Source organism: Paenibacillus flagellatus (assembly GCF_003217775.1).
GTDB lineage: Bacteria > Bacillota > Bacilli > Paenibacillales > NBRC-103111 > Paenibacillus_AB > Paenibacillus_AB flagellatus.
Map to the genome: position 1 here is coordinate 459,178 of NZ_QJVJ01000003.1, position 57,671 is coordinate 516,848.

At 57.5% G+C, this 57,671-nt stretch carries 41 protein-coding genes (2 of these 41 only partly in view); 4 read left to right on the forward strand and 37 right to left on the reverse strand.

The features are described from left to right. On the reverse strand, positions 1-962 hold the 5' portion of the coding sequence (gene nagA, locus DLM86_RS08645; RefSeq protein WP_110839578.1) for an N-acetylglucosamine-6-phosphate deacetylase. It extends 223 nt beyond the left edge of the window; only the first 962 of its 1,185 coding nucleotides appear in the window; its start codon is at positions 960-962; its stop codon lies beyond the left edge, outside the window. Positions 963-1,141: 179 nt separating this feature from the next. On the opposite strand from nagA, the gene DLM86_RS08650 reads away from it, so the two are divergent. Then, the gene (locus tag DLM86_RS08650; protein ID WP_110839579.1) at positions 1,142-1,486 is read left to right on the forward strand and encodes a DUF2512 family protein; all 345 of its coding nucleotides are present in this window, start codon (positions 1,142-1,144) and stop codon (positions 1,484-1,486) included. Positions 1,487-1,558: 72 nt separating this feature from the next. On the opposite strand, the gene DLM86_RS08655 is transcribed toward DLM86_RS08650, so the two are convergent. The 6 genes from DLM86_RS08655 to DLM86_RS08680 all read right to left on the reverse strand — a co-directional run bounded on the left by DLM86_RS08655 (position 1,559) and on the right by DLM86_RS08680 (position 7,090). After that, the gene (locus DLM86_RS08655) at positions 1,559-2,317 is read right to left on the reverse strand and encodes a DeoR/GlpR family DNA-binding transcription regulator (RefSeq protein ID WP_245954440.1); all 759 of its coding nucleotides are present in this window, start codon (positions 2,315-2,317) and stop codon (positions 1,559-1,561) included. 73 nt (positions 2,318-2,390) lie between these two features. Next, positions 2,391-3,623, reverse strand: a complete 1,233-nt coding sequence (locus DLM86_RS08660; RefSeq protein WP_110839581.1) for a carbohydrate kinase family protein — start codon at positions 3,621-3,623, stop codon at positions 2,391-2,393. Beyond that, on the reverse strand, positions 3,589-4,782 hold the full coding sequence (locus DLM86_RS08665; RefSeq protein ID WP_110839582.1) for a Gfo/Idh/MocA family protein: 1,194 nt from the start codon (positions 4,780-4,782) through the stop codon (positions 3,589-3,591). Before DLM86_RS08665 ends, DLM86_RS08660 begins: the two co-directional genes overlap by 35 nt. 6 nt (positions 4,783-4,788) lie before the next feature. Next, positions 4,789-5,625 (reverse strand): class I fructose-bisphosphate aldolase, encoded by an 837-nt coding sequence (locus tag DLM86_RS08670; RefSeq protein WP_110839583.1) that lies wholly within the window; start codon positions 5,623-5,625, stop codon positions 4,789-4,791. Positions 5,626-5,900: 275 nt separating this feature from the next. Next, positions 5,901-6,671: a glutamate racemase gene (gene murI, locus DLM86_RS08675; RefSeq protein WP_110839584.1), complete on the reverse strand. Its 771-nt coding sequence runs from the start codon at positions 6,669-6,671 to the stop codon at positions 5,901-5,903. 35 nt (positions 6,672-6,706) lie between these two features. Next, the gene (locus DLM86_RS08680) at positions 6,707-7,090 is read right to left on the reverse strand and encodes a hypothetical protein (RefSeq protein ID WP_110839585.1); all 384 of its coding nucleotides are present in this window, start codon (positions 7,088-7,090) and stop codon (positions 6,707-6,709) included. Between the two features lie 259 nt (positions 7,091-7,349). On the opposite strand from DLM86_RS08680, the gene DLM86_RS08685 reads away from it, so the two are divergent. Continuing rightward, the gene (locus DLM86_RS08685) at positions 7,350-7,949 is read left to right on the forward strand and encodes a hypothetical protein (RefSeq protein ID WP_211326495.1); all 600 of its coding nucleotides are present in this window, start codon (positions 7,350-7,352) and stop codon (positions 7,947-7,949) included. A 115-nt stretch (positions 7,950-8,064) separates the two neighbouring features. Here the strand turns inward: DLM86_RS08685 and hrpB are convergent, their stop codons facing one another. Further along, a complete protein-coding gene (gene hrpB / locus DLM86_RS08690) occupies positions 8,065-10,608 on the reverse strand; it encodes an ATP-dependent helicase HrpB (protein ID WP_110839586.1) in 2,544 nt (847 codons plus the stop codon). Between the two features lie 335 nt (positions 10,609-10,943). Further along, on the reverse strand, positions 10,944-12,137 hold the full coding sequence (locus DLM86_RS08695; RefSeq protein ID WP_110839587.1) for an MFS transporter: 1,194 nt from the start codon (positions 12,135-12,137) through the stop codon (positions 10,944-10,946). Positions 12,138-12,504: 367 nt separating this feature from the next. Here DLM86_RS08695 and DLM86_RS08700 point away from each other — a divergent pair, with 367 nt between their 5' ends. Further along, positions 12,505-12,972, forward strand: coding sequence for a PilZ domain-containing protein (locus DLM86_RS08700; RefSeq protein ID WP_110839588.1), 468 nt, complete (start codon positions 12,505-12,507; stop codon positions 12,970-12,972). 14 nt (positions 12,973-12,986) lie between these two features. On the opposite strand, the gene DLM86_RS08705 is transcribed toward DLM86_RS08700, so the two are convergent. The 27 genes from DLM86_RS08705 to DLM86_RS08830 all read right to left on the reverse strand — a co-directional run bounded on the left by DLM86_RS08705 (position 12,987) and on the right by DLM86_RS08830 (position 56,415). Next, positions 12,987-14,198 (reverse strand): aminotransferase-like domain-containing protein, encoded by a 1,212-nt coding sequence (locus tag DLM86_RS08705; RefSeq protein ID WP_110839589.1) that lies wholly within the window; start codon positions 14,196-14,198, stop codon positions 12,987-12,989. A gap of 20 nt (positions 14,199-14,218) precedes the next feature. After that, positions 14,219-15,757, reverse strand: coding sequence for a MocR-like pyridoxine biosynthesis transcription factor PdxR (gene pdxR / locus DLM86_RS08710; protein ID WP_110839590.1), 1,539 nt, complete (start codon positions 15,755-15,757; stop codon positions 14,219-14,221). A 179-nt stretch (positions 15,758-15,936) separates the two neighbouring features. Further along, on the reverse strand, positions 15,937-16,104 hold the full coding sequence (locus tag DLM86_RS32035) for a hypothetical protein (RefSeq protein ID WP_158289396.1): 168 nt from the start codon (positions 16,102-16,104) through the stop codon (positions 15,937-15,939). A 127-nt stretch (positions 16,105-16,231) separates the two neighbouring features. Next, a complete protein-coding gene (locus DLM86_RS08715) occupies positions 16,232-16,540 on the reverse strand; it encodes a hypothetical protein (protein ID WP_110839591.1) in 309 nt (102 codons plus the stop codon). 74 nt (positions 16,541-16,614) lie between these two features. Next, the gene (locus tag DLM86_RS08720) at positions 16,615-17,103 is read right to left on the reverse strand and encodes an NUDIX domain-containing protein (RefSeq protein ID WP_110839592.1); all 489 of its coding nucleotides are present in this window, start codon (positions 17,101-17,103) and stop codon (positions 16,615-16,617) included. 158 nt (positions 17,104-17,261) lie between these two features. After that, complete coding sequence (locus DLM86_RS08725; protein WP_245954482.1) at positions 17,262-20,330, reverse strand: heparinase II/III domain-containing protein; 3,069 nt, start codon at positions 20,328-20,330, stop codon at positions 17,262-17,264. A gap of 17 nt (positions 20,331-20,347) precedes the next feature. After that, the gene (locus DLM86_RS08730; RefSeq protein WP_110839594.1) at positions 20,348-21,241 is read right to left on the reverse strand and encodes a carbohydrate ABC transporter permease; all 894 of its coding nucleotides are present in this window, start codon (positions 21,239-21,241) and stop codon (positions 20,348-20,350) included. Positions 21,242-21,254: 13 nt separating this feature from the next. After that, positions 21,255-22,217, reverse strand: a complete 963-nt coding sequence (locus tag DLM86_RS08735) for an ABC transporter permease (protein WP_110839595.1) — start codon at positions 22,215-22,217, stop codon at positions 21,255-21,257. Between the two features lie 116 nt (positions 22,218-22,333). Continuing rightward, a complete protein-coding gene (locus DLM86_RS08740) occupies positions 22,334-23,941 on the reverse strand; it encodes a type 2 periplasmic-binding domain-containing protein (protein ID WP_110839596.1) in 1,608 nt (535 codons plus the stop codon). A gap of 323 nt (positions 23,942-24,264) precedes the next feature. Next, positions 24,265-25,254 (reverse strand): LacI family DNA-binding transcriptional regulator, encoded by a 990-nt coding sequence (locus tag DLM86_RS08745; RefSeq protein ID WP_158289398.1) that lies wholly within the window; start codon positions 25,252-25,254, stop codon positions 24,265-24,267. Between the two features lie 342 nt (positions 25,255-25,596). After that, entirely contained in the window at positions 25,597-26,673 is a 1,077-nt protein-coding gene (locus DLM86_RS08750) for a serine hydrolase domain-containing protein (RefSeq protein WP_110839598.1), read from the reverse strand. 93 nt (positions 26,674-26,766) lie between these two features. After that, positions 26,767-27,642 (reverse strand): sugar phosphate isomerase/epimerase family protein, encoded by an 876-nt coding sequence (locus DLM86_RS08755; RefSeq protein WP_110839599.1) that lies wholly within the window; start codon positions 27,640-27,642, stop codon positions 26,767-26,769. A 152-nt stretch (positions 27,643-27,794) separates the two neighbouring features. Next, positions 27,795-29,006 (reverse strand): DegT/DnrJ/EryC1/StrS family aminotransferase, encoded by a 1,212-nt coding sequence (locus DLM86_RS08760; RefSeq protein ID WP_110839600.1) that lies wholly within the window; start codon positions 29,004-29,006, stop codon positions 27,795-27,797. A 376-nt stretch (positions 29,007-29,382) separates the two neighbouring features. Beyond that, on the reverse strand, positions 29,383-32,532 hold the full coding sequence (locus DLM86_RS08765; RefSeq protein WP_110839601.1) for a DUF4962 domain-containing protein: 3,150 nt from the start codon (positions 32,530-32,532) through the stop codon (positions 29,383-29,385). A gap of 170 nt (positions 32,533-32,702) precedes the next feature. Beyond that, positions 32,703-36,716: a DUF4962 domain-containing protein gene (locus DLM86_RS08770; RefSeq protein WP_158289399.1), complete on the reverse strand. Its 4,014-nt coding sequence runs from the start codon at positions 36,714-36,716 to the stop codon at positions 32,703-32,705. Positions 36,717-36,837: 121 nt separating this feature from the next. Continuing rightward, positions 36,838-37,710, reverse strand: a complete 873-nt coding sequence (locus DLM86_RS08775) for a carbohydrate ABC transporter permease (protein ID WP_110839603.1) — start codon at positions 37,708-37,710, stop codon at positions 36,838-36,840. Further along, the gene (locus tag DLM86_RS08780; RefSeq protein ID WP_110839604.1) at positions 37,704-38,612 is read right to left on the reverse strand and encodes an ABC transporter permease; all 909 of its coding nucleotides are present in this window, start codon (positions 38,610-38,612) and stop codon (positions 37,704-37,706) included. Before DLM86_RS08780 ends, DLM86_RS08775 begins: the two co-directional genes overlap by 7 nt. An 86-nt stretch (positions 38,613-38,698) precedes the next feature. Next, entirely contained in the window at positions 38,699-40,054 is a 1,356-nt protein-coding gene (locus DLM86_RS08785; RefSeq protein WP_158289400.1) for an extracellular solute-binding protein, read from the reverse strand. Between the two features lie 419 nt (positions 40,055-40,473). Then, the gene (locus DLM86_RS08790) at positions 40,474-42,678 is read right to left on the reverse strand and encodes an AraC family transcriptional regulator (protein WP_158289401.1); all 2,205 of its coding nucleotides are present in this window, start codon (positions 42,676-42,678) and stop codon (positions 40,474-40,476) included. A 201-nt stretch (positions 42,679-42,879) separates the two neighbouring features. Beyond that, positions 42,880-43,917 (reverse strand): M14 family zinc carboxypeptidase, encoded by a 1,038-nt coding sequence (locus DLM86_RS08795; RefSeq protein WP_110839607.1) that lies wholly within the window; start codon positions 43,915-43,917, stop codon positions 42,880-42,882. A 389-nt stretch (positions 43,918-44,306) separates the two neighbouring features. Continuing rightward, on the reverse strand, positions 44,307-46,712 hold the full coding sequence (locus DLM86_RS08800; RefSeq protein ID WP_158289402.1) for a hypothetical protein: 2,406 nt from the start codon (positions 46,710-46,712) through the stop codon (positions 44,307-44,309). 209 nt (positions 46,713-46,921) lie between these two features. Next, the gene (locus DLM86_RS08805) at positions 46,922-48,268 is read right to left on the reverse strand and encodes a chitinase N-terminal domain-containing protein (protein WP_245954441.1); all 1,347 of its coding nucleotides are present in this window, start codon (positions 48,266-48,268) and stop codon (positions 46,922-46,924) included. Next, positions 48,213-52,115, reverse strand: coding sequence for a DUF4962 domain-containing protein (locus DLM86_RS08810; RefSeq protein WP_110839609.1), 3,903 nt, complete (start codon positions 52,113-52,115; stop codon positions 48,213-48,215). Before DLM86_RS08810 ends, DLM86_RS08805 begins: the two co-directional genes overlap by 56 nt. Before the next feature lie 147 nt (positions 52,116-52,262). Further along, entirely contained in the window at positions 52,263-53,846 is a 1,584-nt protein-coding gene (locus DLM86_RS08815) for an extracellular solute-binding protein (RefSeq protein ID WP_110839610.1), read from the reverse strand. Positions 53,847-53,922: 76 nt separating this feature from the next. Next, the gene (locus DLM86_RS08820) at positions 53,923-54,810 is read right to left on the reverse strand and encodes a carbohydrate ABC transporter permease (protein ID WP_110839611.1); all 888 of its coding nucleotides are present in this window, start codon (positions 54,808-54,810) and stop codon (positions 53,923-53,925) included. Positions 54,811-54,812: 2 nt separating this feature from the next. After that, positions 54,813-55,763 carry an ABC transporter permease gene (locus tag DLM86_RS08825; protein WP_110839612.1) on the reverse strand — a complete coding sequence of 317 codons (951 nt, stop codon included), beginning with the start codon at positions 55,761-55,763 and terminating at the stop codon, positions 54,813-54,815. 358 nt (positions 55,764-56,121) lie between these two features. Next, a complete protein-coding gene (locus DLM86_RS08830) occupies positions 56,122-56,415 on the reverse strand; it encodes an alpha/beta-type small acid-soluble spore protein (RefSeq protein WP_110839613.1) in 294 nt (97 codons plus the stop codon). Between the two features lie 127 nt (positions 56,416-56,542). Between DLM86_RS08830 and DLM86_RS08835 the strand changes: the two genes are divergently transcribed. After that, a complete protein-coding gene (locus DLM86_RS08835) occupies positions 56,543-56,974 on the forward strand; it encodes a CBS domain-containing protein (protein ID WP_110839614.1) in 432 nt (143 codons plus the stop codon). A gap of 63 nt (positions 56,975-57,037) precedes the next feature. On the opposite strand, the gene DLM86_RS08840 is transcribed toward DLM86_RS08835, so the two are convergent. Then, positions 57,038-57,671: the 3' end of an S-layer homology domain-containing protein gene (locus DLM86_RS08840; protein ID WP_110839615.1), read on the reverse strand. It continues 860 nt past the right edge of the window; 634 of the gene's 1,494 nt are visible here — the last part of the coding sequence; its start codon lies beyond the right edge, outside the window; its stop codon occupies positions 57,038-57,040.

The window sequence follows — 57,671 nt, forward strand, 5'->3', positions numbered from 1 at the left end:
GTTACCGTGCTCGAGGCAAGCGTCCCGTCCTTCAACGTCGCGACGCCCCCCGATACGGTGACGTCGTGGCCGCCGAACCGGTACGTGCCGTCGCCGAGTCCCATCGCTTGGAGCGCGTCGGTGATCAGCACGACGCCTTCCGGTCCCTTCACCCGGTGCATCAGGCGCACGATCGCGGGATGGAGGTGAACGTTGTCGACGATCGCCTGCAGACTGACGTGCGGCTGCTCGAACGCGGCGGCGACGAGACCGGGGTCGCGATGGTGGATCGGCCGCATGCCGTTAAAGCAGTGCGTCACGTGGCTCGCGCCGAGACGGAACGCTTCGGTCGCCTGATCGTAATCGGCGTCGGAATGCGCCAGCGCCACGACGATGCCCTGTTCGTGCAAGAAGGCGACCATGTCCATGCCGCCCGGAAGCTCCGGCGCGACGGTGACCATTTTCAGCCGCCCGCCCGCCTGCTCGATAACCCGCTTCATTTCGTCCAAATCCGGGTGACGAAGATAAGCCTCGTTCTGCATGCCTTTCCGCTTGACGTTCAAGTAGGGGCCTTCCGCGTGAATGCCCGCGATGCGGGCGCCGGGTTCGCGGCCCGTCACGTTCGCGACCGCGCCGATCATGGCCAGCAAATCGTCCAAGGTCGAGCTGACCGAGGTGGCAAGAAACGACGTGCAGCCCGCCGAAGCGCAAGCCTCGGACACCGCCTCGACGCTCCGCTCGGTCCCGTCCATCATGTCGTACCCGTTCGCTCCGTGGATATGGACGTCGATCATGCCCGGGATGAGCAGCCGGCCGCCTCCGTCGATCAGATCGTCCGCCGGATCGATGTCCGGCATGCGCTCGTCGCCGCCGCGATGCTCCACGACCCGCGCAATGCGACCGTGCTCGATTTTGACGGCTCCCCGTTCGATCATTCCGTTGTCCGCCGCGATGCGGACGTTCGAGATCCATATGGCTCCCATCCTGTTCTCCCCTTCGTGTGACGTTATTCTATTCAGTATACCAGAAACGAACGCCGACCGGCGCCGGTGCCATCAATTGCTTGTCCTTCGCGATCAAGGGATGCATATTTTCCTCGCGACTCAAGCAAGCTAGCAGTGAAAGCGCACTCCGACACTACTTAGACAAGGTGGGACGTCCCATGGGAAAATTTCTCGTCAAACTGTTCGTGAACGGCGCGATCGCCGTTTCGCTTCTTTATTGGTTCACCGAAGCGAGCCTGTTAAGCTGCATTACCGCTTCCGTCGTCTTTACGCTGATCGCTTACGCCATAGGCGACCAATTCATTTTGCGCACGGCGGGCAACGGCGTCGCCACGACGGCCGACGCGGTCATGGCGTTCGTTTATTTTTGGGCGGTGGCGTATATCATGGATTGGTCGCTTTCCTGGACCGAGCTGCTGACGCTGACGCTGCTGCTCGGAATCGCCGAATTCATGATCCATCGGTTGATGCGGATGGACAGCTTCCGGCAGTTTAGCAAATAATCGCCGAAAAGCCTTGCGGGCTCGTGTCGCAAGGCTTTTTTTCATCATGCCGGATGGAGCGGGCGGCCCGCTTTACGAATCGACCTGGGACGCCACGACGATCTCGACGCCGGCCGGGTCGGCGGCTTGCACGAACGGCTCGGGCGGCCAGCGGTCCGTCACGATGCGGTCGACGTCGGCGTATCCGGCGAACGAATGCAAAAACGTTTCTCCGAACTTGCTCGCATCGGCAAGAACGTTCACCTGCCCCGACCGCCTCATCGCCTCCCGCTTCAGCTCCGCTTCCAGCGAATTGGAATTGCTGAAGCCGTGCTCGAGCGTAATGCCCGTCGTCCCGAGAAACGACTGGTCGAATGCCATCGTGCCGAGCGTCGACATCGCGATCGGCCCGACCATCGAGCCGGTTTTCTCGAGCAGCATGCCGCCGGCGACGATCGTGTGAAAGCCTTTGTCCAGCAGGATCGCGGCGACGTTCAGCGCATTCGTCACGACCGTTACGGACGCATCCGGCTTCATCTGCTTCGCGAGCTGCAACGTCGTCGTCCCGCCGTCGATGAAAATCGCCTGGTTCGGCCGGACGAGGGCGGCGGCCGCGATGCCGATCGCCGCCTTCTCCTCGGGACTGACCGTGTGTCGCTCCTGGAGCGACACGTCCGGAGTAACCGGTATCGCCCCGCCGAACGTTCGCCGGACGAGCCCGAGCTGCTCGAGCTTCTCCAGATCGCGGCGAATCGTCATCTCGGTTACCGCGTATTTCGCTCTCAGCTCGCTCAGCTTCACTTCGCCTTCGCGCTGAATCATATTCCATATGTCGGTTTGTCTATCGTTCATCGTAGGGCGCATCGTCTGCCTATTCACTCCGTCGACCGGTCCCGGAGGACCGTTGATGCATGGAACCATCTCATTATAGCGAAAAGAATGCGGCCCTGTCATGCGGGCCGATCCGCAAGCCGTCCGCGCCGCCGGTTCGCCAGCCGGGAAGCGGCATCGACGTCGGGCGGCGGGCCCAGCCGGCCGCGATGCGGCGCTGGACGTCCGCCCACGGCACGATGCCGCTCGTCGCGTCGACCGCCTCCACGTTGCACGCGCCGACCGCCACGGCGCCCGTCATCGCCCCTTCGAGCGGCAATCCGTGCAGAAGTGCCGCCAAAAATCCGGCGATCGTGCAATCGCCGGCTCCGGTCGTACCGGCCGCCTCCACCTCGAAGCACGGTGCCAGCAGCTCGCGGGACGTCCAGCTTGCGGGATCGGACGGGCGGCAGCGTCCGAAACGCTCCAATCGCTCGGCATCCCCCGTCGTGCGGACGTACAGCCCTTCCTCGCCCAGCTTGATGCCGACGACGGCCGGCCCCATCGCCAGCAGCCGGCCGGACAGCTCCGCCAGCTTGTCTCCGGACATGGCCGAGGCCGAATGCCCCGCACCGGGGCCGTCCAGCATGAACAGCGTTTCCTCCCAGCTCGGCATGTAGACGTCGACGTACGGCAGCACCCGGGCGAGCAGCGACGTCCAGTCGACCTTTCCCGCCGGCGAGCCCGGGTCCGGGCGCGACATGTCGAGCGAGACGGTCAATCCTTTCGCCTTCGCCCGGGCCAGCAGCTTCTCGAGCTCGCGCCCGCCATCCGCGTACATCGCCTTCATGAGCGGCGGGTAGCCGAAATGAAACAGCCGCGCTCCGTCCAGCTCGACGTCCGTCACGTCGTCCGACGCGAACGTATCGTTCGCCCCCGGGGCATGCAGGAACATCCGATCGGAGCCTCGCGGACTGATGACGATGCTGTACGAGCTTTGCTCGCCGGTCCCGACGATCAAGCTTTCCGCCAGCGTCTCGCCTTCGCGGCGAAGCGTATCCGCGATGAGCGTCCCGAACGGGTCGTCGCCGATTTTGCCCATCAGCTTGACTTGGATGCCCAGCCGGTGCAGCGCCACGCCGCAATTCGCCACCGTGCCGCCGGTCGTCACAACCGCGCCGCCGACGTTGATCAGCGCTCCCGGCACGGCAATCGTCTCGAGCCCCGCATCCCCCAAATCCGGAATGATATCGAGACAAATATGCCCGGCGACGATCGCCTCCGCCGGCTGCGCGCGCCCGGCGGGGAGCGCTTCAGACCGATGCCGGGGCAGCCGATTCCGCTTCATGCCGATCCCTCCCGCCGATTCGAACCGTTTGCCCCGTCCGCCCGGATTCCAGCGCGGCCGTGAACACCTCGTGACTCGCCGCGGCCTCGTCCGGGGTCGCGCAGTACAGCGGCTGCGACATCGCCTCGCGGTTGACGAGCTCGTCGCAAAACGCCGTCCACATTTGCAGAATCGAGTCGGAGAAGCCGAATTCGAATATTCCGCCCGTCAACGTCGGGTACGCCGATTGATGCGGAACGTCGATCGTGTGCCATGCTTGCTCCCCGCCGGGACGATACGGGAGATAGGCGAGCCGCTTCGGGTTTTTCGTCGAAAACTCGGCGGATAGCTCCGTGCCCGCGATCCGGATAAACCACGTATTGGCGTGTCCGGGCGCGATCCGCTTCATCGAAAGCACCATCGGAAACCGTTGGTCGGCCGTGTCGACATCGCAGGCCAATATCGCGTTGTCCCACGTCTCGCAAGGCGCGATGCCGCCTTTGCCGTCCGGCCGCTCTTCGACCACCTTCTGAAGCAGCGCCCGGACGGACCGGGGCTTCCAGCCGAACCGGAGCGGCAGGTGGAGAACATGCATGCCCAAATCGCCCATACAGCCGTACTCCCCGTTCGTCGCCTCGCGCCGCTTCCAATTGACCGGCTTGTTCGGGTCGAGGTCGCTGCTGTGCCAGAAGCCGGCTTCCGCTTCGATGATGCGGCCGAACCGCCCCTCCCGCACCCATTGGGCGATCCGGTAGGCGCCGGGGAAAAACGGAAATTCCGACGAGCAGCGCACGAGCACGTCCGGACGTTCCGCGATGGCGGTCATGATCCGTTCGTTCGCTTCGCGGTCGATGCCGAACGGCTTCTCGCCGAGCAGATGCTTGCCCGCGCGGACGATATCGGCATAAAGGTCGGCGTGCAGATGATGAGGAACGGCGCAATAAACGGCGTCGATGTCCGGATCGGCCAATAGCGTCCGGTAATCGTCCGTGACGGTCGCGACGCCGGGAATCCGCTCGCGGAACCATTCCGCCGCCTGCAGGTTCGCGTCGCATACCGCCGTAATGCAGGGCTCGAAATCGACGTTCGCCACATGCAGCCATCTCGCCGCCGCGCTCGCGAACTCTTTGCCCATGAGGCCGCAGCCGATAACGCCGAAGCGGATAATCCGTTTCGCCATTCGCCGTCACGCTCCTTTCAGCATGCCGAGCGCCTGTTCCGCGGTCGCCCCTTCATGGACGATCGCCATGAACGCTCTCGTCATCCGATCCGGGTAAGCGTGCTGGATGACGTTCCGCCCGTAGACGATGCCGGAAGCGCCTTGCCGCATCAGCTCGTACGTGCGGGCGAGAATCGTCTCGTCCGGCGCGCGGCCGCCGCCACGAGGCAGAACCGGCTTGCCCGAAGCCGCCTCGACGACTTTGTGGTAGTCCGCGATGTCGTCGCACGGGTCCGCCTTGATGATGTCCGCCCCGAGCTCGACGGCTTGGCGAACGAGCGGCACGATTTTATCCAAATCGCCGTCGACCATATAGCCGCCGTGCGTCTCGTTCGGCTGCATGACGAGCGGCTCCACCATAAGCGGCATGCCGTATTTCTCGCAGTCGGGCTTCAGCCTGCATACGTTTTCGACGCATTGATGGTACAGCTCGGGCCGGCCCGGCAGCAGCAGCAGGTTGACGACGACGCAGGCGGCGTCAAGCGCGACCGCCTGCTCGACCGGACGCTGGATCAGCTGGCTGAACAAGTGCGACGGCAGCGACTTGCCGTATACGTTCGCGATGTCGGTGCGGAGCACGAGCGACGGCTTCCGCTTGCCCGGAATCGATTGAAGCAGGCCGGCCTGGCCCGGGCTGAGCTGGATCGCGTCGGGACCGGCGGCGACGATCGTTTCGATCGCTTTCTTCATATTCTCGATGCCGGACAAAAACGAAGCCTCGTTGAAAAAGCCGTGGTCGATCGCTACGTCGAAGCATTTGCCGTCCTCTCCGAACAGACGGTTCATTCTTGGGACGATGGACATAAGAGAGCCTCCCGATCTTCTATGTTCTTCCGCATACTTTCGTGCTGTACGGAATGTTCGTTTATAACATTTTTAATGTTACAATCAAACAATCGATTTGTCCAGACGAAAATGAAGGAGCTCGCCATCGTCCTTCCGGCAGCGGCCGGAAAGTAAAAAAACCTTGCCGGGAACGTGTCACGTCCCCGGAAGGTTTCGTCTGATTGTTACGGTTGTCGCAGCGAGGGCCGGTCCCGACTGCTCTTCTAAATGGCGAAGCCGTTTGGAACGCCTCGTCACAGCCTCCCGAAGCACATTTCCAGCCTTCGCCTGTCCTCCTCGGTTCCTTTTGACGACATGAACGCGATATCCGGCACGAGACGGCCTCCCTCCAAGGGACGCGCCTCCAATCCGAGCAGCCGCCGCATCTGGTTCACGGTCCCTTCGTTGCCGTCCATCAACCGGACGTGCGCCGGAAGCTCCGCCCGGATTGCATCGCGGAAAAAAACGAAATGAGTGCACCCGAGCACGATCGCCCCGTACCGTTCGAGCTCGAACGCCGCAAGCTGCTCGCGCAAGTAGCGGCGCACGTCCGGTCCGTCGAACACGCCTTCCTCGGCGAATTGGACGAGACCGGGCAGTCCGAGCGTGTCGACCGCATCGGGCGCCTCGAGACTCCGCACGAGCCGCTGAAATTTGTCTTCCTTGAGCGTCAGCGGCGTCGCCGTTACGAGCACGCGTCTTCCCGACTCGCGGACGGCTTGCAGCGCGGGCTTGACCGCGGGCTCCATGCCGATGATCGGGAACCGGTACCGCCTTCTCAGCTCGTCGACGGCGACGCTCGTCGCCGTATTGCAGGCGATGACGATCGCCCGCACGTCATAGCTTCGCATCATGTCGTCGACGCAGCCGGCGACGAAGCCGAGCACTTCCTCCTTCGTATGCACGCCGTAAGGCACGTTGAGCGTATCCGCGTAATACAAGTAGCTTTCCGACGGGTGGATGCGGCACGCTTCGCGCAGCACCGTCAGCCCTCCCACGCCGGAATCGAAAAATACGATTCGCATTCCTTCTCCTCGCTTCGCATGTTGCCGACGGGACGCTACCGATCGCCGCGTCCGTCCCCGTTTTTCCAGCCGCCGTCCGGCATCAGGCCGTCACCGAGCGTCGTATCGTACAGGTTGGCCGAGCGCCACTGCTTGCGCACGATCCGTTTCGGGCGTTCGTAGCGGACGTTGACCGTTTGGCCGTAAGCCAAGCTTTCCAGCATCGACCGGCCGGTCGCGCCTCCCGCATGCCGGCCGTCGCTCGCCTCGGGCCGGTCGGCTTCCGCCGACGGCGCCTCCCCGGCAAGCCGCGATACCCGGCGCAGCTCGCGAATGCGCGCCTGCAGCAGCTCGATGTCGTCCGTCCAATCGGCCGCCGCACCGTTCCTGTCCCGGGTCGCCGACGGTCCGGCGCCGACAGGCGGTATTCGGTCGTTCATCGGATCACCGCCATCTCGTCGTTGGGATTGGGCGTTCTCGTGTGGAAACGATCTTCGGTGTCATCCGTTCGCCTCGATTTCATCATAGCACGAATTTCCTTTTGGCGTCTCCCGTTTCTCCGGAAGCCCGTCCGGTTCCCCGGGTCGGGCATCGTTTCCCCGACCTAAGTCCAGAACCGATTCCGACAGTGGTCCGTTTTGGATCGCGGGCGCCTCCTTTACAATGAAGTCAACAAAGTCGTAAGAGGTGCGATAAACGATGCAGGACAAGAAGAAATTGTACATTCTTCTGACCGATACGGGAACGCTATTGACGAGAACGATCAAGGCGTATACGAAAGAGCCCTACAACCACGCGTCCATCGCGTTTGATGCCGAGCTCCGTGACGTATACAGCTTCGGACGCAAGTGCGAAAGCAATCCGTTTCGCGGAGGCTTCGTGAAGGAAACGATCCGCGGACCGTTGTTTTTGAACGAAGACCATGACACGACGTGCGCTCTCTATGTATGCGAGGTCGGCAAAGCCGCCTACGACCGCATTCGCCGTACCGTCCGCGAGATGCAAAAGCGGGAGGACGACTATAAATACAACTTGCTCGGCTTATTCGGCGTCATGCTCAACGTCAGGCTGAAGCGCAAAAACGCCTACTTCTGCTCCCAGTTCGTTTCGGAAGTGGCGCTCACCGGCGGTGTCTCGCTCGTCGACAAATGCCCGGAGCTGACGACTCCCGGCGATTTGGGCCGTTCCGCCCTTCTCCGTCCCGTTTACTCGGGCAGCCTGAAGGAGTACCCGCCCTTGCGCCGCTGGCTGGACGGCGAATGCGCCGCCGCCGCCCTCCCGGAGCGAATCCCGGGTTGACCGGGATCGAGCGGAGATGCCGGTAAACGGATCGAACGGCTCCCGGCCGACGCCGGCGAGCCGTATTCCGCATGGATACCGTCTTTCTGAGAAAAGCGAGGACACGCGGCCGCACTTATGGCTTCGGCTTGACCCGGTTCGTCGGCACCGCCGACATCGGGTCGTCGGGCCAGTAATGCTTCGGGTAACGGCCCTTCAAATCTTTTTTCACCTCGAAATAGGTTTCCCGCCAAAAGTTCGCCAAATCCCGCGTCACCTGAACCGGCCGCTGCGCCGGCGAAAGCAGGCGGATCGTCACCGGCACTCTCCCCCCTCCGATGCGCGGCGTCTCCGTCCAGCCGAACAGCTCCTGCAGCCGGGCGGACAAGGACGGCGCCTCCGGGTCCGCATAATCGACCGGTAACCGCGAGCCGCTCGGCACGGTCAAGTGCGTCGGCGCCCATTCGTCCAGCCTTCTGCGCTTCTCCCAAGGAAGCGCCGCCTCGAGAACCGAGACGAGGTTCAAGCTTTGCAGCTCGGCGCGGCTGCGTATGCCGGCGACATGCGGCGCGAGCCATTCTTCCGCCGTCCGTTCCAGCGCCTCGTCCGACCAGTCCGGCCAATCCGCGTCGTGCCTCCGCAAAAACAGGACGCGCTGCTGCAGCCGGCGCGCCGCTCCCGTCCACGGCAGCATGCCGATCCCTTCGACCGCCAACCCGTCGAGCAGCGCTCGAATCGTCTCCTCGCCGCCAGGCTTGGAGAGCGGCACGTCGGTTACCGCAATCGCGCCGAGCCGCTTCCGGCGGCGGGCCCGAACCGACTGCGTCGACCGGTCCCACTCGACGATCGACTCCTCCGCAAACCGTTCGGGAAACGTCCGCTCCAGCTCGCGCACATCGACCGGCGCCGCCAGCGCGATCCGGCTTTCCGCCCCATGATCGTCGAGCTCGGCGGCGACGATGTACGGCGCGGACGAAAGCGTCTGCGTCTCGGCGAAGGCGGCGCCCCGACCGCTGCTGAGCAAAAACCGGCCGCCTCCGCGGTTTTGTCCGATCCGGTCGGGATACGCGAGCGCCAGCAGCAGCCCGCACGCATCGACATCCGGCTCGCGGCCTCCTTCTCCGGACAGGCCGAGCGCCCGCCTCCAATCCGCGGCCGCGGCCGCGGCTCTTCGCAGCGCGGAGGCGTCCGCCGTCATGCCGGAGTAGGCCGGAGCGGCCTCGCCGGTCGCGCCGGAGCGGCCGTGCCGCAGCAGCGCCTCGAGCCGCAGCCGCAGGTCGGCGGCGACCGGCGACGGCGCGGACGAGACGCGGCGGAACGCGTCGCGCTCGCTCAGCAGCGCGGCCAGGGCGCACGCGGCCGGGCCGAGCCCGAGCGGCACGGCGCGAAGCGCCATATGCGCGAGGCGCGGGTGCATGCCCAGCTCCGCCATCCGGCGGCCGTGCGGGGTGATGGCGCCGCTCGGCGCAAGCGCGCCGAATTGCGTCAGCAGCTCGCGCGCTTGCCGGTAGGCCGCGGCCGGCGGCTCGTCGAGCCAGCGCAGCTCGCCCGGATCGGCCGCTCCCCAAGCGGCCAGCTCCAGCGCGAGAGGCGCCAAATCGGCCTCGGCGATTTCGGGCGTGCCGTGCGGCGCGAACGTACGCTCCTCCGTTTCCGTCCACAGCCGATAGCATACGCCGGGACCGAGCCGTCCGGCCCGGCCTCTCCGCTGGTCCGCCGAGGCGAGCGAGACGCGCACCGTCTCGAGACGGGTCATGCCCGTCTGCGGCGAAAATTTCGGCACGCGCATCCAGCCGCTGTCGACGACGATGCGCGTCCCTTCGATCGTCAAGCTCGTCTCGGCGATCGATGTGGACAACACGATTTTGCGCACGCCCGGCTCGGACGGAGCGATCGCCCGGTCCTGCGCGTCCTGCGGCAAATTGCCGTGCAGCGGCAAAATCCGGATTCGCCCCCGATCGGTCTGGAGCCGATCGGCCAGCAGCGCCTCGACTCGGCGAATTTCGCCGGTTCCCGGCAAAAAGACGAGCAGGTCGCCTTCGGCCTCCTCCGCCAAGGCGCGCCGGATGGCCCGAGCGACCGTCTCTTCCAGTCTCCCTTCCGGCTTGTCCGGCAAATAGCGGGTTTCGACGGGAAAGACCCGCCCGCCGCTCTCGATGACCGGCGCACCGCCGAGCAGCTCCGCGACCGGAGCGGCGTCGAGCGTCGCCGACATGACGAGAAGTCGCAGGTCGTCGCGGAACAGCGCCCGACATTGGAGGCATAACGCCAGGCCGAGATCGGCGTGCAGGCTTCGCTCGTGGAATTCGTCGAACAGGACGGCGCCGACGCCGTCCAGGCCGGGATCCGCCTGCAGCAGCCGCGTCAGGACGCCCTCGGTGACGACCTCGATCCGCGTCTTCGGACCGACCCGCGTATCCATCCGGACGCGGTAGCCGACCGTCTGGCCGACCTCCTCCCCGAACAGGGACGCCATAAAGCGGGCGGCCGAGCGAGCGGCGAGCCTTCTTGGCTCGAGCATCAGGATGCGCCGGCCGGCCAGCCACGGCGCGTCGAGCAGCGCGAGCGGCACCCGCGTCGTTTTGCCCGCCCCCGGCTGGGCGACCAGCACCGCGCTGCCGCGTTCGTTCAGTTGTCGCCGCAGCTCGGGAAGCGCGGATTCGATCGGTAAAGCCGTCATGCCAGTTCCCCCATCGGTCGAAGGCGGCTTAACGTTAGCCGCCGTTCGAAATATATACCAGTATACCTAAGACCTCCCCCAAAAGTGAAGCTGGCCTTCGTTGCGTATTCCGATTACTTTCGGGGGAGCCCCCTCTTATTCCCCCAAAAGTGAAGTTAGCCTTTGTCGCGTAGTCCGATTACTTTTGGGGAGCCCCCCTCTTATCCCCCCCCCCAAGAGTGAAGCTGGCCTTCGTCGCGTAATTAAAAGACGGCCAAAAAGCCCTCCCGCATCTAGCGAGAGGACTTCGTTCATTCGACTCCATGCCAAAAACCCGCAATACCGATTGAGGCGCGTTATTTGCGTTGGAATTTCAATAATAAGAGCATGCCCGTTAACACGATAACGACTCCCGATCCCAGAAACCACGACTGAACCCCGTACTTGTCGACGATCGGTCCCGCCGTCGCGAGTCCGATCGGGGACGAAAGCAGCGTAAAGCTCGTGACGAGCGAAATGACGCGACCCAGCTTTTCCGGCTCGAACGACTTCTGGATCATGGCCATAAAAGGTCCGTTGTACAAAGGCGCGGCCGCACCCATTACAAACGACAGGACGACGAACCCGGCAAAGACGCTTCCGGGAATGATGCCGCTCAAAACGCAGGTCATCCCGATAACCGTCAAACTTACGCTCATAAAGGCCGTATCCTTCCATTTCGTTGCGAGGACCGAGAGCATGGCACCGCCGAGGATCATGCCGATTCCGAAGGCGGCTTCCACCAGACTTGCGCTATAACCGCCTCGGCCGAAATGGGACAGCGTCATCAAAGGAAACAAAGTGGCGAGCGGCATAAACGCGATGCCGAAAATCGCCGTAGCGATCGTGACCGTGACGATCGGTTTTACGGCAAAGAACTCCTCCCAGCCTTGTCTGAATTCCGCGGCGAACGACGGCGCTTGGACAACCTGCGGCTTCGGCTGACGAATTTTGACGAACACCAGCATTAGATTGGCGATCAGTGCACCGGCCACATCCAGCAGCAATACCGTTCCGAGGGAGGAAGCCGAGTAAGCCGCGATGCCAATCGCCGGACCGATTACGCTAGAAAAGGAAAGGATCGTTTGGTGCCAGCCCGCCACGCGCGTCAATTGGTTTTCGGGCGCTATGAGCGGAATAGCCGCTTGAAAGGCGGGAGCGTGAAACGAAGAAGCGGCGGAGCGAATCGCCAGGATCGCATATATGATTCCCAAGCCCGGTTCGCCAAGCAAGTAGCAAGCGCCCAAAATCAAGCTGAACAGTGCAATGGTGCTGTCCGCTACGATCATCGTCATTTTGCGGTTCCAGCGGTCAAGCCATACGCCGCTGAAGGGGCCGAGCAGCGCTTGAGGCAAAAAGCCGCAAAGCCCGGCGATCATCAGTACCGCGGCCGAGCCCGTTGTAACCGTCAAATGCCATACGATCGAAAATTGAACCATAAACGACGTTAATATCGAAAAAACTTGCCCGCCGAAAAAGATCGCAAACGTTTTTTTCCATGAGAGGTGCATCGTGGATTATCTCCTTTTGATCAAGCGTCGCCGACGCTTGTTTATTCGCGCGTTAGTTAATGAACAGCGCAAAAAAACCTCATGCCTTCGTCCGGGTAACATGAAAAAGCACAAACTGAATAAGCCCATACCACTCTGACAAAAAATGGTTGAGCGATTCGTCCTGTACCTCCAATTACCTCAAACGGATGGAATGGGTCAAAAGGAACACCTCCGACTAAAGTAAGTCCATCTTATCAGGAATCCGCCGCGGAGAGCAACATCTAAGCCGTTCTCGCCTCCACGAAACAAAAAATCCCGGCACATCCGGCGTGCACGGGACAAGTCCGATATTGTATAATAACCGTATCAGAAAGAAGGTGCGCAGATGTCATCGGATAATAAACGATCTTACTTCCGCTTGATGCTGCCGGTCCCGCTGTCCGGCACCTTGAAGATCATCGGGCTGAACAACAAGAAAATCGACTCCAAGCTCGCCGTCGTCCTGATTCACGACCTCGGAGCGGGCGGCATGCGCATACATGCGAAGCATAACTTCCCGATCCATCCCGACCTGCTGCTCGAATTCCGGTTCCGCTTGTTCCATACCGAGCATAAACATTTGGGCACGATCGTCCGCAAGTCGTCCCATACCGATACGATATACGAATACGGCATCGTGTTTTCCCACGACGAGAACGAGCGCCAGTCGCTCCTGCACCATCTCAACATGCTGGACTTGAAGCTGCGTTCCGCAAACCGGCTGTCCAGCTGCAGCTTTTGCACCGACGAGGAGCTGGAATCGTTTTACTCCCCTTCCTCGCCTACCGCATCGTCCGGCAACGCCAGCGCATAAAGGCGACGCTTCGGCTACGCGCCGGAACCGATCCCGGCGGCAGCCGCACGCACGACGCCGGCCAGCCGGCGAATGCCTTCGCGGATGCGCGGTTCGTCCATCGTGGAGAAGTTGAGACGCATCGCATTTTCCCGGCCGCCGTTCGGATAGAACGCCCCGCCCGGCACAAAGGCGACGTTCTCCTCCAAGCTTCGGACGAGCAGCTTGCGCGCGTCCATCCCTTCGGGAAGCTCGACCCATGCGAACAACCCTCCTGACGGCTTTTCGTACGAAACCCCCTCCGGCATATGCTCCGCCAGCGACTCGAACATGACGTCCCGCTGCCTCCGATAAACGTCCGTAATGGCCGCGATATCGTTCTCCAAATCGTTCTCCTCCAAATACGAATCGATCACCCGCTGTCCGACGTTCGACGTATGAAGGTCCGTCGCCTGCTTCAGCAGCACGTACTTGTTCAGCACCTCGGGAGAGGCGGCCGTCCACCCGATCCGGTAACCCGGACAAAACGTTTTCGAGAACGTACCGAGATGGACGACCCGCCCCTCGCGATCGAACGACAGCACGGACGGCTGCGGCTCTCCTTCGAAGCGCAGATCCCCGTAAGGATGGTCCTCCACGACAATGACGTTGAATTCGTCCGCCAGCCGGACGAGCCGCTCCCTCCGCTCGCGAGACCAGCATCGGCCCGTCGGATTTTGAAAATCCGGCACGACGTAGATGAGCTTGACGTTCCGAACCGTTTGCAGCAGCTGCCGCAAATGATCCGGATTCATGCCGTCCGAGTCGGTGTCGACCTCGATGAAGGTCGGCCGGTACGGCGTAAACGCCTGGATCGCCCCCAAATACGAAGGGCTTTCGCACAGCACGACGTCGCCTTCGTCGAGAAACGCTTTCCCCGTCAAATCGAGCCCTTGCTGCGACCCGCTCGTGATCAAAAGGTTCGCGGCCGTCACGTTTACGTCCAGCTTGCGGTTCATCCGTCGGGCGATTTTGTCGCGCAGCGGGCCGTACCCTTCGGTGGCGGCATACTGAAGCGCCTGTCTCCCGCAATCCCGGATGACGCGCGCCGACAAGCTTTCCAGCGCCTGCACCGGGAACAGTTTCGGGTTTGGCAAGCCGCCCGCGAACGATATCATGTCGGGCCGCTCCGTCAGCTTGAGCAGCTCGCGTATTTCCGACGCCTTGATCGATTCCATCCTTGCCGCGAAGCGCAATGAATCCGTCATCTTCCATCACTCCTTCTCGTTTATACGATCGGTATCGTTCCCGGCTCGCCGGGCAGGTCGTCGGGACGTTCCTCGCCCAGGACGTCTTGAACCGCCGCGCAAAGCCGGCGCACGCCTTCGCGGATGCGCCCCATGTCGACGCAGGCGAAGTTGAGCCGAATATAATCCGCGTGCGGAGGGTCCGCGAAGAAGGGCGTCCCCGGAATGTAGTCGACGCCCCGATCGGAGGCGCGCACCGCCAGGCCGGAGCCGTTCACGCCGTCCGGCAGACGGACCCAGACGAACAGGCCGCCCTTCGGCGTTTCCCAGCTCATGCCCGGAACCGCGTACTGCTTCAGTGCGGAGACGATTTCGTCCCGCTTCTCCCGATAGGCGACCCGTATTTTGTCCGTTTGCCGGTCGACGACTCCTTCCCGGAGTGCCGACTCGGCCAGCTTTTGGGCGATGGAGCCGGTATGCAGATCGGCGATTTGCTTCATCGCCGCAAGCGGCTTCGCCAGCTGCCTCGGCGCGGCGATCCAACCGACGCGAAAGCCCGGGCCGATCAGCTTGGAGAACGTGCCCACGTAGACGACATGGTCGTACAAGTCCATCGCCTTGATCGGAGGGAGAGGAGCTCCCTCGTAGCCGAGAGCGCTGTACGGGTCCTCCTCCACGATCGGCGTCCGGTGGCGGTAGGCGAGATGGAGAAGCGCCTCCCGCGTGGAGGCGTCCATGAGCCGCCCCGACGGGTTTTGGTACGACGGGATGACGTACACGAACTTCGGGCGGTAGCGCAGCATCGCCTCCAGCGCATCGAGCCTCAGACGGCCGTCCGCATCGGCCGGAATGCCGATGACGTCGGCGCCCGCCGCACGGAACGTTTCCAGCGCGCTGAAGTACGTCGGCTCCTCCACCAGCACGCAATCGCCGCGGGAAAGCAGCGTCCGGGCGATCAGGTCGAGTCCTTGCTGCGCCCCGGACACGACGAGCACCTCCTCCTTCGTCGTTCGGATGCCGGATCGGCTCATCCGTTCGCATAACGTCTGTCGTAGCGAAGCAAACCCTTCGACGGGACTGTGGAGCAGCGTCGATTCGTCTCCGCCTTCGCGGAACAGCTTGCCCGCGATGTCCGCAAGCTCGGCCTTCAGCTCCTCGTCCGGGGCGGGCACGCCTACGCCGAACGAGACGGCGTCCGGACGCTTCGGCAGCGCAAGCAGGTCGCGGATGAGCGACGAGCCGCCTCCTCCTGCCCCGGGCGCCAGCAGCGGCTTCCAATAGAGCGGAGCCGGGGCGGACGGGCGCTCCGCCTCATGCGGCCGCTCCCCGTTGTCCCTTCGTTCGGAGCTTCGAACGATCGTGCCGCGTCCGACGTACGATTCGACCGCACCTTCCGCCTTCAGCTCGTCGTAGGCGCTCAGCACCGTGCTCCGGTTGACCGCGAGCAGCTCCGCCAGCTTGCGCTCGGGGGGAAGCCGGAATCCCGGAGCGAGCAAGCCCGCGTCGATTTTGTCGCGGATTTGCCGTTTGATTTGCCTATAAATCGGAACCGGGCTGTCCCGATCGATCGAGATGTTCATCCGCCTCGCTCCCTTCCGCTTCGCCGTAGCATTGGTTCACTCCAATTCAGTGTAACACTGCCAATCCGTTTGAAAAGATCCAATTGGAACGCGCCAATAACCATCCAATCGAGAATCAAAACGAGAAACAAAAAAGGCCGCGAAAAGATCGCGACCGTCTGGATTCCCGTATGAAGCGGTCATTGCCGCCCTTCAACTTCAAGCTCCTTCCAGCGCTCGCTGTCGCAGACGACGCCCAGTTGATCGAGATACGGCTTCAACACATCCGTATAAACGGCGTAATTCTCGCTCCCTGCATTCGCAATGAGAAGCGGCTGCGCCCGCAGCCCGGTTTGTCCGTCGTTCACGCTGCAACGTCTCCCGTCTTTGGAAAGTCGTTCATACGTCACCTTCTGCGATACAAGCAAAACGAAAGGCGGAACAGGCCGCCCATTCATGTCATTAATCATTAATCATTAATGATATTAATAAAATTCAGACCAGTACCTTCATGAACCGATCCGTCGTCGTTCCCGGCTCCATCGCGAACGAAACGTGCACCGACCGGCCGTCGGGATGCTCGAAATATTGGCCGTCCAACCGAAACCCCCGCTGCTGGGCGATCCGATACAGCTTCGGAAACGTCTGCGCCGCGGCGATCGCTTCCTCCTTCGCCGAATACGCATGCAGGACGACGGGCTCCCGTTCCGCATAAACGTTCAAAACGACGTGGTACCGTCCTCCCGTATGCTCTTCCACGTACAGCTCGTACTCGTGGTCGAAAGCGTGGTACACATTGCCCATCGTTCATCCCTCCTCTCTATCCTTCCTTGATTCGACAAGAAGGTCGGGTTGTCCTTCTCCGCGTTCGTTCCCGTTCAGTCCGAAAAGCGGTGCTTCAAGTAGAATAAAATGCCCGCCCGATCCACATCGGAAAATTGCAGCGGATTTTCGGCCATCCGCCGGCGCACGTCTTCGACCGACTCCCAATGGACGTTTGTCGTATCGTCTCCGCTCCCGGACAGCTCCCCCGTTGCCGTACAAAGAAAATACATCCCGACGGAGTCGACGGGACCGCTGATCGTCTGGTACGCGCAAAACGGCCGCATGCACTCCACCTCGAAAGCGGGGTTCATCCCTTTCGTATCGACTCTCGTTTCTTGCCCCCGGATGCGATCGACCGTCAATCCGGTTTCTTCGTACACTTCCCGGCGCAAACCGTCCAAAATCGGCTCGAACGGCTCCAGCCGCCCGCCCGGCAGCTCCAGTCTTTCCGGCTCGCCTGGCTTGGAGCGCGTCTGGACGACGATTTCTACCGCTCCGTTCGTTTCGCGCTCGATGAACGCCCTAGCGTTGACGTAAAACATATCGGAATCACCGTCCTCTTGAATGCGTCAGTCCACCAAATCATTAACCTTTATTGTATCACACGCAGTATCGCCGAGACGCTCGGCCGAAAAAAATAACGCCGACAAAAGTCGATCGACCTTTGTCGGCGTTTCGATCACGCTAAACGTTCGTCCGCTTACGCAAACGTCGCTTCGTCGCCGGGCTCGACGTCCGCGATGTCGAATGGCTCGCTCGTCCGGAACGGCCGGATCGTCTCGACCGCGAGCGTCTTCATCGCCGGAACGCCGCGAATGACGGCCAGCCCGCCGTACCGGCCCAGCACCGTCTTGCCTTCGAACGGCGACGGCGCTCCGGGAAACGCCGGATCCGCACCGAGCGGCAGCGGGTACCGGCTTTCGAGCACGGCGTCCGCGGCATCGGCGACGATGCCCTTCGACAGGACGACCGACTCGCCGAGAACGATCGTGCGACCGGCCGCCGAGCGTACCGGGTACGTCGACGTGCGGCCCGTTCGGGACGAGCGGATCGTAATCGCGGACGCGACGCCGCGCCACCGCTCCGGAACGTTTTCCGCCACCGTAATCGTATCGCCTTCGATATCGACACCGGTAACGCGCAGCCGCACCGGGGCGTTGCGTACGTCTAGCACAGCTCCGGCCAACCGCATCGACACGCCGCATATCGTCTCGCCGGCGATCGGCCGTCCGTCGCGCCCGACCCGGAGCCAGCCGCACCGGCCTTCGACGAGCCATTCCCCGAACTCCGTCTTCACCCGGATTTCGCCTTCTTCGGCCGCGTACGCCCAATAGTCCGTCTCCCCCGTCGACAGCCGAACGGCAAGCGCGGACGCCTTCCTCCCGCTCGCCTCGACGGCGGCGACGCTCTCGACGGCACGACCGCCGCTTCCCGGCGCGTACGGCTGCAGGACGGCGGCGAACCGTTTGCGCGGCTCGCGGCTTCGCCAGACGAGGAACGGATGACGCACGTCTCCGTCCAGGCTCGGACCGAGCCCGCTGTACAGACGGTCGGACGGATCGCCGACACCGAACAGCCGCAGGCCGTGTCCGCCTTTCTCGGTCCACACCGCTTCGAACGCTCCGCTCGCCCCCGGCCGGTAAGCGCGAACGTCGAACACATACCCGTAGCCGTTGTTCGGCTCCGACGTCCAGCCGAGCGGACGCTCGTCTCCCGCAAACTCGGTGAACGTCTCTCCGGTGGACAGCCGCTCGCCGAAGCTTTTCCCCGGCTCGTCGAAGTAAAGCTTCGGCGAGCCCCTCTCCGCGGCATCCGCCCCGGACAAGGTCCATGCGTCTTCGTCCGCCGCCGCTACTACGCCCGCCAGCCTTAGCTCGCTCTTCTTGTGAAACGCGTGAAACGCATAGTCGGCCGTCTCGGCCCCTTCCACCTCGAACCAATCGACGACATAGGAAGTCGCCGCGTCAATCGGGACGAGGCCGACCATCCGCTGGTACGCTTCGATGCCGTACAGCCCCGGCGCCTTCGCCTCCGCAGCCGTAACCCGTTCCGACTCGAAAACGAACCCGAGCTCGCCTCCCGCAAACGGCTTATACAATTGGCCGGCTTTCATCCCTTCATCGCGGTTCACGACAACCGTATGATGCGCGATCGACTTGCTCGCCCAGCCGAAGTGCGCGTTCGTGCCGTATATGCCGTAGCCGATATCCGCCGACAGCTCCCGGCCGTACGCATAAAGCTGGATCGCCAATACGTCGTCGTGCGAATGCGTGTTGCTCGGCCCGTATCGAAGCAAGGCGGTCGTCTCGTTGCGGTCGCGGAGTACGACGATGCCGGCCTGCCCCTTCGATGTAAGACCTTTGGGAAGCTCGAACGGTTTCCCGTTCCCCGCCTCCGAATGCGCCTCCTCCTCCGCCGCATGCCCGAAAAACAAATCGAATCCTTTGCCGCCCAACCGGTCCCGTACGGACGGATACAGCTTGCGCATCGTCGATTCGGCCGCTTCCCGGATTCCCGCATCCGGCGAAAATTGCCGGAACTGCTGGGCGGCCCGATACGTCTCCAACAGCAGTCGGGCGTCCGGCTCCCGGCTCTCCGCACGGTCCCTCCCCCAGTCTCCGTAGCTCGGAAGATGTCCCTGGACCATCATGTCGAGCGGATTGACGACGGCGAACCGGAAAAAGCGATCGCAGCCGAACGGATGAAACTCCGCCAAACGTTCCGGCGTCGATGCTCGCGCGGCCAGCAGTCCGACATCCAACAAGACGGATGCCGTAAACAGGCTGTAGCCGTAGGAGCCTTCGTAGTACATGCCGTCCCGGCCGATCGCGTTGTAATAGTAAGCCTCCACCGCGCGGACGCCCCAATCGCGGTACTCTTCGTTGTCCAGCACGAGGCCGACCGCGAGCATCGCGCGAACGCCGTCGGATTCGTGGTTTTGCAGGTTGGACAAGTTGCCGCCGCGCAAATCGTAAACCGGTCCGCCCGGCTCCGACAGCATGTACTCGTTCAGCATCGCCTCGATATTGTTGCGGACGGTGCCACTCTTCCCGATCTTCGCGAGAGCGGGCGACGGCTCGTCCAGCTCCGGCCGGCGGTACAGCCAGTCGTAGTCGTGGGCGAGGAACACCTTCACCCGGTGGACGATGCTCGTCAGCAGATGCAGCCGGCCGATCTCGAAATCGCTGCCGAACGGCGTAAAGTCCCGCGGCCCGATCGTACCCGGCATAATCGCGGCAAAGGCGTCGAGCAGCACGATCGCCTTCCTCGCATACGCCTCGTCGCCCGTCAGCATATACAGATAGGTCAGCTTCGTCACCGCGCCTTCATGATCGCGCACGCCTCCGAGCAGTTCCCCGCCGTAGTGGAAGTTCCACATGCCGACGGGGTAATAGCCTTTTTCCCCGATCTTGAACCCTTGCCCGTCGTCCGGATAACGCTCGTTCGGAAATCGCGTTTCGCAGTTCGGGCACGCGACCCGCTTCAGCGGCCACAACGCCAAATCGGACACCAGCTCGCGCGGGTCGTCCGTCGCGGTCTTGAACGGCTTGCCGCAATGCGGGCAGCCGGCGACGCCGTAGGCGAACGTTTCGTGCCGCATGCCGAGGACGACGCCGTACAGATGGTCGTCCGACAGCTCGAGCAGCGCGTCGCAGCCGCGCTTCATCCGTTCGTACGCCGCCTTCGCCCACGGCAGCCGGCCGACGTTGTCCCGAGCCCGCCGCACGTCGTCCTCCGTGAAATAGAAGCCGAGCTTCGGCTTCGGCATCTTGTTCACCGCTCCGATCATCCTTTCAGCGACCCGACGAGGACGCCTTTGACGAAATATTTTTGAATAAACGGATAGACGAGCAAAATCGGCGTCGTCGCGACCATAATCGTCGCCGACTTGATAATGTCCGGCGTGACGCTTTCCGTCTTCGCGGGATCGTACGTGTCGAAGCTTTGGAATTGCGACGAGCCTTCGATGACGATTTTGCGCAGCACCGTGTTCAGCACCGTTTTATCCGGATCGGAGATGTACAGCAGCGCATCGAACCAGGCGTTCCAATGCGCGACGGCGTACCAAAGCGCGATCGTGGCGATGATCGGCATCGAGACGGGCAGCACGATCGAGAACAGGATGCGGAAATCGTTGGCGCCGTCCATCTTCGCCGATTCCTCGATCTCCTCCGGCAGCGACATGAAGTAGTTGCGCACGATGACCATCGTGTAGGCGTTGATCAAGCCGGGCAAGATGAGCACCCACCGGCTGTCGAGCAGCCCCATTCCTTTGATCAGCAAGTAGGTCGGGATGAGCCCTCCGCTGAAAAACATCGTGAACACGAACAGAAACGTGAAAAAGTTCCGGTTCGGCAAATACCGCTTCGCGAGCGGATACGCGCACATGACCGTGAAGACGACGTTCAGAAACGTTCCCGCCACGGTCCGGACGATCGTGTTCGCATAGCCGATCCAAATGTATTTGTTCTCGAACACCGCTTTATAGGCGCCGAGCGTGAAATCTTTCGGAATAAGCTTCAATCCGTACGCGTTGGCGGCCGAAGGCGTACTGAACGAGATCGACAGCACGTTGATAAACGGGTAAATGCACGTTATCGCGAACAGCGACAGCACGGCGACATTGAAGGCGTCGAACAGCTTCTCTCCGGTCGTTTTTTTGCCTATCGTCATGGACATGATTTCCGTCTCCTTACCATAACCCGTATTTGCTGAACCGCTTGACGATCATGTTCGTGACGATGATAAGCGTCAGCGCGATGACGTTGATGAACAGCCCCGACGCGGTCGCGAGCCCGTACTGCATGTCGGCGATGCCGATCCGGTACGTGTATGTGCTGAGCACGTCGCCGACCTCGTAGACGGCTTGGTTATAGAAGTTGAACACTTGGTCGAAATCGTCGTTGATGACGCCGCCGACCGCGAAAATGAACATGATCGTGATGACCGGATAAAGCGAAGGCAGCGTAATGTGGATCATCTGCTTCCAGCGGCCCGCCCCGTCCACGATCGCCGCTTCGTACAGCGACGTGTCGACGCTGGCGAGCGCCGCCAAATAAATGACCGAACCCCAGCCGACCTGCTTCCACACCTCGGTGCTGACGAGCAGCGTCCGGAACCATTCCTTGTCGCCGAAAAAGTAGATCGCTTCCCCGCCGAACGACGTAATGATGTAGTTGACGACGCCGCGCGACGGCGAGAAAATTTCCAGGAAAACGCCGGCCAGCACGACCCAGGACAAGAAATACGGCAAGTAGCTGAGCGTCTGCACGACTTTTTTGAACACGAGCACCCGCAGCTCGTTCAGCAGCAGCGCAAGAATGATCGGGGCCGGGAAGCCGAAGATCAGCTTGTACGTGCTCAAAATGATCGTATTGCGAAACGCCCGGGTAAAGCCGCGGCCTGTGAACAGGTCCCGGAAGTTTTGCAGCCCGTTCCAATCGCTGCCGAATATGCCGTCGAGCAGCCGGTAATCCTTGAATGCGATAATGACGCCGTACATCGGCAAATATTTGAACACGATAAAATAGAGCAAGCAAGGCAGCAGCATCAGCATCAAATATTTATTCTTCCAATACGAGCGGAGCCACAGCCTGAAGCGGCCCGGCTCCGCTGCCGCTCCGGGGGTTTTCGTCGTTTCCGTAACGGTGCTCATCGTACCCTCCCCTTCGTCTTCGCGCAGAATGCAAGGGCGGTCAATCCGCGTTGTCCGCTCGACCGACCGCCCTATGGATGAACCGTTGTATTACGATCGCGTACCGGCGCGAGGCGTTATTTCACGCTCGTGTACCATTCGTTCGCTTCTTTCGTCAGCTGGTCGCCGCCTTCTTTTTTCCACGTCTCGACGAACTTGTCGAATTCGGTAATCGGCTTTTCCCCGTTGATGATGGCGGTGTACGTCTCCTGCTGCAGCTTGACGAGGTTTTTGTAATATTTCGGCTCCGACGGCAGTGCCGACTTGACCGCGTTCTCGTAGCCGGCCTTCTCGAATTTGAACAGCTTCTGGGCCGTTTCGAGCGCTTTCGGCGACTGGATTTTTTGCCCGAATTCCGGCTGCGGCAGCGGCGTGAACGTGATGCCTCCGCCGAACTTCGCCTGCTCCTCGTTTTTCTTGTAACCGTCTTTCCAGACGATCGTTTTGCCGTCCGGTCCGTTTTCCCACATCGTGCCTTTATCGCCGTATTTCACTTTGATGAACAGATCGAAGTCGCTGTACAGGGCGTCGAAAATTTGCAGAATGCGCGCCTTCTTCTCCGGATCGTTCGCGTTTTTGCCGAGTGCGAGCGATGTCGTGCCGATCATGCCCGGCGTAATGTTGCCGAACTTGCCGTCCGGTCCGACCGGCGGCTTGCCGAACGCGATTTCGCCCTTGCCCTGCGTCGCTTCCTTGAACAGCTTGTAGTTGTCGCCGCCGGGGGAGCCCGTCTCCGCGATCGCCGGCATCCAATGGTAGTACGAGCCGTGCGTCGATACGCCGATTTTGCCGTTGACGAACGCGTTCGATACGGCCCAGTAGCCGCCCGTGTTTTCGCCGAACTGACCCTGCGTCCATTCCGGATCGATGACATCGTCCTTCTTCCATTGGGCGAGCGTCTCGAGCGCCTTTCTCGCTTCCGGCAAAACGCCGCTCCAGACGATTTTGCCGTCGCGGATCGTCCAAAATTCGTTATAGATGCCGTAGGCGCCGAATACGTCGGTCATCGCCGACTTGGACATGCCGTACGTATCCTTCTTGCCGTTTCCGTCCGGATCGTTGTTGCGGAACTTGTACACCGCGTCCTTGAACTCGTCCAGCGTTTCCGGCACTTTCGTAATGCCGACCTTGTCGAGCCACGTTTTGTTCCAGGCGGTGGCGAGGCTGTATTGGCCGTCGATGTTCACGTACGGGATGCCGTAATATTTGTCCTTGATTTTGAAATATTTCCACATTTCCGGCGTGTACTTGTCGACGAGCTTTTTGTAGTTCGGCATATACTTGTTCAATTCTTCGTCCGTATATCCCGTAATGATGCCTTGGTCGGCGAATTTCTTCAAATCCGCGAGCGAATAGACGGTCATCAGGTCGGGAATTTCGCCGCCGGCGATTTTGGCCCCGAGCAGCTCCTCGCGCTTGTTGACGTCCATGTACCAGATGTTGAATTTGACGTTGAACTTGTCCTCGAGCAGCTTTTTGCTGGGGGCGTTATCGTCAACCGGACCGTACTGGTAGGTGAGCCAGTTTAATGTAACCGTTTTCTTTTGTGCTCCGGCATCCCCCTGCTGGCCGTTCGGCTGGGACGCTCCCGGCTCTTCCTTTTTCCCGCTGCTGCATGCGGCCATGCTCGCGGCGACGAGCAGTGCCAACGTTCCCGTCGAGACGGTTTTCCAACGTTTTTTCAATGCAGAACCCTCCTCTTTCTTTTCCGTTTGTTTCGTTACGGGTCTGAGCGTCTCGGCTCACGACCATAATAACACCCGTTATTTTTAGTGTCAACGACATTATAACGTACGTTAGTTGTCTTTAAAATGTCCTAATTTGGTAAAGTAAGCGTTTGCCGAAAACGCGTTCAAATGGAAATTTGATCGAATCCAACCGTTCGGATGGCTCGCATGCTTCGAATATAACGGAAAAAATGGATACTTTCAGAGCCTGATAACGCACAAAAAAAGCGCCGGCCCCGTTAGCCGCGCTCTTTTGCTTCTTCCGTGGTCCGACGATCCGATTACTGGGAATTGCGGCAAAACGCCACGGTCCCGCCCTCGAACAGCTTTACGTCGGTCAAGTAGACCCGCTTGCGCTCCTCGTCCTTGCCGTCGATGACGTCGAGCAGCCGGAAAATGACCGACTCCTTCTCCGCCGGGTCGATATGAAAGGCCGTCAGGGGCGGCATGCTCATCCGCACGAGGTCGGTCATTCCCCAGCCGATCAAGCTTTTTTCCGACGGCACGTGCACCCCGCTGTCCTTCAGACGCTGAAGCGCGCCGAATTGGATGAGCGTGTTGACGCAGAACGCCGCCGTGTACGGGATGTCCAGAGCGTCCATCCGGCCGCACAGCTCGTACCCGTCCTCCTCCTTGCTCACCTGAACGAGCGAGACGTCGTACGGAATGCCGGCGTCGAGCAGCGCTTTGCGGTACCCTTCCAACGATTTCCGATGGACGGGCGTATCGATTTTCCCGCTGAATAGGGCGATTCTCCGGTGCCCGTGCGCGATGAGATGGTTCGTGCACTCATAAGCGATTTTGACGACGTCGGGCTCGACGATATTGACGTTATCGTGCTCCAGGCTGCTGAAGACGACATAAGGGACGCCGGACCGCTCCATAATGTCGAGCATCCGCTCGTCGATGTCGCCCGACAGGACGACGCCGGATATTTCTTTGTTGCCCAAACATTTTTCGAGTCTCGTATAGTCTTTGTGCGTCGAACCGATATTCATGAACAGGAGACGGTAATCGTGACGGCTCGCCACGCGTTCGATCAGCTTCAGGTCGGTGACGTACAGCGGATCCTCCGAGCTGCGGTTGCACAGGATGTAGCAAAGCTTGGGCGACACTTCCGCGTCGCGGTAGCCGAGCTCCTTGGCCGCACGCAAAATGTTCGCACGCGTCTCTTCGGATATGGTGCTGTTCGGGGTATTGTTCAGCACGAGCGAAACGGCGGTTCGGGAAATGCCGAGATAATCGGCTATATCTTTTTTCGTGACAGGCATGTGGCCCTTCCCTTCTTGGCTCGAAATATAACGTACGTTATGGCCGTTACCGGTTACGCCACCCATTATACAACATAATTCGACCGAAAAAAAGGCATCTCCGCACGAAACCTATGCAAAACCGGGCATTTCTCCCGCGTACATCAAATAACGAACGTTACTGTCATGGTTCGACATGCGAAAAGCGCACTTGATCGCCCCCTCTTCCGCGTTAAAGCGATTCGCCGCCACCCGGTGCGCCGGCAAGACGCATGAACGACGCCAAGGCGGACGGCAATGGACCGTCCGCCTCCGCGCTCGCTCCTACGGAGACATCGTCGATCTTCGATCGAAACGAATGCGTCAGAGCCCGGAATCGATAATATGGCTCGCATGAACCATGGAAGATTCCACGTACGGCTCGCTCGTCGGAACGAACGTCACCGATACGAATCGGTCGACGGGATCGACCCGCCATAACGTCCATCCGGCGCCGCCGTGCGAGAACGCCTCCGGGGAGGAGAGCGATCTGCCGTAACCGGGCAAAAACAGACCCAGGCCGAAAGGAATCCGCTTCGATCCGTCCCCCGGCAGCTTGACGCCGGCCCCGGTCAAATGGTCCCGCGTCATCAGTTCGATCGTCCTTTTGCCGAACAGTCGATTCCCGCCATACGTCCCTCCGTCGAGCATCATTTGTCCGAGCTTCTGCAAATCGGCTAACGTCGAAAAGAGGCCTCCGTACGATCTCGGCGCTCCGCCGGACGGTTCGGCCGATCGCTTCGGCAGTCGCTCTTTGCCGGGGATGAGGAATACGCGGCCTTGCTTCGATTGCGGCACGTCGAACGACGTATCGACCATCCCGAGCGGCTCGAATATTTCACGAAGGACGAACCTATGAAACGGCTCGCCGGAAGCACGGGCGACGATTTCGCCGAGCACGGCGTACCCGACGTTGCAATACTCCCACGCCTCCCCCGGGGGAGCGGCAGGCGGAGCCTCCGTCAAAGCGTGAAGCCAATCCGGATCGTCCGTCCGCTGCAAAAACGACGAGTCGACGCGCAGTCCCGACGTATGCGTCAGCAGATGGAACAGCCGGATGTCTTTCAGTTCCGGCTTGCCGAGCTCGGAAATCCAGGCGGACGCGGGCTCGTCCACGGTCAACGTGCCTGACTCCATCAGCCGCATGACCGCAAGCGCCGTTACGACCTTCATGACGGACGCTACGTTGCGGATCGAATCGGGAGCGAGCACCCCCTCGCCGGACAAAGCTCGATGGGCGAATATGGCTCCGTCTCTGGACAACATGTAGCTGGCGCCGAGCAGCCGCCCTTCCCCGATCAGTCTCGCGAAATGGTCGTCGAGCCGGCGCAGCGCTTCCGGACGGTATCCCGCCTCTTCCGGCGAGCAATCGACCGCTCCGTCCAATACGTTCATTCCCATCGTATCCCTCCTGTTCTGCCCTTCCACTGCAATTAACGGTAGCGTCCGCCAAAACCGAACGGCGCCCCTTCCGGGACGCCGTCTCGCTGCCGCTTATTTATACCGATTGATAAATTCAACCGCCTTGCGGATGTCGACTTCCGGCTGGTCGCCGACTTCGCGCTCGATCGTCAAATAGCCCGTATAGCCGATATCGACGAGCGCTTGGAAATACGCGTCGAAGTCGACCTTCCCTTCGCCGAGCGGCACTTCCTTGAAAATTTCGCCGGAAGCGACCATTTGCGCGATTTTGCCGTGATCCATCGGCTCGTAGCCGATCGAGCCGTAAATTTCCCGCGGGTCCACTTCCTTGTATCGAATGCCGTCCTTCACGTGCGTATGGACGATATAGTCTTTCAGCGTGTGGACGCCGACGACCGGATCGTCGCCCGTTACCATGACCATGTTGGCCGGGTCGAAGTTGACGGATACGCCTTTGCTGGACAGCGTGTCGAGAAACCGCTTCAAGTTCGCGGACGTCTCCGGACCGGTTTCGATCGCGAAGTAACCGCCCATCGAGCTGGCGTATTGGCTCAATTCCTCGCATGCTTTTTGCATCGTATCGAAAATTTCGCCGTTCGCATCGTGCGGAACGACGCCGATATGAGTCGTCACGATATTCGTGCCGAGATCTTTCGCCAGATCGAGAATGCGCTTCGATTTCTCGATTTTCGCCGGATTCGCCTCTTTATCCTGGAAGCCGTGGCCGCCCAAGTCGCCGCACAGCGCGGAAATTTCCAGTCCGAGCGATTCAATGTAATCTTTCAGCTCGCGGCGCGCCGCCGGAGACAGGTTGTCCGGATCCATCTCGCCTTTAACCGCATAAATTTGGACGCCCTGCGCGCCGACTTCCTTCGCCTTCTTCAAGCCTTCGCGAACGCCGATGCCGAAGCTGTCGACGATGACGCCGATTTTGTTCGTCAATTTCAACCGGAATCTCTCCTTCACCCATGATCATCTGAAAGCGTCCCGCCGGTCACCCGGAAAAGGAGCTTTTTTTCATTGTACTAGATTTCGCATGAAAAAAACCAGCCCCAACTCGCGAGGCCGGTTCGTTCCCGAACGTACAACCGGTTCGCCGGTCAAAACGACCGGACGACTTTGTCCAGCGCTTCGGCGACGTCGCGAATCGCCCGCTCGTCGGAAAGCAGCACGTTTTGCGTTAGCCATACCGCTTCCTTCGCGCACATCCGCTCGCATACCGGACAATCGTAAACACGTTCTTCACCGGTCCACATCTTCGTCGTCTCCAGCACCGACACGTTTTTGTTAAGCGGGATGTAGCCGGCCGCAAGCGGAATGCCTTCGGCGTTCACCCGCTTGACGAATTCGGCCTTGTCGGCCCGTTCGGCGAAAGCCGGATCGAGCTTGAACATATACAAATGATAGGCGTGCCTCGTGATTCTCGGGTCCTGCCGCAGCAGCCGGATGCCGTCGATACCGGCCAACAAGCCGTCAAGCAGCTTGGCGTTCCGCTCGCGCCTGCGCATTTGCTCCTCGAGACGAGTCATTTGCGCCAGCACGATCGCCGCCTGAAACTCCGTCATCCGGTAATTTTGCCCGAACCGGTCGTGCTGATACCAGCCTCCGTTCGGAACGCGTCCGACGTTGCAGATCGACCAGGCGTTCTCCCAATACTCGGCGCTGTTCGTCGTAATGACGCCGCCTTCGCCCGCGTTCAAGTTTTTGCTCGACTGCAGGCTGAACGTGCCGAGATCGCCGATCGAGCCGACTCCCTGCCCTTCCCACGATGCGCCGACGGCTTGAGCGGCGTCTTCGATCAGGACGAGATCGTGCTTGGCGGCGATTTCCCGCAGCCTCGTCATGTTCGCCGGAGCGCCTGCGATATGGACGGCGACGATCGCCCGCGTCTTCGCGGTTAGGAGCGGCTCGATCTTCTCCGGATCGATCAACAGCGTCTCCTCTTCGATATCGGCGAATACGGGAATCATGCCGCAGGCGAGCGCGGCGGAGGCGGTCGCGATAAACGTATAGGGCGGCACGATCACTTCGTCGCCCGGCTTCAAGCCCGCCGCCTGCAGCGCGACCGAGATCGCGACGGTGCCGTTGACGACGCTTACCGCGTGGCGGGCGCCGTGCAGCTCGGCGAACTTTCGCTCCATCAGCGGCAGCTTCGCTTCATAATTCGGAACGGCCGAACTGCCGGAGCCTCCCCATTTGCCCGATTCGAGCACTTCCTTCAACAGCCGCAGCTCCGTATCGTCGTAGATCGGCCACGACGCGAACGGCTCGGTCCGGACCGGCGTTCCTCCGTTGATTGCCAATTGTCCCATGCGCTCATCCCTTCTTTCGGACCGGCTTCGTCCTCGGTCGCCTGCCGGTCGATTTACACCCCAAGTGTAAAGGAATTCGGGGAACGCCGTATGTCATATTTTATTGCCCGCAGGACATTTTTTTCCTCGAAAACGCCCATGGCAAGAAAGAACCCGCCGAGGGGGTACTGACATGAAGTGAAGGCGCAGGGCCAAAACTCAAGAACAAGAGCAGGCTATCGATAAGATAACCTGCTCGATGCAAAGAGGCGAGAGCCCAACATCCAAGAGATTTGCGCAAAAATAATCATGGGGATAGGCGGTACCATTACCAGCGAGCGTCGCCGATCTGCCCGACCACCGCGATATGGTGAGCGACCGGCTGCAGCGGAAATTCCTAATTTGTTGTTTGCAGTTCCAGGGTCAGGAGCTGGTTGGGCACGTTAGGTACACTAGGAATAATTATTTTGTGATACCAATTCAATGACACAACGGAGTCCGCTTGGACACCGCCGACGCCTTCAAAGACAAGGCCGGGCGGTGTACTCATAACCTTGTATTTCCCACTCGGATTCCTTAATTCTCCCCAAGCCGCAATCCCGCCTTCTCCGTCGTGATAGGTGGAAAGCGGTCTATCCGGCGACATGGACTTGCCGTTAATGATCACCTTCAGATTTGCCGAAAGATTCGCAGATCCTGGCGCCGGGACGTTGCTCGGGTTGCTCAGCTTAAGGTGATGCTGACCCGGTTCGACCGTTACGGATAACGTATTGCCGGATGAGACCCAATGCACGCCTCGGGCGTTAACAGCTGCCTCGACGTTGGTGCCGCCCGATGGAATCGAGCGGTAGGCTTCGTCGCGAACCGTCGTTACTCCTCCGGATTTGTATAGCGTAACTTGTGCTTCCTGCGTTCCGGTTATGGACAGCTCATCGCCCGATAGAGCAATGGTCGCCGGCTGCGTACTGCTGATAAGGGGCGTGCCGTTTTTGATCAGCTGGGTACCGCCGACCAAGAGGACTGAATCACCCTTGATTACTGCGGCAATGCCATCGAATGTTATGTTGTCGTTGTTGTCGGTGAGCGTGACGGATCCGCTCTGCGCCGTGCGGATATAAACATTTGTTCCATTGTTGAACGCAAGTTTACGGTAGGTCGTATAGTCCGTGCTGACGATGTTCTCCGGTGTGGAATCGGGCTCGTTTTTATAAGGCACATAGGTGGAAACGATCGTCGCTTCATTCGTCACGGGAGTCTTAAATCCGCCATGCTTCCGCAATCGCCCGGCAAAATCCCCGCCCGGAGTTCGTGAAACCCCGTCGCTATCAAGGGTATCGGTTGTCACCTCCAACTTTGTCAATGGAGACGGATAGTAAAGGTTAACCTCTAGCTTCGCACTGTTCTGAGTAATCGTTGCGCTGCTGTTCGAGTCCAGCGTCAAATCCGTATCGGCATGCAGCCAGTACTCGAATGCGGAGCCGCCGGGCTTCCGCGCCTTCAGATTATCGACGACGACGAATGCGCCGGGCTTCACATAGATGACGCTGCGCTGCGCCAGATCCAAGCCGTCTTTGGTTGGATCGGTGTTGTAGGCGGTTGTGGCGTCTCCGACAGCCGCATCAAAATCCTTGTTCGTCGCGAATCCCGTAATTTTACCGGTTGCTTTCAAATCTAAGCTTTTCTGACCTTTTTTACCGTCATACGTAATGGCGTTTTTCGCAAAGGTTTGAGTGGTATACTTCTGAAAGTAATCGCTGTCATACGCATCGTAAAACCCGCCGTCGACGGTGAGCTCCTCGCCGAACGCATGGATGATCAAGGCGTTCTGATCCGCATGATTATGGCTATAACTGCCATAAGGACTGGATCGGAAAAAAGCCGATATCCGCTTGGGATCGTACAAACTGGAGTGCATCGCGACGAGCCCGATATAATCGAAATATTTGGCCGTCGGCATCTCCACGGGCGGGCGCGCCTGCGCGGCCAGGCTGGTGCCCGCCGAGTATAGGTACGAATGCACGTCGCTTACAGCGTATTGAGGAGATCTCGCATACCACTGCATCACTGGATTATTAAACATTTGCGCATTGCGTGTAATACTTGTATTCACTACATCTCTCGACATTTTATTAATATCGTTGCCGAATACACCGTTGGTCTGACCGACAGGGTAAATGTAAAGCGGGAACCAAGATTCATGGCGGGCAAATGCTTTCTGATACATATTGAAGCCCGTCGAAGTGTAGATGATATCCGCCATCCACTTCGTGTCGATCGCCGACCACTGCCAGTAGCCTATGCCGTTGCCCCAGCCGCCGTCTTCGCCGCCCCAGGGCGGCATCAGATTGATATAAGTCGGAACAACCTTGCTGAACCAATCCCGCGCATCCGCCTTTACGTTCCTTCCGTTTACGTTGATATCGTCATTCAGGAGCGCGGTTGCAATGATGCCTAAATAAGCGTAAACCGTCCATCCATGCGAATCCTTGGGTTTTACATGAATCGGAAGGGTATTGTTGGCGCCGTCAAGCACATGGTCCGCGATCGTCTTCGCTCTTTTATGAATCATCGCCAATACGGTTGCCCTTTCCGTCTCGCTGAGAAGATTGTGGATGTCGTTGTAAATCCAGTCGTAGGTCATGGCGCTTTTCCGCGCGATATCCCGATGAATTTGGTCGTTGCCTCCCGTACTTTTCGAATAGGAGGTTGGTCCGCTGTCGGCGTTCCACGTTGTCAGATTCATCAGTCTCTGTTTCGCATATAAGCCGTATTTCACAAATGCCGAATCATTACGATTCACTAAATAAATAAATGCGGCCCACAGCATCTTATTGGTTTCCTTGACCGTATCGTCGATGTTGGTCGGTTCCGATTGCGGCAAGGGGTCAGTATCCAAATTGATATTATTAAATTTACCGAGAATATACGCATAGGTTCTTTCGCCGTCACCGGCTTTTCTCGCTTGGAAGTGGGCTAAGTCGTGAGGGTCGTTAGGGTTGTCGGGGTCGTTAGGTTTCGTCAAAATACGCGGATGCGAAAGCGGCACTTTACTCATCAAGTCCGAAACCGGAGGCACCACGAACGGAACGGCATCGGGGTCAATGCGGAATTTGCGCGTGTCGCTCCATACGGACCAGCCGGACGCATGATGGAACCTGACTCTCCAGAAGTAGGATTGACCCGGCGTGAAAGGATCGGGGACGTTATAGTAGTTGATGGCGATATCGTTCTTCTGATACACAATCGTATGGAAGGTGCTGTCCGTGGCTACCTGCAATTCATAGAAATCCGTGCCGGAAACGTTAGGCCAGCCGAAATCGGGCGGGTTCTGGGTTGTGACGAGATGATGCTGCGGTTGAAATGGTCTGATTTGAGCAGGCTCTGGATATACAGGCCATTCATTTGCGGTTGTCAAGGGGACTTGATCCAAGTCCGGAAAGCCTAAGGCTTTTGCGGCCGGGGGGGAATACAGGCTAAGTACCAGATTGAATGCTAACACGAAAACGATGAATACAGACATGCTGCGCTTCCAACAATGATGTTTCAATGAAATCGCCTCCTTATTATTCAGTTTCCGTCTCAACGCGAATAAATGGCCGTCCGCCTCCTTTCAGCCAATCATGAATGACTGCGGGTTCGGATCCCCGAATCCGATCGGGTTCCGATCCCCGAATCCGATCGGATTCGGGGAATGACCCTTCAACTTCAACGAATTCACTATTCGTCTTCTTCGACCAATCGCGCATCCCGCAGTAAATAATCCGCCGCCGCTGCAGAGATGTGTTTCCCGCGCTGCGCTTTCACCTGCTGAATGAACGCTTGTATCTGTCCATGCTCCAGCTTCTTCATCAGGCTGTTGGAAATACCGTGATTGTTGATCGAACCGTCTGCCGTAAATGCCGACACCAGCTCCTTAAGTGTTTCCATATCGGCATAAGTGGTGAAGGTCCATGTAGCTGCTGCAGTATTCCCCGCTTTATCCGCTGCACTCACGTTAAACGTGTGCGCACCCGGCGCCAGCGTATACAAAGGCACCGGCGTGCCCGGCACATAGGCAGCCCCGTCCAGGGTCACCGTCGTCTTGCTGTCATCGACTCCGGACATATTGTCGCTCAGCGCAACCTGTACCGACAACACTTCGGAATTGCCAAGCGTACTCCCGTCCGTAAGACCGGTTACGGCGATCGTCGGCGCAGTGGTATCGACCGACTTGACCAGCCCAACCCAGTCGAGATTGCTGCTCCCGATCACATTCCACATCTTGAGCTGCACGGGTCCCGCCGGCAAATAGGTCGCCGTACGGAACGTCACCGCTCTCCATTCCTCCGGATTGATTCCCCAGGTAGGTGTTCTCGGTGCTTCCGCTGTGAAGAATTCGCTGCCCAGCCGAATCAATCGTTTCACATTGGCATCGGTCAATTCCCAGCCGCCCACATATTTTATCGCGACATCGTAGAATCCGGCTTCCGGGACATTCAGCTGCCATGTGATGGATTGACCCGAGTTAAACCAGCCGTATACTCCCAGACCTCCGGAAAGGAAGGAGCGTGAGCTGTATGGCACAACTCCGCTATCCGCAATGAGAAAACTCTCGGCTTCTGCGAATACATCCAGTCCAGCCTTCACGGCCTCATAATCGGTCTTATAATCGACCGGAATCACCGAACCGTTACCTTTACCACGCAGCTTGAGCGTTCCGGTCGGATTGGGCAAAATCACCTTGGAGTTCGCCCCGAGGAACATCTCAGGCTTCATACCGCCCATACCCTCGACGATCATGCCCGGAGGCGCTTCAAGCACATCATATAGACCGGCCGCGTTCGGTAATGTACCCCAAGCAGCGACTCCGCCGTCTCCATTCCCGTAAGCAGACAAAGTTACCGTCGATGGGGTTCCGTCAATCACAACCGGCAAGGAAACGTCTGCCATTGGTGCCGGCGCCGGAATGCTGCTTAAACGAAGATGATGCTGACCGGATTCGACATTCACAGTTAATGCGTCACCTGATGCCGTCCAATGGACGCCGCGTGCATACACCGCTTCCGTCACATTACCGCCTTGAGGAATCGAACGGTATTGTTCGTCCATAACGGTAGTCACGCCGGACTTACGGAGCTGAACTTGAAGGTCTTGCGTACCGGTGATCGACAGCTCGTCGCCCGAGAGCGCAACGGTCGCCGTCTGCGAGCTGTCGATCAGCGTAACGCCGTCTTTGATCAGCTGCGTGCCGCCGACAAGCAGGATCGAATCACCCTTGACTACGGCCGCAATACCTTCAAACTGAATGCCGTCGGCCTGCACGACTCCGCTTTTTCCCTTGCGGACATAAACAGCCGTCCCATCGGTAAATTGCAGCTTCTGATAGGTACCGTTGTCCTCGCTGACGATATGTTCCGGTGTCGTTCCCACCTCATACGGGACATACGTGGACACGATCGTCGCATACTCGGTCTTAGGAGTCTCAAACATGGCATGTTGCCGAATAAGCCCTCTATATCGGGTAACGTCTCCCTCCGTTCCGGGGGCCCGCTCTATCCCGTTGATGTCAATGGCTTTATCGGTTACCGAAGCCGTCAGACCGGGATAATAGAGCCTTACTTTGAGCGCCGCCTTGTTTTTTTCGATCGTCGCGCCGCTATGATCGGCATCCAGCTTCAAGCTCTTATCGGCATGCAGCCAGTATTCGAATTTCGAGCCGCCAGGCTCCCGGGCGTCCACATTATCGACGACCACGAATGCACCGGGCTTCACATAGATGACGCTTCGTTGAGCCAGATCCAGCCCGATATTATTCGGATCGGTGTTATAAGCTTGGGTGGCATCTCCGACCGTTGCGTCAAAATCTTTCGTTGTCGCGAAACCCGTGATCTTTCCGGAAGCCTTCATATCGAAATTTTTCTGTCCCTTTTTGCCGTCGTACGCTATCGCATTATGGGCGAACGTCTGCCTCGTAAAATCCTGAAAATATTTCGTGCCATAGCCGTCATAAAATCCGCCGTCTACCGTCAGCTCCTCGCCGAACGCATTAATAATAAGCGAATTCTGGTCCGCCATGCTGTGACTCCAGCTGCCGAAGGGGCTGGACCGGAAATAAGCGGAAATCCGCTTCGGATCGTACAGGCTGGAGTGCATCGCCACGAGCCCGATATAATCGAAATATTTGGCCGTCGGCATCTCCACAGGCGGACGTACAGGCAAGCTGTTGTCCACGTACAAATAAGAGTGCACATCCTCCACGGCATACGGTCCCGTCCGTCCATACCATTGCATGACCGGGTTCTGGAACATCTGGGCGTTACGCAATATGCTTGTGTTGATCGTGCCTCTCGACATGTTATTGATGTCGTCGCCGAATACGCCGCTAATTTGACCCACAGGATACACATATAGCGGGAACCACGACTCCTTCCGCAGAAACGCTTTCTGATAAACATTAAAGCCCGTCGCCGTGTAGATGATATCCGCAAACCACTTTGCGTCGACTGCAGACCATTGCCAGTAGCCTATGCCGTTGCCCCAGCCGCCGTCCTCTCCGCCCCACGCCGGCATAATATTGATATACGCCGGCACAACCTGCCGGAACCATTCCTGCGCGTCTGCGGATACGAGCTTGCCGTTAATTTCGATATCATCATGCAAGAGGACGGTCGAGAGAATCGCTAAGTATGCGAAATTTGTCCAGCCGTGCGAATTCAGCGGGTCCTTGGGAATCGCTGACTCGTTAGTTAGCACATGATCCGCGATGATCCTTGTTCTGTCGTAAATCATCGTAACGGCTTTGCGTTTTTCCTCTTCGGAAAGGATCGGATAAATCCAGTCATAGGTCATGGCGCTCTTGCGCGCGATGTCCCGATGCACCTGGTCGTTTGACGTGTAGGTCGTTTGCCCTGTTCGGGTTTTCCAGGTCGCGAGGTTCATCAGCCTTCTTTTAGCGTAATTTCCGTATATTTCCTCACCAGTGATTAAATAAACGAAAGCGGCGTTGATCATTTTACGCGTTTCCGTGACCGTTGCGTTCAAAATTTGATCCGCCGTTCCCCCTGTCGGCTCCGTCGCCATTTTGGTGTCCGACAGATCCACTCTACCGAAAATATAGTCATAGGTCGGCTTCCCCTCGCCGTCTTTCCTGGCACGGAATTCATCCAGGTTCTGGGCGTTCGTCAGAATGCGCGGATGTGAAGTCGGCACCTTGACGATCAGCTCCGAAATCGGGGGAACCGGGAACGGAACGGCATCCGCGTCGATGCGGAATTTGCGGACATCGCTCCAATTCGACCAGCCTTCCGCTTTGTGGAACCTTACCCGCCAGAAATACGACTGGCCGGCTGCGAACGTATGCGGGAAGTTGTACAGGTTCATCGTGATATCGTTCTTCTGGTAGACCACATCGTTGAAGGCGCTGTCATTTGCAACCTGCAATTCGTACTTATCCGCGTTCTTGATGTAAGGCCATCCAAAGTCCGGCGGATTCTGGGTCGTGACGAATTGATCGCCCGGTTCAAAATGCCGGGTGTGGGCCGGATCAAGCCCGGTCGGCCATGCAAGCGATCCCGCGGGCGGCGTTGCGGTTGTCGTTGCCGAAGGCGTAACCGTTGCCTTGGCGGGTGCACTGCCGCTTCCCTGCTCGGCGGCACCGGCGACAGGAACGGAAAACACGTTTAGAACCAAACTCAAGCCCATTACTTGTGCGAGGAATGATGAAGTTCTGCGCTTCCATACACGATTGATCAAGTGAATTCGCCTCCTAATCATTAATGCTTGCTGATAAATCTAGGCTCCCGTTCCACCACCCCCCTTCCGCTCGAGTTTCCGTCGAACCCTCCAAAACGGACCGATCCGGCCTGCATTCCCTTTATCCCTTGACCGAGCCGATCAGAACGCCATTGACGAAGTGTTTCTGGATAAACGGATACACGACGAGTATAGGCAAGGTTGCCACCATAATGAACGCATACTTGAGAGCTTCCAGCATGACCCCCTCTTTGTCGTAGGCGTTATTGGTAAGCGCATCGCCGATCTGCCCGACCACCACGATATTGCGAATGACCAGCTGAAGCGGATACAGGCTCTCCTCGCGCAAATAGAGCAGCGCATGGAAGAAGTTGTTCCAAATCGCAACGGCGTAAAAGAGCCCGATCGTCATGAGCACCGGCTTGGAGAGCGGCAGGATGATGCTCCACAGCAGACGGTAGTCGGAAAGACCGTCCATCTTGCCCGACTCCTCGATTTCCTTCGGGATGCCCTGAAAGAACGTGCGCATCACGATCAGGTTCCAGGTGGAAATAAGCCCGGGCAGCACCATAGCCCAAACCGTATTCATGATTCCGTAGCTGCGAACGACGAGATAGGTCGGAATCATGCCCCCGGAGAAGAGCATGGTGAAGACGATAAGAAGCATGATCGGCTTCCCGAACGTCAGCCCCCTCCTGGACAGCGAGTACGCCCCCATAACCGTAACCGTCAATGACAATGTGGTGCCGAGCAGAACATAAATGATCGTATTCTTGTACCCGACCAATAAACGCTTATCGTGAAGGACCTCCGAATAAACGCTCAACTGAAATCCCTTCGGCCATAGGCCCACTTGATTGCGGACGACGTACTCTGCCGAGCTCAAGGAAACGGCAGCCATATGAAGGAATGGGAAAAGGGCGGCCAGGGCAACGAGCGCCAGCAGCGTGATGTTGACAAGATCAAACAGGCTGAACCGTTTGCTCGTTACCATAGACTGGTTTCCCCCAGTCTGCGGCTGACCTGATTTGCCGAATACACGAACACGAATCCGATCACGCCCATAAACAGGTCGATTGCCGAAGCATAGCTGAAATTGGCCTGCACGATGCCCATCCGATACACGTAGGTAGCCAGAATATCCGAGGTTTCGTACGTCGCCGCATTGGAAAGCAGAAACACCTTCTCGAAGCTGAGCTCCAGGATTTTGCCGATCTGCAGCGTAAACAGAATGACGATCGCCGGCGCGATGCCGGGCAGCGTCACATGCAGCATCTGCTTCCAGCGGCCCGCCCCGTCGATGCGCGACGCTTCATACAATTGCGGATCGATCGACGTCAGCGCGGCCAAATAAATAATCGAGCCCCAGCCGACCTCCTGCCATACATCCGAACTCACATACAGGGTCCGAAACCAGGATGCTTTTTGCAAAAAATTAATCGGTTCGAACCCCATCGATTGAATCACATGATTCACGAAGCCGGTGCTCGGCGACAAAATCATCACCATAAAGCCCGCGACGACGACGGAGGACAGAAAGTGAGGCATATAACTTACCGATTGCACGAAGCGCTTATAGCCCTTCCACCGCAGTTCATTCAGGAGAAGCGCCAGGATAATGGGGGCCGGAAACCCGAAAAGAAGCTTGTACAAGCCCAGCAATACCGTATTTCGCAGGATGGTATAGGCATCCGGATTGTGGAAAAACATCTTGTAATATTTCAGGCCGACCCACTCGCTCTGCCATACGCCCTTAAACAGGTTATAGTCCTTGAAGGACACGATGATCCCGAACATGGGAACATACTTGAACAGCAAATAGTAGAGCAATACCGGGGCCAGCAGCACAAAAAAGGCTTGATCGCGCCTCAGTCTCCGGAGTAATGACACTTTCATGGCTTCATCCCCTATCTCCCGCGGACAGGGGCCTTCGGTCGCTATCCGACGACGGCCCCGTCCTTTATGTTTAGAAATGAACGCTATTACTTCTTCTGCCGGTCAAGCGCTTTTTGGTACGTATCCAGCACCTTTTGCAGTCCGTATTGATTGAGTGTGGATACGAACGAATCCCACTCGGTCATCGGCGTTTCGCCCATAATAAATTTGCTGACGGCTGTCGTGTAATATTTATTAATCTGATCCTGCTGCGTCGAGATGGAATCCGTTTCTTCCTTTGATAGAATCGGCAGGATTTTGGCGGTGGGGTAACGGTATTTCTTCGCCTCGATATACGGCTCCTGCTCGCTCGGCTTCACCATCGACAGCCAAGCCTCGTAGTCGAACCAGCCGTAAGTGCCTGCCGAGCCGATGCCCGCTTCACGGGTAATATCGGCCGCTGTCTTGAAGGTATCGTTGAACTTCTTCTTGCCGTTCACGACCGTGTACGTCTCGCCCTCTTTGCCCCAGCTTTGAATGGTGCGGCCTTTCTCCGAGTAGACGTAATCGAAAAAGCGTAGAACGGCATCCAGATTTTTCGTATTGGACGCGACGGCGAAGCCTCTGTCCTCGTAGCCCGCATTCGGCAAATAGGCTTTGGAGCCGGCGCCGAGCGGCGGCGCCATGAACTTCAGATGACCGCCGTTTTGCAGCTGATTGTTCATAATCTCGATCTGCCCGATAAATTGAACGCTCATGAACGATTTGTTCGTCGTGATGAACTGAGTCCAGCCCTTATAGTCCATCGACAGCCAATCCTTCGGGAACAAGCCTTCCATGTAGAATTTATTAAGGTACTCGACCATTTTCTTAAAGTTCGGATCGGTCGCTCCGTATTTCATCTTGCCGGTCGTCGGATCCTTATAGTATTCCGGATAGATGCCGAACGACGGGCCGAAGGTGATCAGCGTTCCGATGCCGTGGCGGAAGACGAGCGGATAGCTGTCCGGATAAAGCTCCTTCAGCTTCTTCGCCGTCGTGTACATCTCATCCCACGTCTTCGGCGGCTGCAGATTGTGCTTGGCAAAAATATCGTCCCGGTAGAACCAGACCAGCTGGTTGCCTTCTCCCGTGCCGTCGTTGAGGAGGCTTAAGATTTTGCCGTCCGGCTGCGTGATGCGGGCCGTGATATCCGGATGCTCCGCCAGAAATTTCTTCACATTCGGCATCTTGTCCATATGCTTGGACAGATCCAGAAAGGCGCCCTGCGGACCGAATTTTTGCACTTCGGTCGGGTATACGGACATAATGTCCGGCATCTCCCCGGAGGCGACAGACAGCGCAAGCGATTCCGGCGACGTATACGTCTTGTGATCGACGGTGATGTTCGTCTCTTCCTTCACCCATTTCCACACGCCCCAACCCGGCTTGGGCGGCCATCCGGTGGCATATTCCGAAATCAAGCTGATTGTACTCGGAGGCGGGTTCGCCGCTGTTGTCGCGGCCGGAGACGAAGAGCCTGTGGCGCTCCCCGTGCTTGCTGGATCCTTCGAACCGGAGCCGCTGCTGCATGCCGCAAGCAAGGTCGCTGCAGAGGCCAGAACGAGCATTGCATGGGAATACCGTTTTCTCTTGTTCATGTGAAACCCCTTTCGATTCAATGGATAGTTGACTGCTCGATAAGCTTGCTGAATACGATAACGTACTCAGATTGTTCCGCCAATCGATCGTCCTTCACCCTTATGATAGTGAGGGTTCGATCGAACGGTAAATAGCCTGAATCCGTGGCATTTGCTACTTTTCCTAGCTACCTTCAAAAAAGACCAAAATCTCGTTATCTGCATATAAACCGGAAAAAAGCCCCGCCATGCGGAGCTTTCGGTCAGGAGTCGGCGCCTTGCTTTCTGCGAAATTCGCTTGGCGTCAGTCCCATATACTTTTTAAACATGCGATTGAAGGATGTGATGTTCCGATACCCGACGGCCACCGAAACATCATGAATTTTGAGCGTGTTGTCGATGAGCAGGGTCGTCGCTTTCATAATGCGGGTTTCATTGATATAGTCCACGATGTTCATCCCGGTTTTTTCCTTGAAGTAAGAGGACAAATAGCCGCTGCTCAAATTCAGGTGCTCCGCCAAAATGTCCAAATAAATCTCCTCCGACAAATGCTGATTGACGTAGTCGACGACGGCGGACGTGATCGGATCGCGCAGCTGCTTCTTGCTCCGGAACCCCTCCGCCGCTTGGGCGGTCCAATCGAGCAGCAGCTGCTCGAGATCTTCGGCCGTTACGCATTGCTGCATCTTCGTTTCCGCCTCGTGAAACATGTCCTGCAGGCGCCCGGGCGCGATCACGAGAGGAGACGACTCGCTCTTGATCTTGCCGATCACATTCCTGCAGAACTCCAGCCATGCGGCGGCCGTCCGTTCTTTCCCTTGCCTCCTGGCAAACGCCCTTCGAATCAGATTCGTCAGCTGCACATCGTTTCCCTCGCGCAGATTGACCTGAAATTCTCTCCACTGATCGGTATCGAAATCGACCGCAGTCATTTCTTCCGCTCGTTCCGTAATAATTTGCGTCCGATCGATCATGATGCGGTCGCCGACCAGATCCGTCACCTCCTGGTACGCAGCCGCGATCCGATCGGAGTGCTCGAAGACGCTGGATACGGCAATGGTCACGGTACCGAACGCTTTGTCCTGCTCGAATACCTTCTCCAAGCGGTCGAGCTGGCTGATGATGTCGTCTCTTCGATCCGTATAGACGAGGCTGATAATCCGGTTCGTCTCGACCGGGAAAGTCATCGAACCGGGAAATGACTTACCGAGCCGATCCTCCATGCACACCAACATGTAACTGAGCCAGGTCTGGAAGGATCCGCGCTCCACGTCTTCCTCCCGCTTGCTCAAAGCATGGAACAGGACGAGTACGAACGGCTTATCCGCAATCGCTTGGGGACGTATATCGGATTGGCTGCGAATGGCCTTCAGACCATGAAGAATCGCGAGCTGCCTTTCGGTTTTATTCTTGTCCTGAATTTGGCGCCGGATGATGTTGAACTCCCGAATCGACGATCGAAAGCCGGCCGCGTCACTTTCCCCTCGAATCGATCCGATCATCGTCTGAAGGGGGCGGTTGATGCCGGTCGCAAACACCCAGGAGATGATGATCGCTGCAGCAAGCGAAACGGCCGTCGCGCCGATCAACGTTTTGTTCAAGCGGCTTTGCGAAGCGATTCGTTCGACGGGAACGCGCTGCGTATAGGTGAATCCGCTTTCCTTGCCCACCGACTGAAAAAAATACGTCCCCCCCGAAATATACGCGGACCGATCGTCCTTGCGAAGTTGCCCCGGATCGATAGGCGGCTCCCGACTCGCATTCCGGAACAATGCTTGTCCGAGCTCGTCACGGATCATGAAATCGCCGCTGGCCGTCTGGTGGAACGCCTCGTACATTTTGCCCGCGTCCAGAAACACGATCATCAGCAGATCGCTGTTTTCTCTCTTTTTGAACACGACGGGAATCAGGTCCTCATACAGGATTAGCTGCTCCTGAAACATAAGATTGCGGAAATCCGCTGCCGGCAGGACGCGAATATTGTAGTCCTGGTCAAACTGATTGCGCCAGAAATCGAGCCCGTAGGCTTCATTTCCGTAAAATACGTTAAACATCGACTCCGGAGTGGAGCTCGTTCCTTTCTCCAAGACGAAATTGCCTTGCTTCGGGAAGAAGGCGATGTTGTGGATGAACAATGATGCATTCGAAACCCACGAGCCAATCTCCAGTTGAATAGCCGGAAACTCGCGATAATTCGGAGCGGCCCGAAGATTTTGCACTTTTTCGCTGTAAAAGTACATGAGCATCTGTCGTTTGATCAAATCGAAATGCTTCTCGTAGCCGTCCATCGTGTGGTTGAGCATAAGCGTATTGTATTTCACGATCTCGCTGCGGACGTTTTGCTTGGATACGGCAAAGGAGTATAGGGTGAGGGCGCACATGAGCACGATGATGCAGAGAAACCCCGTGAGGAGACGCCAAAACAAGGAGATGGATCGATCTTTGAACGAAAGGATCGGAAGATACATTCGGATAGGGTGCCCCCTTTTTCCTATGATAGTTCCATTTAAACAAGTTGCCCATATTCTGTAAAGACGGTTCAGGAATGGAGAAAAGTCCGTCGTGGTAACGGACTTCATCTGATTTCCCTATTTCGCTAGCCGAATGATGCTACCTTCGCAATAAAAAAGAACCAACCCCCAATGTTGAGGCATTGGTTCTTGTTCCGGTCAGGCTCTAGCCGCCTGATCTTCAAGAGAGAATCGGAACATTTGCTCGAACAGCACGAGGTGACTGTCGAGAATGTCGTCCGGCGTCAATTTCGTCCCCGGTCCGTCTATCCCCATATTGGACTCGAACGTCATGCTCATGCCGCCGCACGCATGATGGATCGCCGATGACAGATTAATCGACTTGTACGGGTAATTTCCTTGATCTACGACGACTTGGTCCACCTCCGTGAACGGCAGCCCGAGCTTGGCGTAGGCTTCCCCGAGACCGCGGTTGAACGCTTGCTGCTTCTGCATGATGAACTTCGGGAGATAGAAGATTTGAACAAAATGAATCGGGGTATCGGCCCCTCCATGCAGATTGACCGAGAAATCGACCGCTTCCCGGTCCGCAAGCTCAAGCAGCGCGCTCGTCTCCCGAGCCATCGGCGCGAAAAAGTTGTCGTGCATGATGTTGACGCCGTCGTCGTTAAAATAAGTCCCGAGAAAATTGGAAGCGTCCTTGATCGGATGCACCGCCTTGCAGTCCGGCCACCTGCACAGCGTGCCGTCCTTCCACGTCCCCTGCATATAGTAGACGAACTTCTCGTAGGGCACGCCGATCAGCGAATCAATCGGCAGCCGCGCCCGTCCGTCCGGATTCATGCACGGAATGAGAAGAAGGCGGAAGCGGCGGGCATTTTCATACAGGTAGTCGTACCGTTTGCCCCGATAATCCGTTCCTGTCTCGAGCACCTTGATCAGATTCGTCATCCCGACGATTCCTTCCAGCTCGCCGCCGTGAATGCCTCCGACAAGGAGCAGAACCGGCTTCGACTCCTTGCTTTTGCGCGCGTAATGCTCCGGATTCCCGGCGCCGCAGGCTGAGCCGTAATTCGCCTTCCGTCCGAAATCCTCTTTATCCCCGTATTCGACGATGGGAATATCTCTTCCGCCCGCCGACTCGGTCAGCAACCGCACCTTTCCCTTGGCGACGCCGGACAGACACTCCTCGATATCCGTCAAGCTGCTTTTCCAAAAATCCATGTACGTTTCCACGTTGACCCTCCTTGTTTACATTACCCTCATCTTATGAGTGCATGGACGAAAAGAAAATATACGATTTTTCGTATTTTGCAGCTTGTTTCCGTTACCTGAAAAAACGCCCAAGTTCTAAAAAATCGCCCAGCCGGGGTTTACGATCGTTGAGGGGAATTGCGAGGCGGGTGGAACGCTCCAACGTTAGTTGAAACCGTGCTCCTTCCGGGAAAATGGAACAAAGCCGAAAAACAGTACCGGCAGCGTGCTCCGGTTCACCGACTCCCGAATACCGCCGCAATGGTTTGCAGTGAATGTAAAAAACATCGCATACCCGGGATGGTACGCGATGTTTTTGCCGTCTTTACGAAATCGCGGCACGCAGCGTCTGCACGCGGCAGTCCCCGCGATCAAGGTCTCGGGTTCGATACCGTAATCGATCCGCCTGCTCCTGTATTCTGGTTGCTATCGGTAAACAAAACAGCAAACGCATTGATCGTAACGGCACCCGATGGGCTATCGAACACATTGGACGAAACGGAGCCGTTGGATGCATCAAGGGCTACGCCGGGTGTGGACCCGACTTTAAACACCTTGTTATTGCGGAACATAAATACGTCCGGTTTCAGACCGCTGCTCGGAGCGCCTGTGGCGAGCTGGCCGGACAACGACATCGTATTGTTTTCCATGACCAGACGCTTAACGTTTCTAGTGCTCGTTGTGAGGAATGCAAGAATACCGCTGTATGTCGTCTGATTCGGAAACCATACGTTGTTGCCCTCGAAGTTAAGGTCGTCGACCAGCGCATCCACAGCGAGCGGCTGACATCCGAACTGTGCCGAATTCCCGTCGTTCTCCTGCATCACGTTATCCGCCACGTCGATTCGAATGAACTTCATCTTCTCCGCCTTCAGCAGCCTTGACCGGTTGGTGTAATTGCCACGGATCATGATGCGTTCCGTCTTATTGTTGACGTTCCCTGTTACGTGGATAAGAGGCTGTCCGAGAACACTGGAATCTTTCGTATAGTCGCTGAACAGCCGGTTGTCGGTCACCAAAATCGTCTTGTTATCCAATTCCCGCAATCCGCCGAGATCCGTTTCCAGCACGACTCGTACACGATCGATTGAATTCCCTGTTATTTCCAGATCCTTCGAACATCCTCGAATTAGATTAAACACATACCCGGTTCCGTCGCTAACAAAAAGATTATTGCGCAATACGATTTGGGACGCATCGGTAACTAAAGGCATAAAACAACCGACCGTTGACATTCGCATGGTGACTTGGTTATTCTCGAATATAATATTTTTGCTGGCAGAGGGAAATGTGGTGCTTCCGTTAACATCTGGACGTTGAACAGAAAACATGCACGCCCAATCATACTTCGAAGTCGCCGGTGTCACAAAGTGGTTATTCGTAATGAGAACCGTATCGTCAATCGTCTGTCTGCGGATGTATGTAAAGATCGCGATTTGATGGGTGAATCCCATCTCGAGGAAGTTACCGCTAACGAGACCATCCCCCGTCATATTGTTGATGACGAATTTACTTTCAAATTGCCAATCCGTTAAGGCAGGAGGCTGCTTGTAGATGTTGTCTCGAATGATGAACTGGTCCGACAAGATTCGGGTGAAATCATTGTTAATATTCCCTTCCACCTTCACCAAGCTGCTGGCGCGCGTCACGTAATTGCCGGTAAATTCGCAACCGATACAACCTCTGGAAAAATCGCAGGCTAACGAGCCGATATTATCGAACGAATTGCGTAGTATTCGGAAGTTTTGGACGTTATTTCCCCCTGAGGGCTGGAACAGAATATCCTCGAACACGCATTCCTCTACCACAATGTCCCTTGACCGAATCGTGGTTTCGGTAGGCGTTTTCGATCCGAACATGAACCCGCAATTATAGTTCCTGACTTTGACCCTCCTTACGGTCATATTTTTATTTTCTTGACTGGTGGAGTTAGCAAAGTGCATAGCATTTTCAATAGCTGAAAGGTATTGACCGTTACGGTAAAAGAAGGATTTGTAATCATTGACGTCCCAATGAAGGGCTTGATCGAAATCCTTATCCTTATATCTGATCTTGCGGTTCCCGGGAGGAAGGATGCTGGCATAATTGTCCATAGTAAAGTTTTCGAATAGTATATCATTGCTTTCTTCCAGATCCCCGTAATTCGTGAACCCTAATCCGATGAGAATGGATTCTCCCATGCTCTCGCCTATGAAGCACAACCCGTTCCTGACATGAATGGTGCTTTTTCCGGCAAACACATAGATCCCCTTCGGAACATATACGTTATAACGAGCCCACACAATCGCTTTCAGCTTGTTAAAATTGGTCGTTTCGCAGCCGTTGTGGCTGACCCAGAAGTTACGGGTCGTTCCGTCCAGCGCCGTGCCCGTGCCCGAATACGTATTCGCTACCTGCTCACCGTCAGCTCGAATACCGATCTGCTTGATGTTGATGGTCTTGTCATGTATAAGAGATACGCACTTCCCGCCAGCGCATGCATACACGAACACATCATCGGCCGTTCCGGTACCTAGTACGTTCCAGTACGCGCCTCCCCCGTCTCCAGCGTCATAAAAGCCCTTTGTGTAAACGATCGTTCCCGGTCGCAAATCGGTTGCCGCCTGCAGCTGCGCCATAGTGTCGTAAGAGGTTACCGTATCCGATACACTTGCATAAGCAGTTCCACCACTGCCTAAACCTGCCGCTAATACAGCTCCAAGTCCCGCTGCCCCCATGGTGGCTACGAATTTTCTTCGACTAACCGATTTCTTCTCAGGCCCATTTTCCATTTTCATTCTCCTTTCGAATTGTAAAAATGTTGGATTTCGGACTTTCAACATGCCGAATGCTGTTACTTCTAGTGTTGGATCGCTGCATCCCCCCCCTTTCAAGACTAGACTCAATGACAGCTCATTTTTCTGCGGCTCCGAATTTATGTTAGCCGCGTGATGCGGCGGCCGTGACTAGACTGTCCGGCGATCCCGCCGGACAGTCCTTTCATGAATCAATTCGCGCGCGTAACCTGAATGCGGATAGGCTGGCTTGTTGTAGCCCCTGCGCCGTTGCTCAGCTCGACAACATATTCATAGGTGCCTGCGGGCTTACCCTGTATGGTCGTTGAGGCGTTCTGAGCTTTTGGTGTGGCAGCCGTCAGCGTCTGTGTGTCCACTAGAACCCCATTCTCGTAAAGCTTATACTGGGTGCCGTTCGTTCCCCACCACATATTCATGGTGATCAGATAGTCCCCATTGCCGTCCCAGTTATCGTTCGAGAGCACCGGTTTTCCCGGATTCGCATCTTTGACGACGACCGTAACGGGATCGCAGGCGGTTGCCCCGCGCGCATTTCTAAGCTCACAGGTGTACACATAGGTACCGTTCGGTTTGCCGGACAAGGTCGACACTGCCGTTTGCGCATTCGGTGTACCGTCCGCGAGACGCTTCGTATCGATCGGCACCCCATTCTCATACAGGGTGTAGCTGGTGCCGTTTTGACCCCACCACAGATTCATGGTGATCGTATAGTTCCCGTCATGCAGGCCATACGCATACCCGCTGTTGCTGGAGAGCGCCGCTTTACCGGGAACCCCCGACGCCAGCGGAACAAGAGCGTCAAGGGCGGCTTGCAAATGGGCCGCTGCCGCGTCTACCTCCTGCCGGGTCACGGCGGGATTATCCCTTGCCGCAATGGCGGCGTTGAGCGCCGTACTTACGGCCGCCCAGGTCGAAGCGGTATACTCCCCGCTCTGCAAGGACTGGGCCGCTTCGATCTTTGCCGATAACACACTCTTATCGACTTTCGATTGGACAAGACCGACCCAGTCGATGTTCGACACCCCGGCGATGTTCCACATCTTAAGTTGAACAGATCCGGCCGGCAAATAGGCTCCGGTGTGGACCGTCACCACTCTCCACTGTTCCTGTGTGTCTCCCCATCTCGGCGTGCTGGGGAATTCTGCCGAGTACACATCGGCACCAATCTGAATCAAGCGCTTCGTATCGGCGCCGTTTAAATTCCAGCCGCTTACGTATTTCATTGCGACATCGTAGTACCCGGCTTGCGGGACATTCAGATTCCAGCTTATCGCCTGCCCGAGATTGTTCCACCCCGTGACGCCGCTCCCGCCTGAAAGAAATTCTTTCGGGTACGGTTTTATCCCCTTATCCGCAGCGCTGAAGCTTTCCGCTTCCGCAAAAACGTCTAGCCCTGCCTTAATGGCATCAACATCCGCTGACTGATCTGACGGAGTAGCCGCACCCGATCCTGCCCTTCGCAGCTTGAGTGTCCCCGTCGCATTAGGCACAATAATTTTGGCATTTTCCCCCAGGAACAGGTACATGGCCTTCTTCACACCGCCGAATCCTTCGAAGACGAGCCCGGGCGGTGCTTCTAACACTTCGTACAAACCGGTTGATATTGGATAATGTTCCCCAGGCGGCTATGCCGCCGCGCCCGTCGCCATAAGTAGACATCGTCACCGTCGAGGACTCGCCGTCAATCTCGACTGGAAAGGTGATATCGTCATGTGGAGCAGGAGCCGGAATGTTGTTTAACAGAAGCTTATGCTGACCCGGCTCAACCGTTATCGTTAATGTGCTGCCAGCCGTATCCCAATGAACGCCGCGCGTATTAACGGCATTCGTAACGCTGCCGCCTTTCGGCAGGCTGCGGTACGATTCATCGAGAACCGTTCCGACGCCGGATTTATCCAAATGGACTTGCACGTCCTGTGTGCTTGTGATCGACAACTCGTCGCCCGAAAGCGCGATCGTGGCCGGTTGCGTACTGCTGATCCGCGTCACACCGTTTATGACCAATTGCTTACCGCCTACCAGAAGAACGGAATCGTTTTTGACAGAAGCCGCGATGCCTTCGAACTGAATGCTTCCGGTATCGACTGCGCCGCTAAGGGCTGTGCGTACATACACGTCCGTTCCATCGGCAAAATGAAGCTTCCGGTACGTTCCGTGATCCTCCTCGGTAATGCTCTGCGGCGTCGTACCTACCTCGTAAGGGACATAGGTGGAAACGATCGTCGCTTGCTCTGTTTTTGCCGTCTGAAATCCGCCATGCAGCCGTTTAAATCCAGTATATCCTCTACCAGGCAAATACTCTTGCTTATCCGCGTTGATAAAGCGGTCGGTTACCGGGATTGCGGTAAGATCCGGATGGTAAAGATTGATTTTCAGCGCAGCCTGATTTTTGATGATCGTCGCGCTGTCATGCTCGTCGTCCAGTGTTAAGCTTTTATCGGCATGGAGCCAGTATTCGAAGCTGGAGCCGCCCGGCTCCCGAGCGTCGAGATTATCGATGACCACAAAGGCGCCCGGTTTCACGTAGATGATGCTGCGCTGAGCCAGATCGAGGCCGATTTTACCCGGATTGGTGTTGTACGCTTGGGTGGCGTCGCCGACCGCCGCGTCGAAATCCTTGGTCGTGGCGAATCCCGTAATTTTCCCGGATGCGCTCATATCTCCGGTTCTGGGCACTTCGTTGGTATTCTGGCCTTTTTTGCCATCGTACGTGATCGCATTATGAGCGAACGTATGCTTGGTATACTTCTGGTAATGATTGGTCGCGTAATCATCATAGAACCCGCCGTCAACCGTCAGATCCTCGCCGAAGGCTTTAATGATCATGTTGTTCTGATCCGCATGACTGTGATTGAGGCTGCCGAATGGACTGGATTTGAAAAATAGCGAAATCCGCTTCGGATCGATCAAGCTGGAGTGCATCGCGACCGTTCCGATTTGCTCGAAATATTTGGCTGACGGCATTTCCACCGGAGGTCGTGCCGGCAGATGCGTATCTTCATACAAATACGTAATCAAGTCGTCATAATTGTAATCCGCCTGCTTCGCGTACCACTGCATCACCTGATTTTGCTGCATTTGAGCATTACGAATAATTGAGGTTGAGACATAATTCGAGTAGATCAGGTCACTCCCATTTCCGAACACCCCGCTTTTATTGCCTGCGGGTATCATATACAGGGGATACCAGGACTCGTTACGGAAATAAGATTTCTTATAGAGATTGAAGCCGGTCGCAGCATAGAGCGAATCCTGAAACTGCTTGCCGTGATTGCTGGAGTATTGCCAGTAACCTTCTCCGTTCCCCCATCCGCCGTCTTCGCCTCCCCATGTCGGCGCCAGGTTAATGTAAGCGGGCACAATTTTGTTAAACCACTCTTGTGCTTTACTGGAAACGACAGTCTCGTTAATCGTAATATCGTCATGCAGCAAAGCAATTGCAACGATGCCCAAATATCCGTAAACCGTCCATTTATGGGAGTTGTAAGGAATTGTCGGAATCGGCTCCGAACCTTCCAGTACGTGCTCTGCAATCGTACTTGCCCGGGACAAAATCATAGCTAAAGCCGACTGCTTTTCCGCTTCGCTCAACTTATCGTGGATCCAATCGTAGGTCATGGCGCTCGTAAACGTAATTTCGCGATGATTCTGATCGTTTGCAGCGTACGAGGTAGGCCCTGTTGTGGAAGCCCAGGTGGAGACGTACAGCAAGCGCTCCTTGGCGAAATCCGCATATTTGTCCTCTCCGGTGATCAAATACAAAAAGGCGGCATTGAGCATCGGAGTGGTTGTCTTTCGAATCTGAGCCAATGCTTCCTGACCCTCATAGACACGGTCGGCAGACGGTTCTTCCGGCAGCTCATGATTGTTCGGATCCACCAATTGTAGAAGCCTATTATACGTTTTCGCCCCGCCGCCGCCTTTCCGATCGCGTAATTCCTGAAGCTTGTCGGGAGACGTCAGAACGCGGGGATGCGCAACCGGAACTTTTTTTATCAGCTCGGCAACGGATGGCACCGGGAAAAGCACGTTATCCGCATCGATCCTAAACTTCCGAACGTCGCTCCAGGCCGACCAACCAATCGGCTTATGGAACCGGACCCGCCAAAAGTAGGATTGCCCGCCCGCAAATGGTTCAGGGAAATTATAGTAGTTGATCGCGATATCGTTCTTCTGATAAAGAATGTTCTGGAAGCCGCTGTCTGCTGCCACCTGCAATTCGTATTTATCGGCCCCCGCAACGAACGGCCACCCAAAGTCCGGGGGATTCTGGGTCGTGACCAAATGGTCGATCGGCGCGAAATGCCGATATTTCGCCGGATCAGGTTCGACCGGCCATTGCAGCGAGCTGTCCGGGTCACTCGCCGTTAACGACACTTGATCGAAATAGACGTCGGCGGTTTGGCTACCCGGCGTCGCCAGCTCGACCTGTACATCGGTCGTACCGACAGGCGGTATGGCCGTAACGGCTAACGCCTCCCAGCTTCCGGTGCCATTCGTCTGTGCTTCCACGGATTGCTGGCCGTAAGAGCCGAAGAAATGCAGATACAAAGTTCCGGCACCCGACAGCGGCCTGGCTTGGACGGTTGCGGTATACGATTTATTCGTCACAACCGACAGCGAATGGCTCTTCAAACTGTAAGCGTATTCAACGGAATGATCGACGATATGCACCGACTTTTTGCCGTGATAGTAGACGGCATTCGTCACCGTCGCGATACTGGATGTCAATCCATGATCGACCGCCGTCCAGCCTGCCGGTCTGCCCGCCGTCTCGGCTTCAAGGCTCGGATTGGGGAGCAGCTCGGTCGTCTTGAGCGATGCGGCATCCACATAAGCGACGCCGCTGGCTACCGAGCTGGGGATGACGATCAGCATCTCCAGATTGACCGTGTCTGCCGGAGGCGTAGCGCTTGCCGTAAGCGTTTGCCAGCCTGGTGCGGCGTTAGTGGTCGCAACCTTTTGCGTAGCTTTGTTGTTGACGTCATAGTACCGGATCAGCATTGTAGCTGCGCCGGACTCCACCTTGACTTTAACGCTTGCGGTGTAGGAGGTCCCCGGGGAATAGGCGATCAGCTGGCTTCGGACCCCTGCCGTCGCCGCCGTATTGTTGTCCGTCAGCTTGACGCTGCGCGTACCTTCCGCTGCCTCATTCGTAACCGATTCAACCGTCAGGTCCGACTTATTCTCAAAGCGTTCCCAGTTTGCCGGCATACTGCCCGATACTTCCTCAAAGCCGGGATTAACGATCAGCTCGGAGCCCATGACCGGATTGCTGATCGCCGCAAAAGCCGATTGAAACGAAAATAAATTCAGAATCAAGCTCATTCCCATTGTGAATACAAGGGTCAACGCCCATGCACGTTGCCTCTTCCAAGATACCAATTCCTTTCGCCTCCTTCATAAGATAACGTCATCCGTTTCTCCGGTATCGGCTACCGTGGCAACATCCCCCCAACGAGCTCGTGTCGAGCTCCAATTTATTCCGGCACACGATCAACCGACCGCATGCCGGCGCTTGTTGCAGAAAGCCTACTTCCATTCCCCTTTAATGCCCGAAGCCTGCAGCAATTTGTTCACGTCGTCGATCACTTCCTTGCCGCCCTTCTTCATATATTCGTCTACCATCTTGCTCCAGCTGGACATCGGCTCCTGGCCGACGATCATCTTCGTCTGCCATTCCTGCACAATTTGATCCAGCTCCGAGCCTTTGGCCATCAGCACCTCGGAGGAGATTCGATTAACGGGATTAATATAAAATTTCGTGTTTTTCAGCAGGTCCACGGTTGCGTTTGCAAAGCTTTTACCAAGCGGATCCGGGACGGCGCTCGCCGGGTCGGTCGCTTCGTCTGTCGGCGCCCAAAAAACGGACCGGTAATATCGGTTCGGCCGGTTGTCCCAGGTCGCCTGCGGTTCCAGGACCGGCAAGCCGTCCACCATCTTGTAGCTGACGTTCACGCCGCCGTACTGCCAGTCGTAGTCCGGATTTTGCGGGTTGCGCTTATCGAACGGAATAAACGCGCGGAAGTAGCTCTCCATCTGAAGGATGCGGTCGACCTTCTCCGGCTCGCTCTTCAGCTTGGCATTCAACATCTTGACCGTATAATAACCGGATCCCGCTACGAAGCCCTGCTGTCCGTCCGATTGCTTGAAAGCGGGAATGGTCGCGAGCTGGCCGTTCGGGAACTGCTCCCGGAACGACTTGAGCAGATTGATGTCCAGACCGGTAGGCTGCTCAAACCAAATTCCGTATTTGCCGGCATAGAAGTCCTTCCGGACATCCGTCGATTTGGAAACCGCCCAGTCCTTGTGCAGCGCCCCTTCTTTGTACAGGTCCGCCAGAAATTGAATTTGCTCCTTGTACCCGTCCGAGATCGTCCCCGGGATCAGCTGGCCTTGCTCGTTCTTGTGGTACCATGCCGAATCCCAAGCTGCTCCCATGGACGCCCCGTAAACAACCTGTTTGGATAGCCCGAAACCGTAGGTGTCGTGCTTGCCGTTCTTGTCCGGATCGTCCTTCGTGAAGGCGATCGCCACTTTCTTCAGCTCCTCGTACGTCGTCGGCATCTTCAGTCCGAGATTATCGAGCCAATCCTTGCGAATGACCGCTTTCTTGCCGTACTTTGCGGGGAAATATTGCGGAATCCCGTAAATCTTCCCGCCCACCGTCACCGCGTCCCATACGCTCTTCGGTACAAGCTTCAGCTCCGGATACTTGTCGATGTAGTCGTTCAACGGGAGGAACGCCCCCTGCTTCGCCCACTTCACGAAGTTGGCGTCGACGGCCTCCATGCCGATGATGTCCGGCAGATCGCCTCCGGCCATGACGACCGGGAGCTTGCTGGCGTACTGGTCGTACGGCACGAATTGAGGCTTGTAGTCCACATTGAATTTTTCGTTGATTTTTTTCAGCCCTTCACCGTTCTCTCCCGGAATCGATGTCCAGGTCCCCTCTATGGACGAGACTGTCCATTTCTTCGCCGCGGTGCCGGTCGGTGCCGCCGATCCCGGCGCTCCTTCCGTCGTTCCCGCCTCCGGCTGCTTGCCGCCCGAAGAGCATGCAGCCGTGCATGCGGCCAACGTCGCGGCAAGTCCTACTGCCAACCATTTTTTCATCGTGTTCGCAAACCTCCCTGAAATCGCGCGATGTGTCTTGCGTCTTCCGTCGTGCAGCTTGTCTCTGCCCGACACGTTATCCCTTGATGGAGCCAAGCATCACCCCTTTCGCAAAATGCCGTTGCAGAAAGGGGTAGACGACGAGAATCGGCAGCGTCGCCAGCAATATGGCGGCCATGCCGACCGTATCGCTCGGGGGCAGCTCGGCGGCTCTGGCCGCATCGCGGCCCGCGGAAGCGAGTGTTTCCTTCGCGTCGTCCAGAATGACGATCTGGCGCAGGACGACTTGTACCGTCCATTTGGCCGGATTGTTCAAGTACAGAATCGCGCTGAAATACGTGTTCCAATGTCCGACGGCGTAAAACAGGCCGAACGCCGCAAAAGCCGGCTTGGACAGCGGCACGATGATGCGCGAGAAGATGTGCAGGTCGTTCGCCCCGTCGATCACGGCCGCTTCCTTCAATTCCTCCGGAATCGACAGGAAAAATTGGCGGATGACGATCAGATTGAACGAGTTGATCGCGCCGGGAACGATAAGCGCCCAATAGCTGTTGAGCAGGCCGGTTTCCTTCACCATCAAATATGTCGGGATCATGCCCGCGTGGAACACGAACGTGAACATGACGAGAACCAGCATCACCTTCTGGCCCCATATATTCCGAGTTATAGCATAGGCCATCGTAGCGGTCAAAAGGATATTGACGATGCTGCCGACGACCGTCACATAGATCGTGACGCCGATGGAGCGGATAAACTCCCGGGAATCGAGAATGTAAGCGTATGCATCGGTCACCCATCGGTGCGGCCACAGGATCAGCTCGCTTGTCGCATATTCCTGATAAGACGTGAAGGAGACGGCGAATATATAGTAAAAAGGGAACAGCATCGCCAGCGAGAGCAAACCGAGCAGGCTTATGTTCAGAACGTCCGCCCAGCCGGCGGTCATCGATTTCGTATGCTTCATCGTCAGAATACTCCTTCGTCTCCGAATCGTTTGGCCAGCCGGTTCGCCGCTAGGATCAGGATGAAGCCGACCACGCTCTTGAACAGACCGACCGCCGTCCCGAAGCTGAAATCCGCCTGTTGAATGCCCTTGAAATACACGTACGTATCGAGCACGTTGCCGATATCCATCGTGAACGGATTGAGCATCAGGAAAACTTGCTCGAAGCCGGAATCCAGCACCGTTCCGAGCCGGAGGATGAACAGGATGACGATCGTGCTGCGCAGGGCCGGCAGCGTAATGTGCCAAATTTGCCGCCAACGGCTCGCTCCGTCCACGACGGCCGCTTCGTATAAGCTCGGGCTGACGCCGGCAAGCGCCGCCAGGAAGATGATCGTCCCCCAGCCGGCCTCCTTCCAGATGACCTCGAGAACGATCAGGGGCATGAACCAGCCCGGCTGCTGCAGGAAGGATATCGGCTCCATGCCGAACATCAGGTCCAACAGGCGATTGACAAGCCCCTCCGTCTTCAGAAAAATCGTGGCGATGCCAATCACGACCACCCACGATAAGAAATGCGGCAAATAGATGATCGATTGCACGACTCGCTTGAACCGCTCGCTTCTCAGTTCGTTCAGCATCACCGCCAGCACGACCGGAACCGGGAACGCAAAGGCGATCTGCAGAAACGATAGCAGCAGCGTGTTGCCGAGCACCCGGATCACCTCCCTGTCGCTGAAGATCGTCCGGAAATGCCGAAATCCGACCCAGTCGCTATGCACAAACCCGCGGAACGGGCTGTAGTCCTGGAAGGCGATAATGTTGCCGAGCATCGGGATGTATCGGTATACGATAAAATAAAGCAGTCCCGGCATGACAAGCAGAAACAAATACCTCTCCCTCCATAGCCGGTCCCCCAGTCTTCGGTTCTTACGCGTCGCACGCGGAATCGCCGTCACGTCAGCTTGCTCCATGTTGTCTCTTTGTCTCCTTTCCCCACCCTGATGTCCTTACCTTACCGGATGTCCGAGGCGGCTGACTATCGTCGCTATTCCATGTGCTGCACGATTTTTACGCCAAGTACAAAAAGGATGAAGGAGTGAAAAATTTGTTGCATCCGATCCGAAATTTCGAGCAAAAAAAGAGCAGATTATCTTTACGATAACCTGCTCTTGTTCTTGATTTTGCCCACGCCTTAACGTATAGACATTGGCCTAGGGATCGGGAAGCTTCGTCGGGAACTTCAATCGGATCCATCGTTTTCGGCGTTTTCGGCTTCTTGCCCTTGTTCCCGACGGCATCGCCCGTCCGTCGTTTGCGGAAATGGTACAATTACGGTTTGTTGCCTCGGTTCGCCAGCTGCTGCTGCGCCATCCGGATCATTTCCCGGACCATGGCGCCGCCGATTTGGCCGCCGATTTTGCCGGCGTCCTCGGTCTTAAGTTGCCCGTTGTTGCCGGGCGACAGCGGGATTCCCAACGATTTGGCGACCTCGAATTTGACATTGTTCGGCTCCGCGGGATTGACCTTGTAGCCTTCCCTCTGCATGACCGACGCCTTGAACTGGTCGAGGCTTCGTCCGGCTTCCGGAACGACTAGCGATCGGCCGCTGCGTCTTCTGGCCATAATGATCACCTCATCCGTTAGGGTGTCCAACCAGTTTCGACCTATTCGGGAACAAAGTAACCTTGGGATTGGGTGCCGCGTCTTATATAATAGAGAGTGGAATGATAAGTGGGGTGAGAAAACGACTATGAATATCGCGTTTTTTTTGGTTCCGAAACACGAGGTCGTCTGCCTGACGGAACAATCGACGCTGCGTCAAGCACTGGAGCGGATGGAATACCACCGGTACACCGCCGTTCCCGTCCTGTCCGAAGAAGGCCGGTATATCGGCACGATTACCGAAGGCGACTTGCTATGGTTTCTGAAAAATACGGAGGGCGTATCGTTCGATAACGCGCACCGGCATCATTTGTCCGCCGTCCCGATGCGGATGCGCAACGATCCCGTCCATATCGACGCCAACATGGAAGACTTGATTACGAAAGCGAAGGCGCAAAACTTCGTTCCGGTCATCGACGACCGCCAGCACTTCATCGGTCTCGTCCGGCGGAGCGACATTATCGAATATTGCGCGAAACAGCTGTTCACCGCGACCGCCGCCGCCGCGGCCAAAGAGTAATGCGGGAGACGGCGAAAAGCTGCCTCGACCTTCCCGGTCGGGCAGCTTTTCTTCGTTCCTTGTTCAGTTCGTGGTAACCGTCACGTTGTCGGCTGTCGCCCAGCCGCCGGCCGGCGCCAGCTTGTACGTCGTCTTCGGCGCCAGCTTCACGCCGTTCGCCAAGTCGAACGTGCCCGTCGCCCCTTTACGGCTCGTGAAGCGATACGTTGCGGTCAACGTCGTGCCGTCGGCGGCCGTCAACGTCACGCTGCGTCCCGCGAACAGCTCGTCCTTCGGATCCTGCGTCAGCGTCACGGCGACGGCCGTTTCCGATGCGGCGGAAGCCGACTGGATCGCGAGCGGCGCGATTTCGCGGGCGGTGAAGCCGTTGTCCCGGATCGTCGACCAATCCGACGTTACCGTATAGGTCACGCCCGGCTTAAGCGATTCGCCCGCCGGCAGACGGAACTTCGGAGCTTGGCGCCCGTCCGTCGCTTGCGTGAACGGGACGTACTTCGCCACGATCGGCTGCCCGCCTTCCGGTGTAATCGTCACCGACTTGTCGCGCATCGAGGACAAAATGTCGTAAGTCGTTCCGCCGACGTCGTAGCCGTCGCCCAGCACGAGCTCCTGGCCGCCGCGCGAGCCGTAGTACGCTTCCACGACGTAGCCGTAGTCCACCGTGCCGTCCGTCCGGAACGATTCGAGCTCGAACGTG

What these genes read in the sequence shown, in the direction of transcription:
- DLM86_RS08830 (WP_110839613.1), bottom strand. Translation starts at nt 56,415, where the DNA reads ATGGCCAGAAGACGCAGCGGCCGATCGCTAGTCGTTCCGGAAGCCGGA.
- DLM86_RS08835 (WP_110839614.1), top strand. Translation starts at nt 56,543, where the DNA reads ATGAATATCGCGTTTTTTTTGGTTCCGAAACACGAGGTCGTCTGCCTG.
- DLM86_RS08815 (WP_110839610.1), bottom strand. Translation starts at nt 53,846, where the DNA reads ATGAAAAAATGGTTGGCAGTAGGACTTGCCGCGACGTTGGCCGCATGC.
- DLM86_RS08685 (WP_211326495.1), top strand. Translation starts at nt 7,350, where the DNA reads ATGCAGGACAAGAAGAAATTGTACATTCTTCTGACCGATACGGGAACG.
- DLM86_RS08680 (WP_110839585.1), bottom strand. Translation starts at nt 7,090, where the DNA reads ATGAACGACCGAATACCGCCTGTCGGCGCCGGACCGTCGGCGACCCGG.
- DLM86_RS08670 (WP_110839583.1), bottom strand. Translation starts at nt 5,625, where the DNA reads ATGTCCATCGTCCCAAGAATGAACCGTCTGTTCGGAGAGGACGGCAAA.
- DLM86_RS08695 (WP_110839587.1), bottom strand. Translation starts at nt 12,137, where the DNA reads ATGCACCTCTCATGGAAAAAAACGTTTGCGATCTTTTTCGGCGGGCAA.
- DLM86_RS08760 (WP_110839600.1), bottom strand. Translation starts at nt 29,006, where the DNA reads ATGGGACAATTGGCAATCAACGGAGGAACGCCGGTCCGGACCGAGCCG.
- DLM86_RS08655 (WP_245954440.1), bottom strand. Translation starts at nt 2,317, where the DNA reads ATGAACGATAGACAAACCGACATATGGAATATGATTCAGCGCGAAGGC.
- DLM86_RS08800 (WP_158289402.1), bottom strand. Translation starts at nt 46,712, where the DNA reads ATGAAAATGGAAAATGGGCCTGAGAAGAAATCGGTTAGTCGAAGAAAA.
- DLM86_RS08780 (WP_110839604.1), bottom strand. Translation starts at nt 38,612, where the DNA reads ATGAAAGTGTCATTACTCCGGAGACTGAGGCGCGATCAAGCCTTTTTT.
- DLM86_RS08750 (WP_110839598.1), bottom strand. Translation starts at nt 26,673, where the DNA reads ATGGGAATGAACGTATTGGACGGAGCGGTCGATTGCTCGCCGGAAGAG.
- DLM86_RS08735 (WP_110839595.1), bottom strand. Translation starts at nt 22,217, where the DNA reads ATGAGCACCGTTACGGAAACGACGAAAACCCCCGGAGCGGCAGCGGAG.
- hrpB (WP_110839586.1), bottom strand. Translation starts at nt 10,608, where the DNA reads ATGACGGCTTTACCGATCGAATCCGCGCTTCCCGAGCTGCGGCGACAA.
- DLM86_RS08705 (WP_110839589.1), bottom strand. Translation starts at nt 14,198, where the DNA reads ATGACGGATTCATTGCGCTTCGCGGCAAGGATGGAATCGATCAAGGCG.
- DLM86_RS08650 (WP_110839579.1), top strand. Translation starts at nt 1,142, where the DNA reads ATGGGAAAATTTCTCGTCAAACTGTTCGTGAACGGCGCGATCGCCGTT.
- DLM86_RS08720 (WP_110839592.1), bottom strand. Translation starts at nt 17,103, where the DNA reads ATGTTTTACGTCAACGCTAGGGCGTTCATCGAGCGCGAAACGAACGGA.
- murI (WP_110839584.1), bottom strand. Translation starts at nt 6,671, where the DNA reads ATGCGAATCGTATTTTTCGATTCCGGCGTGGGAGGGCTGACGGTGCTG.
- DLM86_RS08790 (WP_158289401.1), bottom strand. Translation starts at nt 42,678, where the DNA reads ATGTATCTTCCGATCCTTTCGTTCAAAGATCGATCCATCTCCTTGTTT.
- DLM86_RS08730 (WP_110839594.1), bottom strand. Translation starts at nt 21,241, where the DNA reads ATGTCCATGACGATAGGCAAAAAAACGACCGGAGAGAAGCTGTTCGAC.
- pdxR (WP_110839590.1), bottom strand. Translation starts at nt 15,757, where the DNA reads ATGAACATCTCGATCGATCGGGACAGCCCGGTTCCGATTTATAGGCAA.
- DLM86_RS08825 (WP_110839612.1), bottom strand. Translation starts at nt 55,763, where the DNA reads ATGGAGCAAGCTGACGTGACGGCGATTCCGCGTGCGACGCGTAAGAAC.
- DLM86_RS08715 (WP_110839591.1), bottom strand. Translation starts at nt 16,540, where the DNA reads ATGGGCAATGTGTACCACGCTTTCGACCACGAGTACGAGCTGTACGTG.
- DLM86_RS08775 (WP_110839603.1), bottom strand. Translation starts at nt 37,710, where the DNA reads ATGGTAACGAGCAAACGGTTCAGCCTGTTTGATCTTGTCAACATCACG.
- DLM86_RS08820 (WP_110839611.1), bottom strand. Translation starts at nt 54,810, where the DNA reads ATGAAGCATACGAAATCGATGACCGCCGGCTGGGCGGACGTTCTGAAC.
- DLM86_RS08725 (WP_245954482.1), bottom strand. Translation starts at nt 20,330, where the DNA reads ATGCCGAAGCCGAAGCTCGGCTTCTATTTCACGGAGGACGACGTGCGG.
- DLM86_RS08745 (WP_158289398.1), bottom strand. Translation starts at nt 25,254, where the DNA reads ATGCCTGTCACGAAAAAAGATATAGCCGATTATCTCGGCATTTCCCGA.
- DLM86_RS08700 (WP_110839588.1), top strand. Translation starts at nt 12,505, where the DNA reads ATGTCATCGGATAATAAACGATCTTACTTCCGCTTGATGCTGCCGGTC.
- DLM86_RS08660 (WP_110839581.1), bottom strand. Translation starts at nt 3,623, where the DNA reads ATGAAGCGGAATCGGCTGCCCCGGCATCGGTCTGAAGCGCTCCCCGCC.
- DLM86_RS08665 (WP_110839582.1), bottom strand. Translation starts at nt 4,782, where the DNA reads ATGGCGAAACGGATTATCCGCTTCGGCGTTATCGGCTGCGGCCTCATG.